The sequence below is a fragment of the Methylobacterium gossipiicola genome, assembly GCF_900113485.1.
Taxonomy (GTDB): domain Bacteria; phylum Pseudomonadota; class Alphaproteobacteria; order Rhizobiales; family Beijerinckiaceae; genus Methylobacterium; species Methylobacterium gossipiicola.
Genome location: NZ_FOPM01000016.1, coordinates 1 through 57,671 on the forward strand (window position 1 = coordinate 1; position 57,671 = coordinate 57,671).

General features: G+C 68.0%; 42 protein-coding genes, 1 tRNA gene, 1 rRNA gene and 1 other RNA gene (1 of these 45 running past the window's edge). 34 read left to right on the forward strand and 11 right to left on the reverse strand.

Going from position 1 to position 57,671, the window contains the following annotated elements; translation table 11 throughout:
- Positions 1–215 precede the first annotated feature (215 nt).
- The 4 genes from rrf to BM249_RS14075 all read left to right on the forward strand — a co-directional run bounded on the left by rrf (position 216) and on the right by BM249_RS14075 (position 5,694).
- A 5S ribosomal RNA gene (gene rrf, locus BM249_RS14060) occupies positions 216–331 on the forward strand.
- A 343-nt stretch (positions 332–674) separates the two neighbouring features.
- Complete coding sequence (locus BM249_RS14065) at positions 675–1,373, forward strand: response regulator transcription factor (RefSeq protein ID WP_091972803.1); 699 nt, start codon at positions 675–677, stop codon at positions 1,371–1,373.
- Positions 1,373–2,797, forward strand: a complete 1,425-nt coding sequence (locus BM249_RS14070) for a HAMP domain-containing sensor histidine kinase (RefSeq protein ID WP_091972806.1) — start codon at positions 1,373–1,375, stop codon at positions 2,795–2,797. The genes BM249_RS14065 and BM249_RS14070 overlap by 1 nt, the downstream gene beginning before the upstream one ends.
- Positions 2,794–5,694, forward strand: a complete 2,901-nt coding sequence (locus BM249_RS14075; protein WP_091972808.1) for a bifunctional [glutamine synthetase] adenylyltransferase/[glutamine synthetase]-adenylyl-L-tyrosine phosphorylase — start codon at positions 2,794–2,796, stop codon at positions 5,692–5,694. The genes BM249_RS14070 and BM249_RS14075 overlap by 4 nt, the downstream gene beginning before the upstream one ends.
- A gap of 9 nt (positions 5,695–5,703) precedes the next feature.
- Here BM249_RS14075 and BM249_RS14080 read toward each other — a convergent pair whose 3' ends face one another.
- Together BM249_RS14080 and pepN are read right to left on the reverse strand one after the other, a co-directional pair.
- Positions 5,704–8,073, reverse strand: a complete 2,370-nt coding sequence (locus tag BM249_RS14080; protein ID WP_091972811.1) for a PAS domain-containing sensor histidine kinase — start codon at positions 8,071–8,073, stop codon at positions 5,704–5,706.
- Between the two features lie 177 nt (positions 8,074–8,250).
- Positions 8,251–10,923 (reverse strand): aminopeptidase N, encoded by a 2,673-nt coding sequence (gene pepN / locus BM249_RS14085; RefSeq protein WP_091972813.1) that lies wholly within the window; start codon positions 10,921–10,923, stop codon positions 8,251–8,253.
- A 145-nt stretch (positions 10,924–11,068) separates the two neighbouring features.
- Between pepN and gloA the strand changes: the two genes are divergently transcribed.
- From gloA to BM249_RS14140, 11 genes are all read left to right on the forward strand, one after another.
- Positions 11,069–11,509, forward strand: a complete 441-nt coding sequence (gene gloA, locus BM249_RS14090) for a lactoylglutathione lyase (protein WP_091972816.1) — start codon at positions 11,069–11,071, stop codon at positions 11,507–11,509.
- A gap of 115 nt (positions 11,510–11,624) precedes the next feature.
- Positions 11,625–12,038, forward strand: an RNA gene (rnpB, locus tag BM249_RS14095) — RNase P RNA component class A.
- Positions 12,039–12,444: 406 nt separating this feature from the next.
- Complete coding sequence (gene rsmH, locus BM249_RS14100; protein ID WP_091972819.1) at positions 12,445–13,488, forward strand: 16S rRNA (cytosine(1402)-N(4))-methyltransferase RsmH; 1,044 nt, start codon at positions 12,445–12,447, stop codon at positions 13,486–13,488.
- Positions 13,485–13,916 carry a cell division protein FtsL gene (gene ftsL / locus BM249_RS14105; RefSeq protein ID WP_091972822.1) on the forward strand — a complete coding sequence of 144 codons (432 nt, stop codon included), beginning with the start codon at positions 13,485–13,487 and terminating at the stop codon, positions 13,914–13,916. The genes rsmH and ftsL overlap by 4 nt, the downstream gene beginning before the upstream one ends.
- Before the next feature lie 104 nt (positions 13,917–14,020).
- Positions 14,021–15,760, forward strand: coding sequence for a peptidoglycan D,D-transpeptidase FtsI family protein (locus tag BM249_RS14110; RefSeq protein ID WP_244528761.1), 1,740 nt, complete (start codon positions 14,021–14,023; stop codon positions 15,758–15,760).
- Entirely contained in the window at positions 15,757–17,226 is a 1,470-nt protein-coding gene (locus BM249_RS14115) for a UDP-N-acetylmuramoyl-L-alanyl-D-glutamate--2,6-diaminopimelate ligase (protein WP_091972825.1), read from the forward strand. Before BM249_RS14110 ends, BM249_RS14115 begins: the two co-directional genes overlap by 4 nt.
- Positions 17,223–18,686, forward strand: coding sequence for a UDP-N-acetylmuramoylalanyl-D-glutamyl-2,6-diaminopimelate--D-alanyl-D-alanine ligase (locus BM249_RS14120; RefSeq protein WP_091972828.1), 1,464 nt, complete (start codon positions 17,223–17,225; stop codon positions 18,684–18,686). The genes BM249_RS14115 and BM249_RS14120 overlap by 4 nt, the downstream gene beginning before the upstream one ends.
- An 81-nt stretch (positions 18,687–18,767) precedes the next feature.
- A complete protein-coding gene (gene mraY / locus BM249_RS14125; protein ID WP_091972831.1) occupies positions 18,768–19,853 on the forward strand; it encodes a phospho-N-acetylmuramoyl-pentapeptide-transferase in 1,086 nt (361 codons plus the stop codon).
- Positions 19,853–21,211: a UDP-N-acetylmuramoyl-L-alanine--D-glutamate ligase gene (gene murD / locus BM249_RS14130; protein ID WP_091972834.1), complete on the forward strand. Its 1,359-nt coding sequence runs from the start codon at positions 19,853–19,855 to the stop codon at positions 21,209–21,211. The genes mraY and murD overlap by 1 nt, the downstream gene beginning before the upstream one ends.
- Positions 21,212–21,306: 95 nt before the next feature.
- Positions 21,307–22,590, forward strand: coding sequence for an O-antigen ligase family protein (locus tag BM249_RS14135; RefSeq protein ID WP_091972837.1), 1,284 nt, complete (start codon positions 21,307–21,309; stop codon positions 22,588–22,590).
- 296 nt (positions 22,591–22,886) lie between these two features.
- Positions 22,887–25,034 (forward strand): sodium-translocating pyrophosphatase, encoded by a 2,148-nt coding sequence (locus BM249_RS14140; protein WP_091972840.1) that lies wholly within the window; start codon positions 22,887–22,889, stop codon positions 25,032–25,034.
- Positions 25,035–25,076: 42 nt separating this feature from the next.
- On the opposite strand, the gene BM249_RS14145 is transcribed toward BM249_RS14140, so the two are convergent.
- Complete coding sequence (locus tag BM249_RS14145; RefSeq protein WP_091972842.1) at positions 25,077–27,482, reverse strand: hybrid sensor histidine kinase/response regulator; 2,406 nt, start codon at positions 27,480–27,482, stop codon at positions 25,077–25,079.
- 343 nt (positions 27,483–27,825) lie between these two features.
- On the opposite strand from BM249_RS14145, the gene BM249_RS14150 reads away from it, so the two are divergent.
- From BM249_RS14150 to BM249_RS14180, 7 genes are all read left to right on the forward strand, one after another.
- On the forward strand, positions 27,826–30,069 hold the full coding sequence (locus BM249_RS14150; RefSeq protein ID WP_091972846.1) for an ATP-binding protein: 2,244 nt from the start codon (positions 27,826–27,828) through the stop codon (positions 30,067–30,069).
- 1 nt (position 30,070) lies between these two features.
- Entirely contained in the window at positions 30,071–30,532 is a 462-nt protein-coding gene (locus tag BM249_RS14155) for a response regulator (RefSeq protein ID WP_091972849.1), read from the forward strand.
- Positions 30,529–32,253, forward strand: coding sequence for a hybrid sensor histidine kinase/response regulator (locus tag BM249_RS14160; protein WP_244528754.1), 1,725 nt, complete (start codon positions 30,529–30,531; stop codon positions 32,251–32,253). The genes BM249_RS14155 and BM249_RS14160 overlap by 4 nt, the downstream gene beginning before the upstream one ends.
- A 299-nt stretch (positions 32,254–32,552) precedes the next feature.
- Complete coding sequence (locus BM249_RS14165; protein ID WP_091972855.1) at positions 32,553–33,644, forward strand: alkene reductase; 1,092 nt, start codon at positions 32,553–32,555, stop codon at positions 33,642–33,644.
- Between the two features lie 174 nt (positions 33,645–33,818).
- On the forward strand, positions 33,819–35,717 hold the full coding sequence (locus BM249_RS14170; protein ID WP_244528757.1) for a PAS domain S-box protein: 1,899 nt from the start codon (positions 33,819–33,821) through the stop codon (positions 35,715–35,717).
- Positions 35,714–36,403: an HAD-IA family hydrolase gene (locus BM249_RS14175; protein ID WP_091972861.1), complete on the forward strand. Its 690-nt coding sequence runs from the start codon at positions 35,714–35,716 to the stop codon at positions 36,401–36,403. Before BM249_RS14170 ends, BM249_RS14175 begins: the two co-directional genes overlap by 4 nt.
- 78 nt (positions 36,404–36,481) lie before the next feature.
- On the forward strand, positions 36,482–37,579 hold the full coding sequence (locus BM249_RS14180) for a GGDEF domain-containing protein (RefSeq protein ID WP_091972864.1): 1,098 nt from the start codon (positions 36,482–36,484) through the stop codon (positions 37,577–37,579).
- 218 nt (positions 37,580–37,797) lie between these two features.
- Here the strand turns inward: BM249_RS14180 and BM249_RS14185 are convergent, their stop codons facing one another.
- Positions 37,798–38,295: an outer membrane protein assembly factor BamE gene (locus BM249_RS14185; protein ID WP_091972867.1), complete on the reverse strand. Its 498-nt coding sequence runs from the start codon at positions 38,293–38,295 to the stop codon at positions 37,798–37,800.
- 209 nt (positions 38,296–38,504) lie between these two features.
- On the opposite strand from BM249_RS14185, the gene BM249_RS14190 reads away from it, so the two are divergent.
- From BM249_RS14190 to BM249_RS14235, 10 genes are all read left to right on the forward strand, one after another.
- The gene (locus BM249_RS14190) at positions 38,505–39,074 is read left to right on the forward strand and encodes a ubiquinol-cytochrome C chaperone family protein (protein ID WP_091972870.1); all 570 of its coding nucleotides are present in this window, start codon (positions 38,505–38,507) and stop codon (positions 39,072–39,074) included.
- Positions 39,071–39,580: a YceD family protein gene (locus BM249_RS14195; RefSeq protein WP_091972873.1), complete on the forward strand. Its 510-nt coding sequence runs from the start codon at positions 39,071–39,073 to the stop codon at positions 39,578–39,580. Before BM249_RS14190 ends, BM249_RS14195 begins: the two co-directional genes overlap by 4 nt.
- Before the next feature lie 146 nt (positions 39,581–39,726).
- Positions 39,727–40,761, forward strand: a complete 1,035-nt coding sequence (gene plsX / locus BM249_RS14200) for a phosphate acyltransferase PlsX (protein WP_091972876.1) — start codon at positions 39,727–39,729, stop codon at positions 40,759–40,761.
- 25 nt (positions 40,762–40,786) lie between these two features.
- Positions 40,787–41,764 carry a beta-ketoacyl-ACP synthase III gene (locus BM249_RS14205; RefSeq protein WP_091972878.1) on the forward strand — a complete coding sequence of 326 codons (978 nt, stop codon included), beginning with the start codon at positions 40,787–40,789 and terminating at the stop codon, positions 41,762–41,764.
- A gap of 95 nt (positions 41,765–41,859) precedes the next feature.
- Positions 41,860–42,183 carry an integration host factor subunit alpha gene (locus BM249_RS14210; RefSeq protein WP_091972881.1) on the forward strand — a complete coding sequence of 108 codons (324 nt, stop codon included), beginning with the start codon at positions 41,860–41,862 and terminating at the stop codon, positions 42,181–42,183.
- Positions 42,180–42,680, forward strand: coding sequence for a MerR family transcriptional regulator (locus BM249_RS14215; RefSeq protein WP_091972884.1), 501 nt, complete (start codon positions 42,180–42,182; stop codon positions 42,678–42,680). Before BM249_RS14210 ends, BM249_RS14215 begins: the two co-directional genes overlap by 4 nt.
- Positions 42,681–42,785: 105 nt before the next feature.
- Entirely contained in the window at positions 42,786–43,241 is a 456-nt protein-coding gene (locus tag BM249_RS14220) for a 4-aminobutyrate aminotransferase (RefSeq protein WP_091972887.1), read from the forward strand.
- A 200-nt stretch (positions 43,242–43,441) separates the two neighbouring features.
- Positions 43,442–45,394 carry a PrkA family serine protein kinase gene (locus BM249_RS14225; protein WP_091972890.1) on the forward strand — a complete coding sequence of 651 codons (1,953 nt, stop codon included), beginning with the start codon at positions 43,442–43,444 and terminating at the stop codon, positions 45,392–45,394.
- Between the two features lie 90 nt (positions 45,395–45,484).
- Positions 45,485–46,786: a YeaH/YhbH family protein gene (locus BM249_RS14230; RefSeq protein WP_091972893.1), complete on the forward strand. Its 1,302-nt coding sequence runs from the start codon at positions 45,485–45,487 to the stop codon at positions 46,784–46,786.
- Entirely contained in the window at positions 46,783–48,345 is a 1,563-nt protein-coding gene (locus BM249_RS14235) for a SpoVR family protein (RefSeq protein WP_091972896.1), read from the forward strand. Before BM249_RS14230 ends, BM249_RS14235 begins: the two co-directional genes overlap by 4 nt.
- Before the next feature lie 112 nt (positions 48,346–48,457).
- Here BM249_RS14235 and BM249_RS14240 read toward each other — a convergent pair.
- From BM249_RS14240 to BM249_RS14260, 5 genes are all read right to left on the reverse strand, one after another.
- Positions 48,458–48,534 (reverse strand) — tRNA-Pro (locus BM249_RS14240).
- A gap of 197 nt (positions 48,535–48,731) precedes the next feature.
- Positions 48,732–51,941 carry an efflux RND transporter permease subunit gene (locus BM249_RS14245; protein ID WP_091972899.1) on the reverse strand — a complete coding sequence of 1,070 codons (3,210 nt, stop codon included), beginning with the start codon at positions 51,939–51,941 and terminating at the stop codon, positions 48,732–48,734.
- Between the two features lie 171 nt (positions 51,942–52,112).
- Positions 52,113–53,249 carry an efflux RND transporter periplasmic adaptor subunit gene (locus BM249_RS14250; protein WP_091972902.1) on the reverse strand — a complete coding sequence of 379 codons (1,137 nt, stop codon included), beginning with the start codon at positions 53,247–53,249 and terminating at the stop codon, positions 52,113–52,115.
- Positions 53,250–53,376: 127 nt separating this feature from the next.
- Positions 53,377–53,700, reverse strand: a complete 324-nt coding sequence (locus BM249_RS14255) for a rhodanese-like domain-containing protein (protein ID WP_091972904.1) — start codon at positions 53,698–53,700, stop codon at positions 53,377–53,379.
- A 51-nt stretch (positions 53,701–53,751) separates the two neighbouring features.
- Positions 53,752–55,086 carry a glycosyltransferase family 4 protein gene (locus BM249_RS14260; RefSeq protein ID WP_091972907.1) on the reverse strand — a complete coding sequence of 445 codons (1,335 nt, stop codon included), beginning with the start codon at positions 55,084–55,086 and terminating at the stop codon, positions 53,752–53,754.
- A 125-nt stretch (positions 55,087–55,211) separates the two neighbouring features.
- Here BM249_RS14260 and BM249_RS14265 point away from each other — a divergent pair, with 125 nt between their 5' ends.
- Positions 55,212–56,081 carry an MBL fold metallo-hydrolase gene (locus BM249_RS14265; protein WP_091972909.1) on the forward strand — a complete coding sequence of 290 codons (870 nt, stop codon included), beginning with the start codon at positions 55,212–55,214 and terminating at the stop codon, positions 56,079–56,081.
- Positions 56,082–56,084: 3 nt separating this feature from the next.
- Here BM249_RS14265 and BM249_RS14270 read toward each other — a convergent pair whose 3' ends face one another.
- On the reverse strand, positions 56,085–56,789 hold the full coding sequence (locus BM249_RS14270) for a glutathione binding-like protein (RefSeq protein ID WP_091972911.1): 705 nt from the start codon (positions 56,787–56,789) through the stop codon (positions 56,085–56,087).
- Between the two features lie 194 nt (positions 56,790–56,983).
- Here BM249_RS14270 and BM249_RS14275 point away from each other — a divergent pair, with 194 nt between their 5' ends.
- Complete coding sequence (locus tag BM249_RS14275; protein ID WP_091972913.1) at positions 56,984–57,217, forward strand: hypothetical protein; 234 nt, start codon at positions 56,984–56,986, stop codon at positions 57,215–57,217.
- Between the two features lie 117 nt (positions 57,218–57,334).
- Here BM249_RS14275 and msrA read toward each other — a convergent pair whose 3' ends face one another.
- Positions 57,335–57,671 carry the 3' portion of a peptide-methionine (S)-S-oxide reductase MsrA gene (gene msrA, locus BM249_RS14280; RefSeq protein WP_091972915.1) on the reverse strand. 212 nt of this gene lie beyond the right edge of the window, so 337 of the gene's 549 nt are visible here — the last part of the coding sequence; its start codon lies beyond the right edge, outside the window; its stop codon occupies positions 57,335–57,337.

Sequence of the window (57,671 nt, forward strand, 5' to 3'; positions counted from 1 at the left end):
CGTTGAGCTTACCAGTACTAATCGCTCGATCGAACTTGATCGCTCCCATGATCCATGTCCGTGATGTGATCCGGCAGCCGCATGGCTGGCGGAGCCACACTGGTCGGCAGCCGCTGCAAGCGGCTGCCGGTCAGCAAACGGTCGAAACAACAAAAGACCCCGCGACAGCTACGGCTGTCGGTCCGCTTGCCGAACACCCCGATGTGCTGCGCCGGTCTGGTGGTTTGAGCGGTGTGCCCAAAACCCGATCCCATCTCGAACTCGGCCGTTAAACGCACCAGCGCCCATGGTACTGTGTCTCAAGACACGGGAGAGTCGGTCGCCGCCAGACCTGCACAGCACATCACAACAGTCCCTCCAAACGATCACACCGAACAGGCCGCGCCCGAAAGGGCGCGGCCTGTTCGCGTTCGCGTATCCCGTAAGACGCTCGAAGGGCCGAACCCTGCGCAGTGCCCGGGCGGAGAACCGGAAAACACATCGGGCACGCCCGAATCCGCCAAATGATGAGCCCTCGGCAAACCTGGGGCGGGACCGCCTTACCAAACCTTCATGTCGTGGCCAGCCCGTGGTCAGCCTGCTTCCCCCATGGTCGTCCCGTCGTCGAAGAGGGGAGGGGGCTGCCGATGGGATGGACTTCCCCGCCGCATCCGGAGACCGTATCGTCCGAAACTATGCGTCTGCTCATCATCGAGGATGACCGCGAAGCGGCATCCTACTTGGCCAAGGCCTTCCGCGAGGCCGGTCATGTGCCCGACCTCGCCCATGACGGTCTCGACGGCTACGCCCTCGCCCGCGAAGGCGATTACGACATGCTCATCGTCGACCGGATGTTGCCGAAGCTCGACGGGCTGTCGCTGATCCGTTCCCTGCGCGAACAGGAGGTGACGACGCCGGTTCTCATCCTCTCGGCCCTGGGTCAGGTCGACGATCGGGTGAAGGGCCTGCGTGCCGGTGGCGACGATTACCTGCCCAAACCCTATGCCTTCTCGGAACTCCTCGCCCGCGCCGAGATCCTGGCGCGCCGCCGGACGGCGGCCGTCGGCACCTCGGAGGCGACGGCCTACCGCGTCGGCGACCTCGAACTCGACCGCCTGTCCCACCGGGTCACCCGCGCCGGCCAGGAGATCGTGCTGCAGCCGCGTGAGTTCCGCTTGCTCGAATACCTCATGCGTCATGCCGGTCAGGTGGTGACGCGGACGATGCTCCTCGAACACGTCTGGGACTATCACTTCGATCCGCAGACCAACGTCATCGATGTGCACGTGTCGCGCCTGCGGGCCAAGATCGACAAGGATTTCGAGCGGCCCATTCTCCATACCATCCGGGGAGCCGGCTACGTCGTTCGCGCCGATGATCCCCGCGGCGCCTGATGCCGAGTGAACCCCACGCGGTTCCGATCCGCGCCAAGCTCAGCAATCTCTTTCGGACGACGGCGTTCAAGCTCTCGTTCGCCTACCTGCTGATCTTCACAACCTTCGCGTTCCTGGCCCTCGGCTACGTCGCCTGGAACGCCAACCGCGTGCTCGACGACCAGATGGTGTCGACCATCGAGGCCGAGATCAATGGCCTGTCCGAGCAGTACAAGACCGGCGGCCTCCGCCGCCTCATTTCCGTCGTCGAGCGCCGGGCCGGCGAGCCCGGCGCATCGCTCTACCTCGTCACCACGGCGGCGGGCGAGCATGTGGTCGGCAATGTCGGCGCCTTGCCGGCTGGGGTGCTCGCCGATCCGGGGCAGATTGAAGCGGCTTATGCCCGGAGCGGATCGCACAATCTCGATCATCGCGCCATCATGCGGATCTTCACCTTGCCGGGCGGGTTCCGCCTCGTGGTCGGCCGAGATGTGGAGGAACGCGATCGCCTGCGCTCGATCATCGGCCGGACGTTCGGGACCTCGTTGCTGTTCGTGATCCTACTCGGTGTCGTCGGCGGCTGGTTCGTTGCGAGTCGGGTGCTGAAGCGGGTCGACGACATGACGGAAACCGCCCGGCGGATCAGGGCCGGCGACCTCGACGGACGCCTGGCGGTGGCGGGAAACGGGGACGAGCTCGATCGCCTTGCGCAGAATCTCAACGAGATGCTGGAGCGGATCGGGGAGTTGATGCGCGGGTTGCGCGAGGTCTCCGACAACATCGCGCACGACCTCAAGACGCCGCTTACCCGCTTGCGGAACCGCGCCGATGCGGCCGTGCGTTCGGCCGAGGGCCCAGAGGCCCTGCGCCTTGCTTTGGAGGGCGTCATCGAAGAGAGCGACGGCCTGATCCGGGTGTTCAACGCCCTCCTGACGATCGCCCGCCTGGAAGGGGTCGCGGCCCGCGACATCATGGCGGAATTCGATGTCGGGGCGACGGCGCGCGAGGTCGGCGAACTCTACGAAGCCGTGGCGGCCGATGAAGGTCTGTCCCTCGAGATCGTCACCGCGGGCGATCTGCGGTTGATCGGAAGCCGCGAACTCATCGGTCAGGCCCTGGCCAATCTCGTCGACAACGCGGTGAAATACGGGGCGTTGAACCGGCAGGCCGGGACCATTCGGGTCCTGGCCGAGCGTGTCGGCGGGACGATCCGCCTGACAGTTGCCGACCATGGTCCGGGCATTCCCGAGGACGCGCGGGGACGTGTTCTCGACCGTTTCGTCCGCCTCGAGGATTCGCGCTCGCGGCCGGGCTTCGGGCTCGGGCTGAGCCTCGTCGCCGCCATCGTGCGACTCCATCAGGGAGCCCTGACCCTCGCGGACAATGCCCCCGGCCTCGCCGTCGTGGTAACCCTTCCCGCCGTCGCCGTGGGAGAGCCCGCATGACCGAGACCGTCAGCCTTCGCGAACGCCTCCGGCGGGCGCCGCCCCTCGGCGATCCGGAAGCCGCGGCCCGCCGCCTCGCCGATATCGAGGCGGCATTTCCCACGGGCTTCCTCGATCCATCCCTGCGGCGCCTCCTTCTCGCGCTGGCGGAACATTCTCCGTTTCTTTGGCCCATCGTGGCCCGCGACCCTGCGCGATTCGTCGAACTCGTTTCCCGGTCGCCCGAGGTGGCGAACGCCGATCTCGTCGCCCGGCAGCGCGCGGCCGGTGGTCTCGGCGATCTCGCGGCCACCGGCCGCGCCCTCCGGCTGAACCGTGCCGAGCACGCGTTGCTCGTGGCCCTGGCCGATCTCGGCGGCCTCTGGCCCCTCGCCACGGTGACGGCGGCGCTCTCCGATTTCGCCGATGCCTCCGTGCAGGCCGCCGCCGACGCACTCCTGGCCGAGGCGGCGGCCCTCGGGCGATTCCGCCCCGCCGATCCGGGCGATCTCCAAACCGGCTCCGGTCTCGTGATCCTGGCTCTCGGCAAGCACGGCGCGGGGGAGCTGAACTATTCCAGCGACATCGACCTCGTGGTGTTCTTCGATCCCGCCCTCGCGCCCCTGAAGGAGGGGCTGGCGGCGGGGCCGTTCTTCGCCAAGCTGGCCCAGGGCATCGCCCGGCTGCTGCAGGAGCGGACGGCCGACGGCTACGTGCACCGGGTCGACTACCGCCTGCGGCCGGACCCCGGCTCGACGCCCACGGCCGTGTCGCTCAATGCCGCTTATTCGTACTACGAAAATCTCGGTCAGAACTGGGAGCGGGCGGCCTACATCAAGGCGCGGCCCATCGCCGGCGACCGCGCGGTGGGCCAACGCTTCCTCGACGATCTGCGTCCCTTCGTGTGGCGCAAATACTTCGATTTCGCTTCCATCGCCGATGTGCATGCCATGAAGCGGCAGATCCATGCCGTGCGCGGCCACGATACCTTGGCGGTCGCCGGGCACGACATCAAGCTCGGGCGCGGCGGCATCCGCGAGATCGAGTTCTTCGTCCAGACCCAGCAACTCGTCTTCGGCGGACGCCGTCCGGCCCTGCGCGGACGCCGTACGGTGGAGATGCTCAGCGCCCTCGCGGACGAGGGCTGGATCGACGCGACGGCGCGGGACGAGTTGGCGCAAGCCTACGATTTTCTGCGCACCATCGAGCATCGTATCCAGATGGTGCGCGACGAGCAGACCCAGCGCCTGCCCACCGAGCCGGCGGAACTCGAAGGCTTCGCGCGTTTTGCCGGCTTCGCGACCCTGGGGGATTTCGGAGCGGCGCTCCTGCGACAGGCCCGCCGGGTCCAGGCGCATTACGCCCTGCTGTTCGAGGCGGAGCCCGACCTGTCGGTGGCGGTGGGCGACCTCGTCTTCAGCGGGACCGGCGACGATCCCGCCACCCTCGCGACCCTGCGGACCCTCGGATTCCGCGAGCCCGAACGGGCCGTCGAGACGGTGCGGGGCTGGCATTTCGGGCGCCGTCCGGCCGTGCGCACCGCTCGCGCCCGCGAGGTTCTCACCGAACTCGTGCCGGCCCTGATGCAGGCGTTGGGTGGCACGGCCGATCCCGATGCCGCCCTCGAGACCCTCGACCGGGCGTTCACCCGGATGCCGGCCGCCCTCGAACTTCTCACCATCCTGCGCTCCAACGAGCGCCTGCGCCTGCTCTTCGCCGATCTCCTCGGCACGGCGCCGCGCCTCGCCGAGACCGTTTCGTTCAGTCCGCATGTGCTCGATGCCGTACTGGAGCCGGATTTCGCCGCCCCGCCCCCCGAACCCGGCGGCATCGCCGCGCATTTTCAGGCCCTGCTCGGGCGTCCCTCCGGCCACGAGGATTTTCTCGACCGCAGCCGCGATGCCGCCCGGCATTTGCGTTTCCTCACGGGCGCGCGCCTGCTCTCCGGCATCCTGGCGCCTGCCGAGGCGGGCCGGGCCTATTCGACCCTCGCCGATACGGTGGTGGCGGCCGCCACCGAGGAGGTGTCGCGGGCGTTCTTCGCGGAGCATGGGGCGGTCCCGGGCGGACGCCTCGTGGTTCTGGGGATGGGACGCCTCGGCTCGTATCAGCTCACGGCCGAATCCGACCTCGACCTTGTCGTGGTGTACGATTTCGATCCCCAGGACCGCAGGAGTGTCGGGCCGCGTCCCCTCGATGCGGCCGTGGCCTATAACCGCCTGACCCAGCGCCTCGTCGCCGCCCTCACGGTACCGACCCGACGCGGCCACCTCTACGAGGTCGATCTGCGCCTGCGGCCCGGCGGCGGGCAGGGGCCGGTGGCGGTGCAACTGCGCGGCGTCCGGGCCTATTACGAGACCGAGGCCGAACTCTGGGAGCATATGGCCCTGACCCGCGCCCGCGTGATCGCGGGCGACGCCGACCTCGGCGCCGAGGTGCTCGACATCGTCCGGGCCGTCGTGACCCGGCCGCGTGAAGCGTCCACGGTGTATGATGCCGTGCGGGCCATGCGGACGCTGGTGGCCGAGTCGAAGGGCGATGCCGGTCCCCTCGACCTCAAGCTCGCGCCCGGCGGCCTCCTCGACCTCGATTTCCTGGCGCAGGCCCTCGTCCTCGCGCAGGGGGCCCGTTTCCCGGATCTCTTGGGGCTTCCGGCACCGGAGGTTCTGGCGCGGGCGAGCGGGTATGGGCTCTTGACCCACGACGAGGGCGAGCGCCTGGGCAGTGCCTATCGCCAGTTCGACGACGTGCTGCAGTGGCAACGGCTGATGGTGGCGGGGGAGCCGGCCCAGGCTTCGACCGTGGCCCTGACCCGTCTCGCCGTGGCCCTGGGTATGCCGGATGCGACCCATCTGAGGGTGCGCCTCGACGAACACCGGGCCGAAGTGCGCAGCCTGTTCGACCGGCTGCTCGCCTGACCGGAGCGTTTATGCGAGGGCCGAGTCCATCCGGGAGCCGCGCGGCGCGGCCACGGCTGGAAGCGCGGCGATCGCTGTCTGCGATGCCTCGATGGCGGCGTCGCGCAAGCGCTCCGGGGTCGGGGCCGGGAGGCGGACGAGGACGATGGTACCCAAGCCTTCCTGCGAGCGCAGGCGCAGGGAGCCGCCATGCAATTCGGCCATGGAGCGGGCGATGGCGAGGCCGAGACCCGAGCCCTGATAGGTGCGGGTGAGGTTGGTCTCCACCTGCTGAAACGGGGTTCCGAGACGCCGCAGAGCCGCTTTTGGAATGCCGATGCCCGAATCTTCGATGAAGATGTTCACCGAATCCCCCGAGGGCCGGGCCTTCACGATGATCCGGCCGTCACCTTCGGGCGTAAATTTCACGGCATTCTGGAGGAGGTTGAGGAGGATCTGGTGCAGCGCGCGCTCGTCGACCATCAGGCTGAGACCCGCGACGAGGTCGACCTGGATCGTCTGAGCCTTGGCCCGGGCCGGCTCGGCGACAAGCTTCAGGGCCGCCTCGATGGCCGCCGGCAGGGCGATCTCGCGGCGCACGAGCTTCACGCGATGGGATTCGATCCGCGACATGTTCAGGATGTCGTCGATGACCGACAGGAGGTAGTGGCCGCTCGTGCGGATGTCCTGACAATACTCGGTGTAGCGGGGTGAGCCGAGGGCGCCGTAGACACCCGTTTGCATGAGTTCGGCAAAGCCCATGATGGCGTTGAGGGGCGTGCGCAACTCGTGGCTCATGTTGGCCAGGAATTCGGACTTGGCCTGGTTGGCCGTCTCGGCCTGGGCCTTCTGATCGAGGTAGCGCTCGGCGAGGTCCGCGAGCTGCTGGGTCTGGAGTTCCAGGGTCCGGCGCGAGCGCTTCAGATCCCTGACCGTGGCGATGAGCTCGCGCTCGGATGCCACGAGTTGCTCCTGATGACGTTTGAGGCTCGTGATGTCGGTGCCGACGGAGACGTAGCCGCCGTCCTTGGTCCGCCGCTCGCTGATCTGTAGCCAGCGCCCGTCCGTGAGTTCGGCCTCGAAGGTCCGGGCGGTGGCGCCCGCATGTTCCAGTTCGCGCATCTCGCGGCGGATCGAGGGGAGAACACCGCGCCCCATGATCTCGGCGTAGCGCCGCCCCGGCACCGCCACGTCCGGACCGAGGGCGTGAAGGTCGCGGAATTTCGAGTTGCATAGGACGAGGCGATTGCTCGTATCCCACAGGACGAACGCTTCCGAGATCGCCTCGACGGCGTCGCGCAGGCGCATGTCCGCCGTCGCGTTGAGTTCGGCCAGGGTTCGCTGCTCGGTGACGTCGAGGGCGATGCCCACGAGGTGGCGCCCCCCCATCACCGTATCGGTGACGATCTCGGCCCGCATCCGCATCCACAGCCAGACGCCGGAGGCCGACCGGATGCGGAATTCGTGATCCACGGTGGATTGGCTGGCGGCGAGGTGACGGGCGAGGCTGTAGAGATCGCCGTCGTCGGGATGCACGAGGGCGTTGACGTCGCCGAAGGACAGGAACTCACGTTCCCGACGATAGCCCAGCAGGGCGTACATGGAATCCGACCAGTAGATCCGGCCGCGGGGAATATCCCAATCCCACAGGCCGCAGCGCCCGCGGCCCAGCGCCGTATCGAGGCGCTGCTTTATCTGTTCGCAGACCCGATCGACGGCATAGGCCCGACGGGTTTGGAGGACGTAGGCGATGCCGGTGCCGATGATGACGAGGGCGGCGGCACTCAGCAGGATGACGTGGTTGCGCGTCTGCGCCGTCCAGGCGGCGGTGACCGCTGCCAGGGACTGCAGCACAACGACCTGACCTTGCGCGCCCGGCAGGCTGCGCAGGGCGGCGAGGGCTGGGCTGCCATCGGCCAGCGTGATGGCCATCACACCGGCCCGCTCGCGCAGGATGACGAGGGCCTGCAGATCGCCGATCTCGCCGAGGTTCATGCGCTCGCCGCTCAACGGGGGCGTGGACGCCACGATGGTGCTGTCCGCATCGAGGACGAGGATCTGGCGGCGGTCCATTATCCCGGAATGGGGAAGAAGGCCCGCCAGCCGGTCCTTGAGTTCGCCCTGTGTCGCCGCGCCCTGGCCGATGGCGGCGGCCACGAGCCGAGCCATGGCCTCGATATCGGTGGCCGCGTGCCGGATCGATTCCTGGCGCTGCGTGCTCAGGTGTAAGCCTTCCACCGTCGCAAGGCAGACAAGGAAGGCGGTGAGCAGGGCCGGCAAGGCCACGCGCAGCCACGTTTCCGCCCGCACGAAACGGATGTGCGTGGGGGTCTGCGGACGGTGAATGCCGAGAATCGTATCCGCACGCGCGGAGAGGGAAGCGGAATCCGCCTCCAGCATGATGTCACTCCGCAACCAGGATGATTCGTCGCGGAGGCGCGGTCGTGCCGCGCTCCGACTCGTATTCATATCACCATTTTCAAGGGCGCGTTGTCCACGCCTTTTTGGCCCCCGACGGGCGGAAGACGGCCCGGCTCACCCAGATCGGAAGGAGGCTTAGGGCGGGGATTCATACTGTCAAGTCAGGGATTTGCCGGAATTTCTCATGCGTCCGACGATGTCGGAAACGTCCCGGGACAGGGTCGGACGCGCGCCGATCGCCGCAAGTGATTGAGCCGCCTTGGCTTGCCGTCCCGGTTCGAGCATCCGCCAGGAACCGAACCCCGTGAGGAGCCGCGCGGCGATCTGGGGATTGGTGGGATCGAGGGCGAGCACGGTCTCGGCGAGGAAATCGTAGCCGGCTCCATCCGCCCGGTTGAACTGGGTCGGATTGGCCGCACTGAAGCTGCCGACCAGGGAGCGCACGCGATTCGGGTTGGTCATGGCGAAGGCCGGGTGGGATTGAAGTCGGCGCACCCGGTCGAGGGTCTCGTCCTCCGGAATGGTGGCCTGGATCGCGAACCATTTGTCCAGCACCAGGGGCTCGTCGGCGTAGCGCTCGGCGAAGGCCGTTAGGGCCGCTTCACGCGCCGGCCCCGGAATCAGGGCGAGAACCGAGAGGGCGGCGAGGCGGTCCGTCATCGTGGTGGCCGCCGCGAGCTGCCTTTCCGCCCGGGCTGTCCCTTCCTGCGGATCGGCCGCGGCGATGAGGTCGAGGGCGACATTGCGCAGGGCCCGGCGGCCGGCCGAGGCGGCATCCGGTGAGAACGGCGTTCCGGCGGGGTCCGAGAGGTCGTCGCGCAGGCGTGTCAGGCGCGCGAAAAGGCCCGTGCCGATGCTTTGGCGAAGGTCGTCGCGGGCTTGGTGGATCGCGTCGGGGTCGATGGTGTCGCCGAGCGCATGGGCGATGTCGCTTTCGCTCGGAACCGTCAGGACGAGGGCGGCAAAAGCGGGGTCGGACAGGGCTTCGCCATCGAGGAATCTCCCGAGGGCGGTGACGAAGCCATCAGGATTTGGCCGCTGGGATTCGGGACGCGAACCGGCGACGAGGTGCGCCATCGCGAGATCCTGCGCGGCTTGCCAGCGGTTGAACGGGTCGGTGTCCTGGGCGAGGAGAATGAGGCGGTCGGCTTCCGTCGCCTCCGTCGCGACCCGAACCGGAGCGGAGAAGCCTCGGAACAGGGACACCACCGGAGCGACGGGGACGTTGCGGAACGTGACCGTGTCGGTGGTCCGCTCGAGCACGAAGACGCCGTCCCGCACCCGGTCGCTCACGGCGTCGCGCAGCACACCCTGCGGTCCGACGAGGCCGAGGGCCACGGGAATCACGAGGGCCGGGGCCGCGTCGGTTTCGCCCGCGCTTTCCTTCCGAGCGGGACCGGGAGGAAGCTCCTGGCGCAGGTGCAGGGTATAGGTCCCGGTCGCCGCGTCGTGTTCGCCCGCGACGGTCACCACCGGGGTGCCGGGGCGGTCGTACCAGCGCGCGAAGGCGGCGAGGTCGCGGCCCGAGACGGCGGCGAAGGCGGCGAGGAAATCCTCGACCGTGGCGGCCGTGCCGTCGCAATCCGCGAAGTAGCGGTCCATGCCACGGGCGAAGGTCTCGGCGCCGAGGAGCGTGCGCAGCATCCGAACGATCTCGGCGCCCTTCTCGTAGACGGTAGCCGTGTAGAAGTTGTTGATCTCGGCGTATTGTTGCGGACGCACCGGGTGGGCGAGGGGGCCGGCATCCTCGGGGAACTGCCGCGCCCGCAGGGTGCGGACCTCACCGATGCGGTGAACCGCCCGCGAGCGCATGTCGGAGGAGAATTCCTGGTCGCGGAAGACCGTCAGCCCCTCTTTAAGACAGAGCTGGAACCAGTCCCGGCAGGTGACGCGGTTGCCCGACCAGTTGTGGAAGTACTCGTGGGCGATGATCGCTTCGATGGCGGCGTAATCGGCGTCCGTCGCCGTCTCGGGACTTGCCAGCACGTAGCGGTCGTTGAAGATGTTGAGTCCCTTGTTCTCCATGGCCCCCATGTTGAAGTCCGACACGGCGACGACGTTGAAGACGTCGAGGTCGTAGATCCGGCCAAACGCCTTCTCGTCCCAGGCCATGGAGCGGATGACCGCGTCGAGGGCGTAAGCCGCGCGCTCTGCCTTGCCGGGCTCGACATAGATGCCGAGTTCGACGGCACGGCCGTCGCGGGTGGTGAACGCGCCCCCCAGCCGGTCGAGGCGTCCGCCCACGAGGGCGAAAAGATAGGCGGGCTTCGGATGGGGATCGTGCCAGACGGCGTAGTGCCGCCCCGGCCCCGCTTCCCCGGCCTCGACGGGATTGCCGTTGCCCAGCAGCACGGGCGCTTCCCCACGGTCCGCCTCGATGCGGGTGGTGTAGACGGCCAGGCAGTCGGGCCGGTCGAGGAAATAGGTGATCCGGCGGAAGCCGTCGGCCTCACACTGGGTGCAGTAGACGCCGTTCGAGCGGTAGAGGCCCATGAGGCGGGTGTTGGCCGTCGGATCGATCTGGGTGCGGATCGTGAGGGTGAAGGGCTCGGCCGGCGGTTGGCGGAGGGTGAGGCTCGTGTCCGTCACCGTATAGGCGTCGGGCGCCAGGGCGACGCCGTCGCGTTCGATGGACAGGAGCGTGAGATCCTCGCCGTCGAGGACGAGGTCCGCGCCCCGTTGACCGGCCGGATTGGGCCGGAGGTTCAAGGTCGCGGTCACCCGCGTCGCATGGGCGTCCAGGCTGATGTCGAGGGCGACCCGGTCGATGAGGTGGTCGGCAGGACGGTAATCTGCGAGCCGGATCGGGATCGGGGTTTCGGTGCGCATGGATGCCTCGTTCGGTCGCCGGTCTCCCTCTTGAATCGCTTATCGTCCGCGCGCAACGCATCGGCCGCCCGGCGTGCCATGCACGACGTTGACGGGGCTCCCCCGGCGCCCACATAGGCCGACAGCAACAGGAGAGTTCCAGACGATGCGTTTCCTGCACACCATGGTCCGCGTGGCGGATCTCGACAAAGCGCTGGCCTTCTATGTCGATACCTTCGGCCTCACGGAGGTCCGCCGCATCGACAACGAGAAGGGCCGCTTCACCCTCGTGTTCCTGGCCGCGCCCGGAGATGCGGCGACCGCCCGCGAAACACAGGCGCCGGTGATCGAATTGACCCACAATTGGGACCCGGAGACCTATACGGGCGGGCGCAATTTCGGCCACCTCGCCTACGAGGTCGACGACATCTACGCTTTCTGCGCGAAGCTCCAGGCCGCCGGGATCACCATCAACCGGCCCCCGCGCGACGGCAACATGGCCTTCGTCAAATCCCCGGACGGCATCTCCATCGAGCTGCTGCAGAAGGGCGAGGCCAAGCCGCCGCAGGAGCCGTGGGTGTCCATGGAGAACACCGGCTCCTGGTGAGCGTTTTCGCGATCCCGGGCCGGATCACCATCCGGCCCGGGATCGTGCGATGATCGCTGCACCTACGACCGGCCGCTTGACCTCGCGGCGTTACCCGGCGCACATCCGCCGCGGATCAGTCGGCCGGGCGGCCGCTCCGGGCGTCATGTCCGGGGAGGAAAGTCCGGGCTCCATGGAGAGACGGTGCCGGATAACGTCCGGCGGGGGCGACCCCAGGGACAGTGCCACAGAGAGCAGACCGCCGCGGATCGGCGCGAGCCGATCCGCGGTAAGGGTGAAAGGGTGCGGTAAGAGCGCACCGCGGACGCGGCAACGCGGACGGCACGGCAAACCCCACCGGGAGCAAGACCGAATAGGGGCGACAGGACGGGTCTCGCAACCCGTCAGGCTTCTCTCCAGGCCCGTCGCCCGGGTTGGTTGCTCGAGGCGCGTCGGCAACGCGCGTCCCAGAGGAATGGCCGCCACGTCGGGAGGACCCGCAAGGGTCGTCCAGGCCCTACAGAACCCGGCTTAAAGGCCGACTGATCCAGTTGTCCTTCGATGGCGCGCCCCGCCCCGGGGGCACCCGCGCCGCGTCATTCGCCACGATGACCACACCTTCGCACCAAAAACTCACCCTCGGTTAACCTTGCTGAGGTCTGATCGACACGGGTCCATCGCGTGCGGGCCCGTTCGTTGACGGCGCTCAGAGGCCCATGGTACCCCGATTCATCCCGTCAGCGGCGATTTTCGGATCGACGGACGCATCCCGAGATCGTCGGGCCGGCGTTCGTGTGAGCGATCGCGCGCGCCGCCATGCCGGTGATGCCCCGTCTCTCCGTGCCGCCCCAGGGCGGCCCCGCCAGCTGGAAGGGACGCATGCGCGGCTCCATCCCCGTCGCGTCTTCGACGCTCAGTTCCTCTCCCCTCCACGCGCCGATCGTCCGGGTGACGCGATGAAGCGCGGGCGCGAGCCCAGGCCCCAGACCGATGGGGGGCCGCATATTCCAGTCCTGCTCGCCGAGGTTCTGAGCGCCCTCGATCTGCCGGGCCGGACCCTGGCGGTGGACGGCACCTTCGGGGCCGGCGGCTACACTCGCGCGATGCTCGGCGCCGACCCGTCCGTGCACGTGCTGGCCATCGACCGCGATCCCGGTGCCATCGCGGACGGCGCCCCCACCGTGGCGGCGGCGCAGGGCCGGCTCACCCTGGTGCCGGGGCGCTTCGGCAGCCTCGATGCCTGCGTGCGAGAGGCCGGCTGGCCCCAGGCCGATGCCGTCGTCCTCGATATCGGCGTCTCGTCCATGCAGATCGACCAGGCCGAGCGCGGTTTCTCGTTCCGCCACGACGGCCCCCTCGACATGCGGATGGAGCGCGCCGGGCGCAGCGCCGCCAACCTCGTCAACGAGGCCGAGGAAGGGGATCTGGCCGACATCATCTATCATTACGGCGAGGAGCGCCGCTCACGGGCCGTGGCGCGCGCCATCGTGGAGGCCCGCCGCAAGGGCCGCATCGAGACCACGGCGGCCTTGGCCGAGATCGTCGCCAGCGTGGTCTGGGCCGATCCGGCGAGCGGTATCCACCCGGCGACCCGGACGTTCCAGGGCCTGCGCATCGCGGTGAACGACGAACTCGGCGAACTCGTCCAGGCCCTGCACGCGGCCGAGCGCATCCTGCGCCCCGGCGGCCGCCTCGCCGTCGTCACCTTCCATTCCCTGGAAGACCGCATCGTCAAGCAGTTCTTCTCGGCCCGCAGCGGCCGGGCGGCCCAAGGGTCACGGCACCTCCCGAGCCTCGAAGCGCCGGCCCCCCGCAGCTTCACCGCCGTGACCAAGGGGCCGGTGCTGCCGACCGACTCCGAGACCTTCGCCAACCCGCGGGCCCGCTCGGCCAAGCTGCGCGCGGTGGAACGCACGGACGCGCCTGCGCCCGCGCCCCTGGCCGCCATCGAGACCCTCGCGGCTCTGCCGGAGCGGACAGGCAGGAGCGCGCGCCGGTGATCCGTTTGCTGAACGTCCTGGCGGTCCTGGGCCTCATCGGCTCGGCGATCTACGCCTACTCCATCAAGTACGACACGCTGTATCAGGCCGGTCAGGTCTCGAAGGCCCGTACCCAGCTGCATCGCGAGCGCCAGGCCATCGCCGTCCTGCGCGCCGAGTGGCAGCTGCTCACGCGGCCCGACCGCCTGCAGAAGGCCGTGGAGCGACACCTCGCCTTGGAGCCCATCGGCACGAGCCATCTCGGCCGCCTGTCCGACCTGCCCGAGCGCCCCGACCGCGGCGACGAGATCGGCCGTCTCCTCGCCGCTACCGCGACCCCGAAGGAGAAGCCCGGCGCCAACGAGCCACGCACCACGGGCTCGATCACGACCCGCACCAGCACGACCCGCACGACCACCACCAAGACCCCGACCACGGCTTCGAGGTAGCACCCGTGTCGCAAGACGTTTTTTCGGAGTCCGCTCCGTCCGAGACCGAAGCCGTCGAGGGGCCCGTGGCCGACCCCGCGCCTGCGGCGCGTCCCAACGCGGCCATGACCCTCCTGCGGGCGATGTTTCATCTCGCCATCGAGCGCAGCTACGCGCGTGTCGGCCTCGTCGGCCTCGGCTTCGCCGCCGTGTTCATGACCATCGGGGTCCGCCTCGTGTATCTCGCGGCGTTTCCCGAAACGGACAATTCCGACAAGCGCGTCGCCGCCGCCGCCACCACGGCGATCCGGCCCGATATCGTCGACCGCAACGGCGAGATCCTCGCCACGGATATCCGCACGGTCTCGGTCTTCGCCGAGCCGCGCAACATCGCCGACAAGGACGAGGCGGTGGAACTCCTCACCGCCGTCCTGCCCGGCCTCAACGCCAACGACCTGCGGACCAAGCTCTCGGCCCGTCTCGCCTCGACGGGCAAGGAGAAGGGCTTCGTCTGGGTCAAGCGCGAGATCACCCCGAAGCAGCAGGCGGAGGTCCACCGCCTCGGCATTCCCGGCATCGGCTTCCTGCCCGACCACAAGCGCGTCTATCCCAACGGGGTCGCGGCCGCCCACATCCTCGGTGTCACCAACCTCGACAACGTCGGCATCGCCGGCATCGAGAAGTACATCGACCGCCAGGGCAACAAGGCCCTGAACGAGTTCGGCCTCGTGGCCAAGCAGACCGACCTCCAGCCGGTGCAGCTCTCCATCGACCTCCGGGCGCAGTTCGCCCTGCGCGACGAACTCGCCTGGGGTGTCGAGCACTTCAGCGCCAAGGCCGCCGCCGGCATGATCCTCGACGTCACCACCGGTGAGGTGATCGCCCTGGCCTCCCTGCCGGATTTCGACCCCAACGATCCGGCCGACGCCCTCAACCCCGACCGCATCAACCGCATGAATGTGGGCGTCTACGAGATGGGCTCGACCTTCAAGGCGATGACCCTCGCCATGGCGCTCGATTCCGGCAAGTACAACGTCAATTCGACCTTCGACACCCGGGGCGGCGTGCTGAACTGGGGCCGCCAGAAGATCCACGAATATCACGGTACCAACCGCGTCATCACCATGCCGGAGGTATTCACCCACTCGTCGAACATCGGCTCGGCCAAGATGGCGCTCGGCATCGGCGTGCCCGGCCACAAGGCGTTCCTGAAGAAGATGGGCCTCACCGACCGGATGCGGACGGAACTGCCCGAGAGCGCCGAGCCCATCGTTCCCTCGCGCTGGACCGAGATCAACACCATCACCATCGCGTTCGGTCACGGCCTCGCCGTGGCGCCGATCCAGGCGGCGGCGGCGGTGGCGGCCATCACCAACGGCGGCAACCTCATGGTGCCGACCTTTCTGAAGACCACGGAAGCCGACGCCCTCGCCAAGGCGACCCGGGTCCTGAAGCCCGAAACCAGCGAGGCCATGCGCTTCATCATGCGCCTCAACGCGGTGGAGGGCTCGGCCAAGAAGGCGTCGATCCCGCTCTACTATGTCGGCGGCAAGACCGGCACCGCCGAGAAGGTGATCCACGGGCGCTACGTGAAGAACCGGCTGTTCACGACCTTCATGGCCGCGTCCCCCATGAACAAGCCGAAATACCTCTTCGTCACCATCATGGACGAGCCCCAGGCCGTGGCGGCGGAATCCGGCACCTACGCCACCGCCGCTTGGAACTCCGGCGTGGTGACCGGCCGCGTCATCGAGCGCGTGGCTCCGATCCTCGGCCTGCCGCCGCAATTCGATCCCCCCGCCAAGCCCTTCCCCCTCATGGTGAAGCTCGGCGCCTATCATGCCACCCAGGTGGACGGACGATGACTGCCCAAACCCTCGGTACCCTGTTCCCCGAGGCCGCCGGCAACGCCACGCCGGTCTCGGGTTTGACGGCGGATTCCCGCGCCGTCGCGCCTGGTTTCGTGTTCGTCGCGGTCCCCGGCACCGCCGCAGATGGCCGCCGCTTCGCCGCCGGGGCCGTCGCGGCCGGGGCCGTCGCCGTGGTGGGCGAAGGCAAGAAGAAGCCCGAGGGTATCGGCACGGTGCCGTACGTCGCCGTCGCCGACGCGCGCCGGAGCCTCGCCCTCGCGGCGAGCCGCCTCGCCGGCCGTCAACCGGCCGAGATCGTCGCCGTCACCGGGACCAGCGGCAAGAGTTCGGTCACCGACTTCGTGCGCCAGATCCTGTCCCGCCTCGGCCGCGACGCGGCGAGCCTCGGGACGGTGGGCATCGTCACGAATCGCGGCGCCACCTACGGCTCGCTCACGACGCCGGACCCCGTCACCCTGCACGCCACCCTGGCGCGGCTCGCCGACGACGGCATCGAGACCCTCGCCATGGAGGCGTCCTCCCACGGCATCGTGCAGCGTCGCCTCGACGGGGTCGAACTCTCGGCCGTCGGCTTCACCAATCTCGGGCGCGACCACCTCGATTATCACACCACCCTCGACGATTACCTCGCCGCCAAGTTGCGCCTGTTCACGGCCCTGGCCCAGCCGGGCATTCCGGCGGTCATCAACGCCGACGGCGCCTTCGCCAAGGTGGTGGCCGCCGCCGCCCTCGCGCGGGGGCTCCACGTCATGACCACGGGTGAGGCCGGCGAGACAGTCCAGCTCCTGTCGGCGCAGGCGGAAGGGTTCTGTCAGGAGCTGCACCTCGTGGCGCCCGGCCTCGAAGGGCCAACCGAGTATACGGTTCGGCTTCCCCTCGTGGGCGGGTTCCAGGTGGAGAATGCCCTGCTGGCTGCCGGCCTCGCCCTGGCGACCCCGGCCGGGGAAGCCGATCCGGCGGGCGTGATCGCGGCGCTGGAACACCTCACCGGCGTACCTGGCCGCATGGAGCGCATCGGCGAGGTGAACGGCGCCCTCTGCCTCGTCGATTACGCCCACAAGCCCGAGGCCCTCGAAGGCGTCCTCTCGGCCCTGCGCCCGTTCGTGACGGGCCGCCTCGTCTGCGTGTTCGGCTGCGGTGGCGACCGCGACCGAGGCAAGCGCCCGATCATGGGTGCCATCGCGGCGCAGGCCGCCGACTGGACCATCGTCACCGACGACAATCCGCGCTCGGAAGACGCGGCGGCGATCCGCGCCGAGATCCTGGCGGCGGCTCCTAACGCCACCGAGATCGGCGACCGCGCCGAGGCGATCCGCGCGGCCGTGCGGGCGCTTTCTCCGGGCGATGTCCTCGTGGTGGCCGGCAAGGGCCATGAAACCGGCCAGATCGTGGGATCACAGGTCCTGCCTTTCTCGGATCACGACATCCTCCGGGCTGCGATCGCGGAACGCCAAGCATGACCGACCTATCCCCGCTCTGGTCGCCCCAAGCCTTGGAAGCCGCCACCGGCGGCACCCTGCACGGCGCCCCGAAGCCGATCACGGGTGCCTCCATCGACACCCGCAGCCTGCAGCCCGGCGATCTGTTCTTCGCCATCCGGGGCGAGGCGCGCGATGGGCACGACTTCGTCCGGGATGCCCTGTCGCGGGGCGCGGGGGCCGCCGTGGTGGCGGCGGACCGGGCGGCGGAATTCTCCGGGGCGGGGGCGGTCCTGGCCGTCTCCGGGGTGAGCGACGATCCCGTTCTCGACGCCATGCAAGCCCTCGGCCGTGCCGCTCGCGCCCGGTCTCATGCCGGCATCGTCGCCGTCACGGGCTCGGTGGGCAAGACCGGCACGAAGGAAGCCCTGCGGCATGTCCTGTCCGCCCAGGGGCCGACCCATGCCTCCGTCGCCTCCTACAACAACCATTGGGGCGTGCCCCTCACCCTGGCGCGGATGCCGGCGGATGCTGCCTACGGCGTGTTCGAGATCGGCATGAACCACGGCGGCGAGATCGTGCCCCTCACCGCCATGGTGCGGCCGGGCATCGCCCTCGTGACCACCGTCGAACCGGTGCATATCGAGCATTTCGCGTCCCTCTCGGCCATCGCCGACGCCAAGGGCGAGATCTTCTCGGGGCTCCGTCCCGGCGGCACCGCGATCCTCAACCGCGACAACCCGCAGTTCGCGCGGCTGCTCGCCCACGCCCAGGCCTCGGCCGCCGGGCGGGTCGTGACGTTCGGCGAGCATCCCGAGGCCGATGTCCGGGCCTCCCGTATCGTCCTGCGGCCCGACCTCTCCGTGGTCGATGCCGTGGTCATGGGCATTCCGGTCACTTACCAGCTCGGAACGCCGGGCCGGCACACGGCCATGAATTCGCTGGGCGTCATGGCGGTGGTCCATGCCCTGGGGGCGGATCTCGCCCTGGCCGCCCTCTCCCTCGCCGCCCTACGACCGCCCGTGGGGCGCGGAGAGCGCACCGCCCTTCGGATCGGGGAGGGCGAAGCCTTCCTCGTGGACGAAAGCTACAACGCCAACCCGGCCTCCATCCGGGCGGCTCTGGCCACCCTGGCGGCCATCGAGACCGGTCCGCGCGGTCGCCGCATCGCCGTGCTCGGCGACATGCTGGAGCTCGGGGCGACGGGCGAGGACCACCATCGCGACCTCGGCGGCGCCGTCGAGGCCGCCGGGATCGACCTCGTGTTCACCGCCGGTCCCCTGATGCGCCACCTGTTCGAGGCGCTGCCCGTGACGCGGCGCGGCACCTGTGGGGCGGCCTCCGGGGACCTCGTGGATCCGCTGCTCGCCACCCTGCGGCCCGGCGACGCCGTGATGGTCAAGGGTTCGAACAGCATCCGCATGGGCCGGATTGTCGAAGCCCTCAAAGCCCGGTACGCGAACGCCGGTCAAACCGATCCGTCTCAGGCGCTCGCGCGTTAGGGGCGGCCGGTACGGCCGGGAGGAGGGGACCCGCGGTCCTCTCCATGCCCGGAAATCCTTTGAACCGCGGCCGGGTGCTGGATGCTGTATCTCCTGTCGGAACTGAGCGGTACGCTCTCGGCCCTCAACGTCTTCCGCTACATCACCTTCCGCACCGGCGGCGCGCTGTTCACGGCGGGTCTGTTCGTGTTCTGGTTCGGGCCGCTCATCATCTCGCTCCTGCGCCTGCGCCAGGGCAAGGGCCAGCCCATCCGCGAGGACGGGCCGCAATCCCACCTGCTGACCAAGCGCGGCACCCCGACCATGGGCGGCCTGATGATCCTGGCCGGCGCCATCGTGGCGATCCTGCTCTGGGCCAACCCGCGCAACCACTACGTCTGGGTGGTCCTGGCCGTGACCCTCGGCTTCGGCGCCATCGGCTTCTACGACGACTATCTCAAGGTGACGAAGCAGTCGCACAAGGGCTTCTCGGGCCGGTTCCGCCTGCTCCTCGAAGCCGGCATCGCGATTTCCGCCTGCACCGTGATGGCGGTCTATTCACCGCCCGCCCTGCAGAATCACCTCGCCTTCCCGATCTTCAAGGATGCGCTCCTGAACCTCGGCTGGTTCTACGTGCTGTTCGCCGCCTTCGTCATCGTTGGCGCCGGCAATGCCGTGAACATGACCGACGGCCTCGACGGCCTCGCCATCGTGCCGGTGATGATCGCCTGCGGCACGTTCGGGGTCATCGCCTACCTCGTGGGCAACGTCTTCACCGCCGGCTACCTCCAGGTGAACTACGTCCGCGACACCGGCGAACTCGCGGTTATCTGCGGCGCGGTGATCGGCGCGGGCCTCGGCTTCCTGTGGTTCAACGCGCCGCCGGCGCAGATCTTCATGGGCGACACCGGCTCCCTGGCGCTCGGCGGCTTGCTCGGCACCATCGCGGTGGCGACGAAGCACGAGATCGTCCTCGCCGTCGTGGGCGGCCTGTTCGTCCTCGAGATGATGTCGGTGATCATCCAGGTGGCGTCGTTCAAGCTCACGGGCAAGCGGGTGTTCCGCATGGCGCCGATCCATCACCATTTCGAACAGAAGGGCTGGAAGGAGCCGCAGGTCGTGATCCGGTTCTGGATCATCGCCGTGATCCTGGCGCTCGCCGGCCTCGCCACCCTGAAGCTGCGCTGATGACCCCCGCCACCACCTTCGCCGGCCGCACCGTCGCCCTGTTCGGCCTGGGCGGCTCCGGCCTCGCCACCGCCCTCAGCCTCCAGGCCGGGGGCGCGCGGGTTCTCGCCTGCGACGACAACCCCGACAGCATGGCGCGCGCCGCCGCCCAGGGTATCGCCACGGCGGATCTTCGCGACGCCGATTGGTCGCATTTCGCCGCGCTGATCCTCGCGCCGGGCGTGCCCCTCACCCATCCGGCGCCGCATTGGACCGTGGAACGGGCCCATGCCGCCGGCCTTCCGATCATCGGCGACGTCGAACTGTTCTGCCGTGAGCGGGCCTTGATCGCACCGCAATCGCCCTTCGTCGCCATCACGGGCACCAACGGCAAGTCCACCACCACGGCCCTCATCGCGCATCTCCTCGCGCAGGCGGGGCGCGACGTGCAGATGGGCGGCAACATCGGCACCGCGATCCTGTCCCTGGCGCCTCCCGCACCGGACCGGGTCCACGTCATCGAGCTGTCGTCGTTCCAGATCGACCTGACGCCGTCATTGAACCCCAGCGTCGGTGTGCTCCTCAACATCACCCCGGACCACCTCGACCGGCACGGCACCCTGGACCTCTATGCCGGCATCAAGGCCCGCCTCGTCATGGCGTCGGACCTCGCCGTCGTCGGGATCGACGATACGCCGAGCCGGGCCATCGCGGATGCGATCACGGGGTCCGTCGTGCGCATCCATGTCGGGGATGCGGCGCCGGAAGGCGGTCTCGTGGCGCGCGACGGCGCCGTGTTCGCGGCGGACGGCACGCGCCTCGCGGATCTTTCGGGCATCGGCACCCTGCGGGGCGCCCACAACTGGCAGAACGCCGCCGTGGCCATCGCGGTGGTCCGCGCGCTGGGACTCGGGCCGGAGGCCATCGCGGCGGGGCTGAAGAGCTTCCCCGGCCTGCCCCACCGCATGGAAGAGGTCGGCCGGCGCGGCCGCGTGCTGTTCGTCAACGATTCGAAGGCGACGAACGCCGATTCGACGGACAAGGCCCTGACCGCCTTCCACGACATCCACTGGATCCTCGGCGGCAAGGCCAAGGCAGGCGGCATCGAACCGCTGGCTCCGTTGTTCGACCGGGTCGCCCACGCCTACCTCATCGGGGCGGCGACGGACGACTTCGCCGCCACCCTGGAGGGCCGGGTGCCCTATACCCGCTGCGGCACCCTCGACGCGGCGACCCGGGCGGCGGCCGAGGCGGCGGCCCTGTCCCCGGCGCCGGAACCCGTGGTCCTGCTCTCGCCGGCCTGCGCGTCCTACGACCAGTTCAAGAGCTTCGAGGATCGCGGCGACCAGTTCCGTGCCCTGGTGAAGTCCCTGGATTGAGAGGGACTTCACCTTCGCGAAATCTCAATCAATCCGGGGTCTGATGCCCGCTTGAGGAACGGTCCATCCACCGATCCGCCGGAGTGGTCAGACCGATGGCGTCCACGATCGCGCCCCGCCCGTCGCGTTGGGAAGCCGGCGCGTGGGCCAACATCCCGATCCTGTCGGCGATCCGGGGCTTCGCGACCCTGCTTCTCGTGGCGTTCGTGTTCTTCGCCTGCTTCGCCTTCTCCGACACGTCGCCCTACGACGTGGTGGCGATCCCGACGATCCTGCTGTGGCTCTGCCTGGGCCTGCGGCTGCATCGCGGCCTCGTGCCGTTCGTCGGCCTTCTCGTCCTCTATGTCGGGGCCATCGTCGTCGCCCTGCTGCCGTATCTCGATCAGCCGCTCTCCGTCGCCTGGACGGTCCAGCTCGCCTATCTGGCGATCACGGGCGTGTTCTTCGGGATGCTGTTTTCCGACGAGACCCTCGCGCGCATGGAACTCGTCCTGAAGACCTTCGTGGCGAGTTGCCTGCTCTCCAGCGCCTTCGGCATCGTCGGCTATTTCGGCTACATCCCCACGGAAGACCTGTTCTACAAATACGGGCGGGCGTCCGGCACGTTCCAGGACCCCAACGTGTTCGGCTCGTTCCTCACCCTCGGCGCCCTCTACCTCCTGCACGGACTCTTGGTGGGCAGCACCCGCCGGCCCCTCGTGGCCCTCGCCATGCTCCTCGTCATCGTGGCGGGCATCTTCCTGTCGTTCTCGCGCGGCTCGTGGGGCGGCAGCCTCGTCGCCGTCGGCCTCATGGTCGCGTCGATCTTCCGCTCCACCCGCTCCGTCGCCCTGCGGCGGCGCCTCGTTGTGCTGACCACCCTCGCGGTGTTGGGCGCGGGGCTCGCCATCGTCGGCCTCCTGTCCATCGGCGACACGGCCGAGATGTTCTCCAAGCGCGCCTCGCTCTCGCAGGATTACGACGAAGGGGAGACCGGCCGCTTCGGCAACCAGATCCGCGGCCTCGGCATGCTCATCGAGGACCCCCTCGGCATGGGTCCCCTGCGCTGGCGCCTGAACTTCGGCCTCGAACCGCACAATTCCTACATCGGCAGCTTCGCGAATGGCGGCTGGGTCGGCGGCGTGGTGTTCCTCGGCCTCGTGTTGGCGACGGGCGTCGTCGGTTTTCGCCTGATGCGGCAGGACACGCCGTTTCGACGCCATGCCCAGATCGTCTGGCCGGCCCTGTTCATGTTCTTCCTCCAGGCGTTTCAGATCGACATCGAGAAGTGGCGCCACGTCTACATGATGTTCGGGATGGTCTGGGGCCTGGAGGCGGCGCGTCTCGCCTGGCGCATGGGTCGCCCCGGCCTCGATGCGGCGGAATCGAGAGTTTCCTAAGCTCCCGCGCTCAGTGAGGACCCGGGCGCGGCCCGGATACACGCGATCGACGGCCGCCCTACGAAGTGATGCGGTGCGAAAACTTGCGGCATTGTGCGTCGCACAACTATTCGCGGTGCGGTATGCGATTGTTTATTTGCGCGTGACGGAGAAGTTTGGCACTCAAGGAGGGCAATTCCGGGGAGGAATGCGATCACACCGCCGGGCGTCGTGTCCCATGACGCGCTCGAAGTCAGGACAACCCCGCCCAGCACGACGGTGACGGATCACATCGAGATCACTCAAGGACGGTACGAATGACCGCATTGCTGTTGATCGTTCTGGGCGGGCTCTGCGCCGTCGCCTATGGCATCGTCACCATCAACGACGTCCTGCGCCGCGACGCCGGTACGCCGCGCATGCAGGAGATCGCGGGCGCCATCGCCGAGGGCGCGCAGGCGTATCTGCGCCGCCAATACGCCACCATCGCGGTCGTCGGCGCGGTCCTGTTCGTGGCGCTCGCCTTCTTCCTCGGCCTCAAGGTCGCCATCGGCTTCCTCATCGGCGCGGTCCTCTCGGGGGCGGCCGGGTTCATCGGCATGAACGTGTCGGTGCGGGCCAACGTCCGCACGGCGCAGGCCGCCTCGACCTCCCTCGGCGCCGGCCTCGACGTGGCGTTCAAGTCGGGCGCCGTCACTGGCCTGTTCGTCGCCGGCCTCGCGCTGCTGGGCGTCGCTCTCTACTACGCCTATCTCACCCGCATCGCCGGCCTCGCGCCGGCCAGTCGCGAGGTCATCGACGCCCTGGTGGCCCTCGGCTTCGGGGCCTCCCTGATCTCGATCTTCGCGCGGCTGGGCGGCGGCATCTTCACCAAGGGCGCCGATGTCGGCGGCGATCTCGTCGGCAAGGTCGAGGCCGGAATTCCCGAGGACGATCCGCGCAACCCCGCCACCATCGCGGACAATGTCGGCGACAATGTCGGTGATTGCGCCGGCATGGCCGCCGACCTGTTCGAGACCTACGCGGTCACCGTGGTCGCCACCATGGTGCTGGCGGCGATCTTCTTCTCCGGCCAGACCGACGTCGCGGGTCGCAACGTCCTCGAGGCGATGCTGCTCTATCCCCTCGCCATCGGCTCGGCCTGCATCCTCACCTCCATCGCGGGTACGTACGCAGTGCGCCTCGGACCCAAGCAATCGATCATGGGTGCCCTCTACAAGGGGCTCATCGCCGCCGGTCTCCTCTCCATCGTGGCCATCGCCCTCGTCAACCTCGCCCTATTCGGCGGCTTCTCGACGGTCTTCACCACCAATGCGGGCGTGAGCTTCACCTCCGGGGGGCTCCTGGGCTGCGCCGTCATCGGCCTCGTCATCACCGCCCTCATCGTGGTGATCACCGAATACTACACCGGCACCAACTTCCGCCCGGTCAAGTCCATCGCCGACGCCTCGGTGACGGGGCACGGCACCAACGTGATTCAGGGGCTGGCCGTCTCCCTCGAATCGACGGCGCTGCCGGCCCTCGTCATCGTGGCGGGCATCATCGGCACCTATTCCCTGGCGGGCCTGTTCGGCATCGCCATCGCGGTCACGGCCATGCTGGCCTTGGCGGGTTTCATCGTGGCCCTCGACGCCTTCGGCCCCGTCACCGACAATGCCGGCGGCATCGCCGAGATGGCGGGCCTGCCGCCGGACGTCCGCAAGTCCACCGACGCGCTGGATGCGGTGGGCAACACCACCAAGGCGGTGACCAAGGGCTACGCCATCGGCTCGGCGGGCCTCGGCGCCCTGGTGCTGTTCGCGGCCTACACCTCGGATCTCAACTACTTCATCGCGAATGCCAGCCCGACGCAGTACCGCTTCTTCCAGGGCGTGACCGTCGACTTCTCCCTGTCGAACCCCTTCGTGGTGGTCGGCCTGCTGCTCGGCGGGCTCATCCCGTTCCTGTTCGGCGGCATGGCGATGACGGCGGTGGGGCGTGCCGCCGGCGCCGTGGTGGAAGAGGTCCGTCGCCAGTTTCGCGAAAAACCCGGCATCATGGCGGGCAGCGACCGGCCCGATTACGGCCGGGCCGTCGACATGCTCACCCGCGCGGCGATCAAGGAGATGATCCTGCCCTCGCTCCTGCCGGTGCTGTCGCCCGTGGTGCTGTTCTTCGTGATCCAGGCCATCGCGGGCAAGAGCCAGGCCTTCGCCACGGTGGGTGCCTCGCTGCTGGGCGTCATTCTTACCGGCCTCTACGTGGCGATCTCGATGACGTCGGGCGGCGGGGCCTGGGACAACGCCAAGAAGTACATCGAGGACGGGCACCACGGCGGCAAGGGCTCCGACGCCCACAAGGCGGCGGTGACCGGCGACACCGTCGGCGATCCTTACAAGGACACCGCCGGCCCCGCCGTGAACCCGGCGATCAAGATCACCAACATCATCGCGTTGCTCCTTCTCGCCGTGCTGGCGCATCTTTGAGGGGGGCGACCCTGGCCCTCGGGGTGGGACAGCCCCGAGGGATCAACCGCGGCGCGCCCGTGCGTTGTGGACGGCCCGGCTGAGCACCCGCGACAGGTCGGCGACGGAGTAGGGCTTGCGCAGGAGGTCGAACCCGTGCGTGCCCTCGGCGGCGAGGACGTCGCTGTAGCCGGAAGCCAGCACCACCGGAATGTCCGGTCGGCGTCGGCGGATCTCGCCCGCGAGCTCGACCCCGTTCATGCCCGGCATCACCACGTCGGAGAACACCACCTCGAAGCGGTAGGGAATGCGCTCGATCTCGGCCAGGGCCTTCGTGGCGTCCGTGGCCCAGACCGTGGAGTAGCCGAGTTCGCGCAACGCCTGCTCGGCGAAGGCGCCGACGTCGAGATTGTCCTCCACCACGAGGACGCAGGTGCCGTGCCCCTCCGCGAGGGGCTCGGGTTCGGACACAGGGGAGGCGGCCTCGACGGCGGCGACGCGCGGAAGGTAGAGCGTGAAGGTGGTGCCCTTGCCGACTTCGCTTGCGACGAGAATTTCGCCACCGGATTGCTTGGCGAACCCGAACACCTGGCTCAGGCCGAGTCCGGTGCCCTGACCGACCACCTTCGTGGTGAAGAACGGCTCGAAGATCCGGTCCATCGTCCCCGGCGCGATCCCCGAGCCGGTGTCGGAGATCGACACCGCGATGAAGTCTCCGGCCTGGGCCGGGTGGGCCCGGACGGCGGGGATCCGGGAGGCGCGGCGCAGGCCGATGCGCAGGTCGCCTTCACCGTCCATGGCGTCGCGGGCGTTCACCACGAGATTCACCAGGGCCGTGTCGAACTGGCTCGGATCGGCGTTGATGTGCAGGTCCTTTGTCTTCGCGTCGGGCAGGTCGACGTGAACGTGGATGCGGGCGCCCGCGAGGGTGCGGACCATGTCGGCCAGGGACGCCACGGCGCGGTCCGCCGCGAAGGTTTCGGGGCGGAGCGATTGCCGGCGGGCGAAGGCGAGGAGCTGGCCGGTGAGCTTCGCGGCCCGGTCCACGGTGTCCGAGATGGCGCCGACGTAGCGTTGCCGCCGTTCCTCGGCGAGGTCCGGCCGTTTCAGGAGGTCGGAGGAGGATTTGATGACCGTCAGCAGGTTGTTGAAGTCGTGGGCGACGCCCCCGGTCAACTGGCCGACGGCCTCGAGCTTCTGGGATTGGCGCAGTTGCTCTTCGAGGGCCCGGCGTTCCGTGACGTCGCGGCCGGCGGCGTAGAAATGGTCATGTCGCGGGATGGCGTTCCACGAGATCCAGCGATACCCGCCGTCCTTCACCCGGACGCGCACGTCGATGTCCGTGAGGGGCATCCCGCCGCTCACGCGCAGGAAGGCGGCGTCGGCCTCCGGGAGGTCGTCGGGATGCAGGAGGGCATCGAACCGGCGGCCCACCACCTCGGAGGTCTTCCAGCCCAGCATTTCGGTCCAGGCCGTGTTCGCCTTGCGGAAGATCCCGTCGAAGCCGCAGACGACGAAGAGGTCGCGACTGGCCTGCCACACCATGTCGCGCTCGTCGGCGCGCTCCTGGGCGGTGGCTTCGAGGTGGTTCTCGAGGCGGCGGCGGTCGGTGATGTCGTTGAACAGGATGGCGACGCGATGCTGCTCGGGTTCGCCCACCCGCAGGGCATGCACGTCGAACCAGCGCCCCATGGCGACGGCGTTGCTCTCGAAGCGCACGGGTCGGCCCGTGCGCGCGACTTCCCCGTAGGTGTCGAACCAGAAGCGTTCGAGACCGGGCACGAGTTCGCTCACCCAGCGTCCGGCGGCGCCCCGCAGGCCCGTCTGCAGGGCGAAGGCGGGGTTCACCTCGACGAAGCGGTAATCGACGGCCTGGCCGGACGCGTCGAAGCGCATCTCGACGATGCAGAAGCCGCTGTCCACGGCGTCGAACAGGGCGCGGTATCGAGCCTCGCTCTCCGCCAGCACGCCCTCCGTGGTCCGGAAGCGGGTGACGTCGAGCTGGCTCGCGAAGAAATAGCGCAGCTCTCCGCTCGGGTCGAAGACCGGGCTGACGTAGAGTTCGTTGCGGAACGGCGTACCGTTGCGGTGATAGTTCAGGATTTCGACGACGACGTCGCGTCGGGCCGTGATGGCGTCCCGAACCTTGGCGATATCGGTGGGGTCGGTGCCGGGCCCCTGTAGGAAGCGGCAGTTGCGGCCGAGAAGTTCGGCGGCCTCGTAGCCGCAGAGGTTCTGGAAGGCTCGGTTGGCGAAGACGATGGGGTTGTCGGTCTGGTGCGGGTCGGTGATGATCTGCGGCATGCGGGTCTTCTCCGCCGCCGTGAACAGCAGGTCGGCGGAGGCCGCCGACGTTCGCTGTCCCTCGTTCGGCCGGCGCAGGCCATCGCCGCGCTCGGCTTCGAGGCGCATCACGCGGTCTTCGAGTTCGCGCTCACGGCGCCGCAGCCTCTCGATCTCCGCGTCCATCGCCCCCCCTCGGTCGCCTGCATGGATAGCTTTGCCGGAGGCGTGCGACAACGCCGGAGGTGCGAGCCGACGACGCTGTGAGGCGCGGGGGCCGCGCCGTCGTTGCGTTGGAGCGGGGACACCGGACGCACCGGGATACACGTCCGGACGGCATCGCGGTCCCGGAGGTTGGGCATACCCCGAAGGACGCCTTACAAATCACCGGTATTTGATCCGAATGTCCAGAAGAGGCCGGTCTTTGTCGGGCGTCCCCGCATAGGCAGTCCCGCCGCGCCCTGTTAGAGAACGCACGATGGTCAGGCCGCGCGAAGCCGCACCGATTCGAGGGAGCGAGCTTATCCTGATGTCCCGCACCGAGACCCCGTCGATCGACCTGACGGCCTGCGACCGCGAACCCATCCACATCGTCGGCAGCGTGCAACCCCACGGGTTCCTGCTCACCCTCGATGCCGCGAGCCTGGTGATCGCGCAAGCCAGTGAGAACGCGCCGGTCCCCGCACCTCCCGGGACGCCCCTCGATGACGTTCTTCCCGAACTCGTGGCCGTCGTGCGGCGCTATCTCGACGATCCCCCGAACGAAGCCGGAGCCCATTACCTGCGGACGGTTGCCCTCGCGGGCACAGGGCGCCGATACGAGGTCGCGGCCCACCGTGTCGACGGTCTCGTCGTGCTCGAACTGGAAGAAATCGCCGATGCCGGCGTGGAGGATGGGCTCGATGCCCTGACGCCGCGGCTGCGCGCATTCGTGCAGCGCCTGCGCCTCGCGCGCTCCACCGAGGAACTCTGCGCGATCGTCGCCGAGGACATCCGGCACATCACCGAGTTCGACCGGGCCCTGGTCTACAGGTTCGACCGCGACTGGCACGGCACCGTGCTCGCCGAGAGCGGCAACGGCGTGCTGCCGTCCTACCTCGACCTGCGCTTTCCCGCATCCGACATCCCGGTTCAGGCCCGCGAGCTCTACCGCCGCAATCGCCTGCGCATCATTCCGGATGCGAGCTATCGCGCGGTTCCGATCCGGCCGGTGCTGACGCCGACGGGCCAGCCCCTCGACCTCAGCCAATCGGTCCTGCGCTCGGTCTCGCCGGTGCATGTCGAGTACATGCGCAACATGGGCACGATGGCGTCCATGTCGGTCTCGATCCTCGTCGACGACAAGCTCTGGGGCCTGATCTCCTGCCACAACCGGGATCCGCGCCGGGTCTCCCTCCAGGCCCGGAACGCCTGCGACTTCCTCACCCAGATCTTCGCCCTGCAGCTCTCGGCCCGCGAGCGCGGCGCCCAGGCCGAGCAGCGGCTGGCCCTCGGAGCGGTCCAGGCGCGGCTCCTCGGTTTCATGGCCGAGGAGGACAGTTTCGTCGACGGGCTGATCAAGCACCCCGACGACGTGATGGCCCTCGTGAACGCGCCGGGCGCGGCCATCGTCACGGGAGATCGCTGCCGCCTCATCGGCGACACTCCGGCCGAGGCGGATGTCCGGGCCCTCTACGACTGGCTTTCGAACCAGACCGACGAGGCCGAGGTCTTCGTGACCGAGTCGATGTCCGAACGCCTGCCCGCCGCCCGGTCCTTCGCCGACCGGGCGAGCGGCCTCCTCGCCATCTCGGTCTCGAAGAAATACGCGAGCTACATCCTCTGGTTCAGGCCGGAGGTGGTGCGGACGGTCAAATGGGGCGGCAATCCCGTCAAGCCGGCCACCGTCGATCCGGCGGGCGGTCCCGACCGCCTGCACCCGCGCAAATCCTTCGAGATCTGGAAGGAGACGGTACAGGGACGTTCGCTGCCCTGGAGCGTGCCCGAGGTTGAGGCGGCCAAGGACCTGCGCACCTCGGTCCTCGGCATCGTGCTGCGCCGGGCGGAGGAACTCGCCTCGTTGAGCGAGGAGCTCCAGCGCTCGAACAAGGAACTCGAAGCGTTCTCGTACTCGGTCAGTCACGACCTGCGGGCGCCGTTCCGGCACATCGTCGGCTACTCGAATCTGCTCAAGAACCGCGAAGCCGCGAACCTTTCCGAAAAGGGCCGACACTACGTCGAGACCATCATCGAGGCGGCGTTCTCGGCCGGCACCCTCGTCGACAACCTCCTCAGCTTCTCGCAGATGGGGCGCAACGCCCTGAACCGGGTGCCGGGCGACATGAACGCCCTGATCGAGGAAGTGCGCCGCAAGGTCATGCGGGACGTGCCTCCCGAGCGGGTGGTGCGTTGGGAGATCGGCTCCCTCGGGCGGGCCTACGCGGACCCGTTCATGCTCCGGCTCGTCGTCGAGAACCTGCTGTCCAATGCCCTGAAATACACCCGTGGTCGCCCGGAGGCGGTCATCGAGATCGGGCGCCTGCCGCCCAAGGATGGCGAGGCCGTGTTCTTCGTGCGCGACAACGGGGTCGGGTTCGACATGGCCTATGTCGACAAACTCTTCGGCGTGTTCCAGCGCCTGCATCGCGTCGAGGAGTTCGAAGGCACGGGTATCGGCCTCGCCAACGTTCGCCGCATCGTCGAGCGTCACGGAGGGCGGACCTGGGCCGAGGGCGAGCTCGGCGCCGGGGCGACCTTTCACTTCACGTTGCCCCTGAGGGGTGAGGCACACTGAGATGGCCGGGCTGAAACCCATCCTCCTTGTGGAGGACAATCCCAACGACATCGAGCTCACGCTCGCGGCCCTCGAGGCCGGTCAACTCGCCAACGAGATCGTGATCTGCCGGGACGGGGCGGAAGCCCTGGATTTCGTCTACCGGCGCGGTCCCTACGAAGGGCGAACCGTCCAGGACCCCGCCGTGATCCTGCTTGATCTCAAGCTCCCCAAGGTCGATGGCCTCGAGGTCCTGGCCAAGGTGAAGGGCGATCCTCAGACCCGGACGATCCCGGTGGTGATGCTCACTTCCTCACGGGAGGAGACCGATGTGGTTCGGTCGTACGATCTCGGTGTGAACGCTTTCGTGGTGAAGCCCGTTGGGTTCAACGAGTTCTTCAAGGCCATCCAGGAACTCGGGGTGTTCTGGGCCGTCTTGAACGAGCCGCCGCCGCACCGGGGAGGGTGGCCATCCAACGCTTGATCGACAGCGAAACCGTGATCCGCATTCTGCATCTGGAAGACAGCGACCTCGACGCCGAACTGGTGGAGGCCGCCCTGGACGCCATCGGCCGTCCCTACGCCGTCGAACGGGTCATGGACGGTCCCGCCTTCGCCGCCGCCGCCCAGCCGGGGCGACACGACCTGATCCTCGCGGACTTCGTCCTTCCAACCTTCGACGGGCTCGGTGCCCTCATGGTGGCGCAGGCGCAGTGTCCGGATACGCCGTTCGTGTTCGTCTCGGGTACCCTGGGCGAGGAAACCGCCGTCGAGGCCCTGAAGAACGGGGCCGTCGACTACATCACCAAGCAGCGCCTGGAGCGCCTGCCCCGCACCGTCCTGCGCGCCCTGGCGGAGGCGCAGGCGAAGCACGACAAGCGCCTCGCCGAGGCCGCGCTCCAATCCCTGAACGACACCCTGGAAATCCGCATCGTCGAGCGGACCCGCGAACTCGCGGCCTCGAATGCCGCTCTCCAGACGCAGATCGTGGAGCGCGAGCGGGTGGAGGAGGCCCTGCGCCTCGCGCAACGGCTCGAAGCCGTCGGCCAGCTCACGAGCGGGGTGGCGCACGATTTTAACAATCTCCTGACGGTGATCTCGGGCAATATCGAGTTCCTGGCCCGCGAGGTGACGGGGGAACGGTCTCAGCGCCGCCTCGCCCTGATGAAGGGTGCCGCCGACCGGGGCGCCAATCTCACCGCCCAGCTTCTCGCTTTTTCGCGCCGCCAGCGCCTGGCACCCACGCCGGTCAGCCTGAACCAGACCGTCGCCTCCATGCGCGACCTGCTCCAGAGCTCCATGGGAGGGGCCGTCCGCATCGAGACGACCTTGCACGCCGATCTCTGGCCGGCCCTCGTCGACGCGACGCAGATCGAACTCGTGATCCTGAACCTCGCCATCAATGCCCGCGACGCCATGGCGGTGGGCGGCTCCCTCACCATCGAGACGGCGAACGTCACGGTGAAGGCACAACCGACGCGGCCCGAGGAGCCGGTGCCGGGCGAGTACGTCATGGTGGCGATCAGCGATACCGGAACCGGTATGACGCCCGATGTGGTCAAGCGGGTGTTCGAGCCGTTCTTCACCACCAAGGAGGTGGGCAAGGGCTCGGGCCTCGGCCTCGCCCAGGCGTACGGCTTCGTGAAACAGTCGGGCGGCGGCATCCGCATCGACACCATCGTCGGTGAGGGCACGTCGATCCGGGTCTACCTTCCGCGCGTCACCGGGCGAATGGAGGAGTTCGCTCCGGGGCCGATGCCGGGCGTCGCCGTCGAGGCGCCGGCGCCCGGCCGCGAGGCGGTGCTGCTGGTGGTGGACGACGATACCGCCGTGCGGGAAATCACGGTCACCCGCCTCTCGGAAGCGGGCCATGTGGTTCGGGAAGCCGGCTCGGGCCTGGCGGCCCTGTCATCCCTGGAGGCGGACCCGCGGGTCGACCTCGTCGTCCTGGATTTCGCCATGCCGGGGATGAACGGCGCCGAGGTCGCGTCGGAAATCCGCAAGCGTTGGCCGGGCATGCCGGTCCTGTTCGTGACGGGATACGCCGACACCACCGCGCTCATGAAAGTCGGCGCCGTGGGCACCGACAACATCGTCCAGAAACCGTTCCGGGACGGCGAACTGGAACGCAAGGTCGCCTCCGCGCTCGTCAACCGAACGCCATCGGGCCTGCGCCTTGTCTCGGGATCGGCGGGGCGCTCCTAGTGCTCTGACGCAATTACTTCGTTCATGCGCCAGAGCACGAGGCTTTTGCTTTCGCATCAATTTTCCCAGACACGGCTGAAGCCTCCGTCTGGATCGCTGCACGAGACGCTCCGATCACTGGGTTCCGGCAGGGGGCCGAGCTCGCGCGTCGGCGGGTGCGCAGACGCACCCTGGCGGCGGGACTATTTCGGCGTCCCCCTGACATTGGCTCGCGTGCAATCCAATTAACGGCTCTCGAAGCCCGGTCCCGCAAGAGGGCCGACCTTCATTCTGTCAAAGACACCACGCGAGAGCCGAGCATGCCGAGCCTGTCCGATCCGATCCGCATCGGCGCGATCGAAGCCAAGAACCGCGTCTTCATGGCTCCCCTGACCCGGGGTCGTGCCACCCGCGCCCACGTCCCCACCCCCATCATGGTCGAGTATTACACCCAGCGCGCCGGCGCCGGCCTCATCATCTCCGAGGCCACCGGCATCAGCCGGGAAGGGCTCGGCTGGCCCTACGCTCCCGGTATCTGGACCGACGAGCAGGTCGCGGCCTGGAAGCCCGTGGTGGAGGCCGTCCACGCGGCCGGCGGCCGCATCGTCTGCCAGCTCTGGCACATGGGCCGCATCGTCCATCCCGATTTTCTCGACGGAGCGAAACCCGTCTCGGCCTCCGCCACGACGGCCCCGGATGCCGCGCACACCTATTCGGGCAAGAAGCCCTACGCCGAGGCTCGTCCGCTCGCCCTCGACGAGATTCCGCGTCTCCTCGCCGATTATGACCGCGCCGCCCGCAACGCCATCGCGGCGGGCTTCGATGGTGTGCAGATCCACGCGGCCAACGGCTATCTCATCGATCAATTCCTCCGCGACGGCTCGAATTTCCGCGATGACCGTTATGGCGGCTCCATCGAGAACCGCATCCGCCTGCTGACGGAGGTGACCCAGACGGTGGTCGACGCCATCGGGGCCGATCGCACCGGGGTGCGGCTCTCGCCCAACGGCGCCATCCAGGGCGTCGACGATTCCGATCCCGACGCCCTGTTCGGAGCCGCCGCCGCCGCCCTGTCGAAGATCGGCATCGCCTTCCTCGAGATGCGCGAGCCCGGGCCGGAGGGCACCTTCGGGACCGCCAACCATGCGCCCGTCGCCCCCACCGTCCGCCAGGCCTTCTCCGGCCCCCTGGTGCTCAATTCCGACTATGACGGCCCGAAGGGACAGGCGGTCCTCGACGCCGGGCAGGCCGATGCCATCGCGTATGGCCGTCCCTTCATCGCCAACCCGGATCTTCCCGCCCGCATCGCCGAGGGCGTTCCCCTGGCCAAGGACGATCAGAAGACCTGGTACAGTCAGGGACCGGAGGGCTACATCGACTATCCGGCCCGTTCGGACGCCAAGGCCGCTTGAATTCATGGTGACTTGAACGCGAGGCCACTCCACGATCGGAGTGGCCACTTCACCAAGACCACGCATCGGTGTTCGGAACCGGTGCGCGGTCACGTGTTTTGTCCCGAGCGTCGCGTCGTGCGCTTGGCCCGATCCGCCACACGTCCTATCTAGATGCGTGACGAGGATCCGCTTTTGACCGCGACCATTTCCTGCAACGGCCCGAACGAGGACTGGACAGAGGCCGAGCGGCTGGAAGCCCTGCGCGACGCGAAGATCCTCGATACCGAGCAGGACCCGGCCTACGACGACCTCATCCGCATCGCCGCCATCGTCTGTGCCGCGCCCATCGTCCTCGTCAGCCTCGTCGATGAGGACCGGCAGTGGTTCAAGGCGCGGATCGGCTTCGATCAGGCGGAGACGCCGCGCTCCCTCTCCGTCTGCTCCTACGCCATCCGCAGCGGACCGCTCCTCGTGATTCCCGACCTGACGGCGGATCCGCGGACGGCCGAGAATGCCCTCGTCACGGGCGAGCACCGCCTGCGCTTCTATGCCGGCGCGGTCATCCGGGGAAAGGGCGGCCTGCCCTTCGGCAGCTTGTGCGTCCTCGATCGGGTGCCCCGGCCGGACGGTCTCACGGAGGTTCAGGCCGAGACCCTGCTGGCCCTGGCCCGTCAGGTCGCGACCCTCATCGAATTGCGGCAGGCCCGCGCGGTGGCGTCGGATCGGGAGGCCGATCTCGCGGCGAGCGACCGGCGCTTCCGGGTCATGACCGACGCCATGCCCCAGATGGTGTGGACCACCCGGCCTGACGGCTTCCACGATTTCTACAACGACCGCTGGTACGAGTTCACCGGCGTGCCCCAGGGCTCTACGGACGGGGCGGGCTGGAACGGGCTGTTCCATCCCGACGATCAGGAGCGGGCCTGGGCACGCTGGCGGCACAGCCTCGCCACCGGCGACCCCTACGAAATCGAGTATCGCCTGCGCCACCACACCGGCGCCTACCGCTGGACCCTCGGCCGCGCCGTCCCCGTGCGCAACGCCGAGGGCCAGATCGAGCGCTGGTTCGGAACCTGCACCGACATCGACGACCTGAAGCGCGTCGAGGAGGAGGCGCGCAAGCTCGCCGCCATCGTCGAGAATTCGAAGGATTTCATCGGGATCGCCGACGAGAACGGGCGGACGCTCCACATCAACGCCGCCGGCCGCCGCCTCGTCGGGCTTTCCGCCACGGACGCGACCCTGCGCACCGTCGTGACCGATTACTTCATGCCGGAATGTCAGCGGACCGTCATCGACACCGTGTTGCCCGCCGTGCAGCGCCAGGGTTGGTGGGAAGGAGAACTCAGCTTCCGCCATTTCGTGACGGGGGAGGGGATCGCCGTGCTCTACAGCGTCTTTCCCGTGCGCGACGAAGCCGGCGCCCTCATCGGTTACGCGAACGTCACCCGCGACCTGCGTGAGCGCAAGCGTGCCGAGGAGGCGCGCGATCTCCTGATCAAGGAGCTGTCCCACCGGATCAAGAACATTTTCGCCGTTGTCGAGGGCATCGCCGCCCTGTCGGCGCGAGCGGATCCAGCGGCCCGGCCCTTCGTCGCCGTGTTTCGTGAACGCCTCGGCGCCCTCGCGCGGGCCCATGAATACGTGCGGCCCCATTCGCCCGCGAGCGCCCCCGCCGTGAAGGGCCAGACTCTGTTCGGGCTCATGCGCCTCATCATGGCCGCCTACGAACAGGACGGGCGCGCGCGCATCGCCCTCCAGGGCGACGACATCGCCGTGGGCGACACCGCCGCCACGGCCCTCGCCCTCATCATGCACGAGCAGGCGACCAACGCCATGAAGTATGGCGGCCTCTCCACGGAGACCGGGACCGTGCGGCTGACGGGACGCCGCGACGGCGAAACCTATGAACTCGTCTGGGCCGAATCCGGGGGGCCGCCCGTGGCCGGACCGCCGACGCGGCGCGGGTTCGGCACCGTCCTGGCCGAACGCAGCGTCGCCGGCCAACTCGACGGCGTGCTGGAGCACGACTGGAGCCGCACCGGCCTCGTCATGCGTCTCGCCGTCCCCACCGCCAACCTCGCGGCGTGAGCACCGGCCCCTATCGGCTCGCCGTCTTCGATTTCGATGGAACCCTGGCCGACAGCTTTCCGTGGTTCGCGGACGTCATCAACGATGTCGCCGACCGCTACCGGTTCGCCCGGATCGCGCCCCACGAGACCGAGACCCTGCGGGGGCTCGACGCCGCCGGCATCGTCCGCCACCTCGGCATCGTACCCTGGAAGCTGCCGTTCATCAGCCGGCACATGCACCGCTTGGCCGCCCGCGACATCCATCGGATTTCCCTGTTTCCCGGTGTTCCGGCGATGCTGGCCGACCTCGATGCCGCCGGCGTGCCCCTCGCCATCGTGAGTTCCAACACGCGCGCCAACATCGAGGCCGTGCTCGGCCCGGAGGCGCACCGTTTCCGGCATTTCGCCTGCGGCGCCTCGCTGTTCGGCAAAGGCAAGCGCCTGAGCGCCCTGATCCGTGAAGCGGGCTTCGCGCCGGAGACGGTCCTCTACGTGGGAGACGAGATTCGCGACCATGACGCCGCCCGTTCGGTGGGATGTGCCTTCGCCGCCGTGGCCTGGGGCTACACCCATGTCGAGGCCCTGCGGGCGACGGGGCCGGCCCTGGTTCTGTCCGAACCCGGTGCCCTCGCGGCAGCCATCGCGCCGCCTCGATCGACGCCAGCCGGCGAATCCCCATCGGCATCGCGTGGGAAGACACCGTGACGCGGTGCGTCGGCAGAGCCCCTTAAGATCTGCTCAGGTAGAACTTGGTCGGTCTGCGCTCGGTTTGAAGTCGATTCGATGTCCGCCTATCCTGACATGCCGACCCTGCGCCTGTGCAGCATCCTCGCGAGTGCTGCGTTCGTGGTGGTCTATCTGTCCCTGTGGCGCGGCAAGAGCAGCCAATCCTATCTCCTGGATTGGGCGGCCAGCTTCGCCCTCTACGTGGCGACGTTGGTCGGCTTCCTGGCCATGGGATATCATCCGGTTACGACGGCGATTCTCTGCGGTCTCATCGGGCTCGGCAGCGTGCTGGTGGTGACCGGCGTCTACAGGTTCGACGGCGTGGAGCCGTTCCGGGCCTGGATGATCCCGTTGGTCCTGCTGCCGGCCGTGGGGCATCTCGCTCCCGCGCTCATGGGATATCCCGTGGCCGCTCAGGTCGGTGCGACCCTCGGCTTCATCGTCGATATGCTCGTGACGGGGATGGTCCTCATCGGCGGCTGGCGGATGACCTCGCGCGGTGGCCGTCGTATCGCCGGCTTCGCCCAGCTCGCCTATATCCCGGGATACGTTCTGGTGATCGTCGCCCTGACGACCGAGGTCCCGATCCCCGATGTGGTGGCCCTGATTCCGACGCTGTCCGACCAGATGTTGTTGGCGATCCTGAATCTCGGTCTCATCGCCATGCCGGGCGAGCGGGCTCAGGCGGCCCTACGCCGCGTCGCCCTGCGCGATCCCCTCACGGGAGCGTTGAATCGGGCCGGCCTCGCCGCCCACACCCCGACCATCGCGGGACGGGGCGTGGCCGTCATCGCCATCGACGTCGACCACTTCAAAGCCATCAACGACCAGCACGGACACGCCACAGGCGACGCCGTCCTAGTGGCCCTCGCGACCTGCGCCATGCGCCATGTGGCGGGACGCGACCTCGTCGTCCGGCTCGGCGGCGACGAGTTCGTCGTGGTCCTGACGGACGCCACCCTCGAGACGGGCCTCGCCTCCGCCGCCGCCCTGCGCCAGGCCTTCGCGACCCTGCCGGATCTGCCGCCCTGGACCGTCAGCATCGGCGTCGCGACCGTTCGCCCCGGCGAGACCGACCTCGTCGCGGCAATGGCACGGGCCGACCGGACACTCTACGACGCCAAGGCGTCGGGTCGGAATCAAGTCGCCGCGTGATCCGATCTCGGCTCGGCCCACGCGGCGTGGAGTCTCCGAGCCCGCGCGGCGCTTGAGCGATGCCCGCCTCCGCCAGCGCGAGAAAACCAGCGACGTTCGTACGAGGCGATCCCGCTCACCCCGGCGGGGGCAGCGTCGGTGCCGCCCTCCGGCTCCAGCCCATAACGAAAAAAGCCGCCTCCGTCGGACGGAAGCGGCTTCGATGCGGTGTGGGACCGTTACTGGCCGGCGCGGGCGCCCGGCACCACGCTGGCGCCACTGCCGCTGCCGAACGGCTCGTAGCGGGTGAGGCCGCGGAACAGCTGGCTGAGGAAGGCGCGGTCCGCGCCGCTCGTCGGCGTCGCGCGCTGGATGAAGTCGAACACCCGGCCGTCCTGCAGCCCGTAGAGGGCCACGCGCTCGACCTTGAAGGCGGGGGTGAAATAGACGGCGGTGACCTTCTGGTCCTCCACCTGTTCGCCGAGGAACAGCACCGTGCGGCGGGTGTTCTGGCTGATGTAGTACCAGCTCTTGTTGCCCACGGTGGAGACGGTGGAGGGGGTCCCGAGGATCGTCAGAACCTGTTCCGCGCTCATGCCGGGCTTGATCGTCGCCAGGGCCGCCTGATCGATCTGGTAGCCGTGGCGCAGATCCTCGCCGATGCAGCCGGCGAGACCCAGGCCGAGGAGGCCGACGACCGCGAAACGCGCGAGCGGCGAAACGAGACGGCGCGACATCGACCACCCTTGATCTAGCTGAGGAACTGAACGCGTCTGCGGCGATGCGCCCGACACGGTGCCGGAACGTCCGGGGACGTCCGAAGACGGTTGCACCTTGACCATTCGTTGCCGTACCGCGGGGTTATGGCTTTGACAAGGCAAGCACGGTCACACCCGGCCCGTCCGCGCGGACTCCACCGGGCTGTCCACACGGGATGGAGAGACGCATGATCGGCCGCCTGTTCGGGCGCACGAAGCCCCGAGATCGCTTGATCGCCGACCTTCACGGTCGCATCAGCGCCGCCGCCCGAGTACCGGCACTCTATACCGCGTTGGGTGTCCCCGACACGGTGGAAGGGCGCTTCGAATGCCTCAGCCTGCATGTGATCCTGGTGCTGCGCCGCCTCCACCGGCTGCCCGCCCCGGCGGACGAGGTGGCGCAGGATCTCGTGAATGCGGTGTTCCTCCAGCTTGATTCCTCCTTGCGCGAGAGCGGGATCGGTGATTTCGGGGTGCCCAAGCGCATGAAGAAGCTCGGCGCCGCCTTCTACGGCCGGGCCGCCGGCTACGACGCCGCCCTCGACGCGGGCGACGCGGACGCCCTGGCGACGGTGCTGGCCCGCAACGTCCTCGGTCACGGCGGGGCCGAGGGCGCGGCCGGCCTCGCACGCTACGTGGCGGCCAGCGACCGGGCGTTGTCCGGCCTCGACCTCGACACCCTCGTCGGGACCGGGCCGGTCTTCGCGTCCCTTGAACGCACCGCCGGACCGGCGGACCACCCAGGAGATTTGCGATGACAGGCGATCGGACGGTTCACCCGCTCTCACGCTCGATCCGGGTCGACCGCATGGCCCGGGCGCAGGGCGACTTCACCGTCACGGCGACGGCCGAGGAATGCGCGGCCCTGGCGGCGGATTTCGGAATTCCCGCGATCCGCGACCTCGTCGGCCGCTTCCAGGTCGCCGGCAGCCTCGAAAACCTGAAGGTCACCGGCACCGTCGAGGCTCTGGTGACGCAGGTCTGCATCGTGAGCCTGGACCCGTTCGAGGCGCCCGTCTCCGAGCCCGTCGAAGTCCTGTACACCGATGGCGAGATCCCGACGGGGCACGACGCGGAAGATGTCGAGGTGCCCGACCCCATCGTCAACGGCCGCATCGATTTTGGCATCCTCACCGCCGAGTTCCTCGCCATGGGCCTCGACCCCTATCCCCGGAAGCCCGGTGTGACCTTCGAGGGCGCCGAGGCCGATCCGGATGATGCGCCGTTCGCCGGCCTTCGGGTCCTGCAGGGCGACAAGGACTGACGTTCGACTCGCGGCCGGCGGCAGATTTCGTTTGCCCGCCGCCGCCGAGTCGCTATTTTCCGCCGCGCCGTGACCGAGGCCGCCCCGATCCGGCCCCCGTTCGCGCGCCCGTCCCCATCTGCTCACGAGGCCTTCGGCGAACTTCCATGTCCCAGAGAGTGTGCATCTCGCTCGACGCCATGGGCGGCGACCACGGCCCCACCACGGTGGTGCCAGGCGCGGCCATCGCCCGCGAGCGCCATCCGGAGATGACGTTCCTGATGTTCGGCGACGAGGCGATCCTGGCGCCCCTGGTGGCCGCCGAGCCGCGCCTGAAGGGCGCCGTCGAAATCCGTCACACGGCTTTGGCCATCGCCATGGACGAGAAACCGAGCCAGGCCGTCCGCACCGGCCGGGGGAAGTCCTCCATGTGGAAGGCGATCCAGGCGGTGAAGGACGGCGAGGCCGATGCCGCCGTGTCGGCCGGCAACACCGGCGCCCTCATGGCCATGTCGAAGATCTGCCTCAAGACCCTCGCGGGCATCGAGCGCCCGGCCATCGCCTGCCTGTGGCCCACCGTGCGCGGTGAGAGCGTCGTCCTTGATGTCGGCGCCACCATCGGGACGGATGCCGAGCACCTCGTGGAGATGGCCCTCATGGGCTCGGCCATGGCCCGCATCGTGTTCGACCTCGACCGGCCGACCGTCGGCCTCCTCAACGTCGGCACCGAGGAGATGAAGGGCAACGAGGCGGTCAAGGAAGCCGCCCGTCGCCTGCGCGAAGCCGATCTACCGAACCTCACCTATCATGGCTTCGTCGAGGGCAACGATCTGGGCAAGGGCACCGTCGACGTTGTGGTGACGGAAGGCTTCACCGGCAACATCGCCCTCAAGACCGCCGAGGGCACGGCAAAGCAGATCGGCGCCTATCTCCGCGCCGCCATGAGCCGGACCCTGTCGGCCAAGATCGGGTATTTCTTCGCCCGTCAGGCGTTCAAGGCCCTGCGCGACAAGATGAATCCGAGCCGCGCCAATGGCGGCGTCTTCCTCGGGCTCGAGGGCATCGTCATCAAGAGCCATGGGTCTGAGGACGCGCACGGCTTCGCGGCCGCCGTCGACCTCGCCCACGACATGGCGCGCCACGACCTCATGCGGACGATCCGCGACATGCTCGAACTGACCCCGGCGGGGGCCTCCGCGTGAGGCCGCCCCGGAGCGAGGACATCCGATGATAGGCTTGCGCTCCGTCGTGGTCGGCTGCGGCTCCGCCCTCCCGGCCCGATGCGTCACCAACGACGAACTGGCCGAGACCGTCGAGACCTCCGACGACTGGATCGTCCAGCGCACGGGCATCCGCCAGCGCTACCTCGCGGATGCGTCGGAGACGACCTCCGTCCTCGGCACCCGCGCGGCACAGGCGGCCCTGGCCGATGCCGGCCTGACCCCAGCCGATATCGACCTCGTGATCTGCGCCACCTCGACACCAGACCACACCTTTCCCTCGACGGCGACGCAGATTCAGGCCGGTCTCGGCATGACCGGCGGCGTCGCCTTCGATCTTCAGGCCGTCTGCGCCGGCTTCGTCTACGCCGTCGCCACCGCCGACAAGTTCCTCGCCACCGGCTCGGCCCGGCGCGCCCTCGTCATCGGCGCCGAGACGTTTTCGCGGATTCTCGATTGGCAGGACCGCACCACCTGCGTGCTGTTCGGCGACGGGGCCGGCGCCATCGTCCTCGAGGCCCGCCCGGGGGAGGGGACCAGCGCCGACCGGGGCGTGCTCACCGCGAGCCTGCGGTCGGACGGACGCCACCGGGAAAAACTCTATGTCGATGGCGGCCCCGGCTCGACGGGCACCACCGGGCACCTGCGCATGACCGGCAAGGAGGTGTTCCGCTTCGCCGTGGGCCAGGTGACGGACGTCATCGACGAGGCGTTCCGAGCCTCGGGCACCACAGCCGACGACCTCGACTGGTTCGTGCCGCATCAGGCCAACCGGCGGATCATCGAAGCCTCGGCCGACAAGCTCGGGATCGCCCGCGACAAGGTCGTGCTCACCGTCGACCGGCACGGCAACACTTCGGCCGCCTCGATCCCCCTCGCCCTCGACGTCGCCCGCAAGGACGGGCGGATCAAGCAGGGCGACCTCGTGATGATCGAGGCCATCGGCGGCGGCTTCACCTGGGGCGCCGCCCTCCTCCGTTGGTAGAGCCCTCGTGCGGTTGACCCCGGCGGCGACGCCGATTAGCGTGGCGCCTCAGACAGATAACCAAGAAAACGCGAATCGGCGTCGGGGATAGAGGCATGGCGGGAAAGACGGTCACACGCGCTGATCTGAGCGAGGCCGTCTATCAGCAGGTCGGCCTCTCGCGCACGGAATCCGCGGCCCTCGTCGAGACGGTCCTGTCCGAGATCTGCACCTGCCTCGCCAGCGGCGAGACCGTGAAGCTGTCCTCGTTCGGCTCCTTTGTCGTGCGCAGCAAGGGCCGGCGCGTCGGCCGCAATCCGAAGACCGGTGTCGAGGTGGCCATCGAGCCGCGTCAGGTCATGGTGTTCAAACCCTCGAACGTGCTGAAAGCCCGGATCAACGGTCTGAACGGGACCGGCGCCCACGACGACGACGAATGAGGGGGCCGGTCGCCCTGGCCGCCGCCGAGCCGCCCGACAGCGCGATCCAGGAGAAGAGCGCCACCGCCTTCCGCACCATCAAGGAGGCGGCTGACGAACTCGACGTGCCCCAGCACGTCCTGCGGTTCTGGGAGACGCGGTTCGCGCAAGTCCGCCCGGTGAAGCGGGCGGGCGGACGGCGCTATTACCGGCCCGACGACATCGACCTTCTCCGGGGCATCCGGAGCCTGCTGCATGGGCAGGGCTACACCATCAAGGGTGCCCAGGGCATCCTGCGGGAGAAGGGCGTCCGCTTCGTCCAGAGCGTCGGACGGGGCGAGGCCGAGGTCGCGGCGCCCGTCGCCGCACCGCAGGAGAGCCGGCCCGGTGACGTCATGGGAGGCGAAGACCTGCCGGAGGAGACCCGGACGGTCCTCGCAGCGGCCCTGCGGGACCTGCATGAGTGCCGGGCGATCCTGACGGCCCTGCATCGCTTGCCGGATTCGATCGACAGCTGAGTCTCCGACCCTCGACGCATCAGGTCCGCGACCCCACATCGCTCGGACTGCTTTCGCCTGCCCGATGCCGCCGCACGGGGGCGCGGGCTGCCCGGAGAGTTCACGATGTCGCTTGCCCGTTCCACCGCCGCCGTTGCGACCGCCCTCAGCTTCGGATGCCTGCTGGCCGCACCGGCCCTCGCCCAGACCACCGTCACCCGCAGTGAAACGGCGGCCCCCGGCAAGTCGGTCCGTCTCGCCATCGTGCCGAACCTGAAGAAGGATTGCTCGGCCGGTCCGATGCCGGAAATTCGCGTCAGCGGCGCGCCGAAGAACGGCTCCCTGATCACCAAGGCCGGCAAGATCAAGACCCCGGCGAGCTACCGCTGTCCGAACAAGGAAGCGTCCGTGCAGGCGATCTTCTACCAGAGCAAGGACGGCTTCACCGGCGCCGACGAGGTCACGGTGGACGTCAAGGATGCCGATGGCAACGTCCAAACCCAGAACATCCGCATCACCGTCGATGGTGCAAAGAAGGATGTTCCGGCCAAGGATGCGGGCAAATCCGGCACCGATCTCTGATCCTATCACCCAACGGCACGACCGCGCTGCCTCCCGCCGGGCGGTCGTGCCGTTGTTCGGCCCGAACACGGCCGAATTCCTCAGTGTGGCGCACAATCCACGGACGACCCATGCGTTGATCGCACTGCGACAAAACTGGCCCTGTCGGTTGCATCCCGACCCAGACAGGATGAAGCTGGTGCTGTCGTGAGGGGATCGGAATGCCTATGCCGTCGACAAACGACCTGTTCCAGAGCTTTGCCCGGGGTTACGAAGCGCGCCGCGATACGGAGATGAGCCTCTCCGAATTTCTCGAAGCGTGCCGGGACGAACCCCTGATGTACGCCACAGCGGCCGAGCGCATCCTCGATGCGATCGGCAAGCCGGAATTCGTGGACACCGCTAAGGACCCGCGCCTGGGGCGGGTGTTCATGAACCGCACGATCCGGATCTACCCGGCCTTCTCCGAGTTCTACGGCATGGAGGAGACCATCGAGCGGATCGTCTCGTTCTTCCGCCATGCCGCGCAGGGGTTGGAGGAACGCAAGCAGATCCTCTACCTCCTCGGCCCCGTGGGCGGCGGCAAGTCGTCCCTGGCCGAGCGCCTCAAGGCCCTGATGGAGGTTCACCCCATCTACGTCCTGAAGGCCGGCAACGAGGTCTCGCCGGTGTTCGAGAGCCCGCTGGGGCTGTTCGATCCCGAGACCATGGGGGCGGAGATCCAGGAACGCTACGGTATCCCGCGCCGCCGCCTCACGGGCCTCATGAGCCCCTGGGCCCTGAAGCGCCTCGACGAGTTCAACGGCGATATCTCCCGCTTCAAGGTCATCAAGGTCCGGCCGTCGCGCCTGCGCCAGATCGGCATCGCCAAGACCGAGCCGGGCGACGAGAACAACCAGGATATCTCCAGCCTCGTCGGCAAGGTCGATATCCGTCGCCTCGAGACCCTGAGCCAGGCCGACCCCGATGCCTATTCGTATTCGGGCGGCCTCAACCGGGCGAACCAGGGCGTCCTCGAATTCGTCGAGATGTTCAAGGCGCCGATCAAGATGCTCCACCCCCTGCTCACGGCGACGCAGGAGGGCAATTACGTCGGCACGGAGAATATCGGCGCGATTCCGTTTACCGGCGTGATCCTCGCCCACTCGAACGAATCCGAGTGGCAGACGTTCAAGACTAACAAGAACAACGAAGCGTTCATCGACCGTATTTACGTCATCAAGGTGCCCTATTGCCTGCGGGTGACGGAAGAGCAGCGTATCTACGAGAAGCTGGTATCGGGCTCCGAACTTTCCCAGGCCGCTTGCGCACCCGGCACCCTGGAGATGCTGGCCCGGTTTTCGGTGCTCTCGCGCCTGCGCGAGCACGCAAACTCCAATGCCTTCTCGAAGATGCGGGTCTACGATGGCGAATCGTTGCGCGAGGTCGATCCCCGCGCGCGCTCCATGCAGGAATACAAGGACGCGGCCGGCGTCGACGAGGGCATGGACGGGATCTCGACCCGTTTCGCCTTCAAGGTCATGGCGGCGACTTTCAACCACGACACCACGGAAGTCTCCGCCGACCCCGTGCACCTCATGTACGTGCTGGAGCAGGCCCTGCGCCGGGAACAGCTCCCGCCCGAGACCGAGAAACGCTATCTCGAATTCATCAAGACCGAGCTGGCGCCGCGCTACGCCGAGTTCATTGGCCATGAAATCCAGAAGGCGTATCTCGAATCCTACCATGATTACGGCCAGAACCTGTTCGATCGGTACATCGACTACGCCGATGCCTGGATCGAGGATCAGGACTTCAAGGATTCCGAAACGGGCCAGTTGCTGAACCGTGAATTGCTGAATCAGGAACTGACCAAGATCGAGAAGCCGGCCGGCATCGCCAACCCGAAGGATTTCCGCAACGAGGTGGTGAAGTTCGCCCTGCGCTCCCGGGCGCAGCATGGCGGGCGCAACCCGTCCTGGACGTCTTACGAAAAACTCCGGGAGGTGATCGAACGGCGGATGTTCTCCCAGGTGGAGGAATTGCTGCCGGTGATCTCCTTCGGCTCCAAGAAGGACGGCGAGACGGAGAAGAAGCACGGCGAGTTCGTCGACCGAATGGTGGCCCGTGGCTACACCGAGCGGCAGGTTCGCCGATTGGTGGAATGGTACATGCGGGTGAAGCAAGCGGGATAGCGATTCCCTGACGAGGGCGGCCGCCATACGCGGCGGCCGCCACCGGACCGTCGACCGAGAGACTTTTGAGGGCGAAGGCAAACACACCGGATGCACATCGTCGATCGTCGCTTGAATCCCGGGGGCAAGAGCCTCCCCAATCGCCAGCGCTTCTTGCGCCGCGTGAAGGACATGGCGCAGCGCGCCGTCCGGGAATCCGCCCGCGAGAAGGACATCAAGGACCTGGGCAAGGACGGACGGGTCTCGGTTCCCCTCGACGGGGTCCGCGAACCACGTTTCTCCCGCCAATCGGGCACCGGGCGGCACGACCACATCCTGCCGGGCAACAAGACCTATGTGGAGGGCGACCTCATCGAGCGTCCGCCCTCGGGGGGCAGCGGCCGGGGCTCCGGCGAGGGCGGCGAGGGGCAGGAGAACGGCGAGGACGCCTTCCGGTTCGTCCTTACCCGCGACGAGTTCCTCGAACTCTTCCTCGAAGACCTCGAACTGCCGGATCTGGCCAAGCGTCGTCTGTCCGTGGTCGAGACGGAGGGGCTCCGACGGGCCGGCTACACGGTCTCGGGCTCACCCGCCAACCTCGCGCTCACCCGCACCTTGCGCAATTCCATGTCCCGGCGCATCGCCCTCAAGCGGCCGAAGCCCGACGAGGTCGCGGCCCTCGAGGCGCGGATCGCCGCCACGCCCTCGAGCCACCCCGACCTGCCCGACCTTCTCTTGGCCCTGGCGCATTTACGCGAGCGCACCAAGCGCATTCCCTACGTCGATCCCATCGACCTGCGCTATCGCCGCTTCGAACCCTATCCGCGCCCGGTGGCGCAGGCGGTGATGTTCTGCCTCATGGATGTCTCGGGCTCCATGACCGAGCACATGAAGGATCTGGCCAAGCGTTTCTACATCCTGCTGCACATCTTCCTGACCCGGCGCTACCGCCACGTCGAGATCGTGTTCATCCGCCACACGGACAAGGCGACGGAGGTGGACGAGGAGACTTTCTTCGGCTCGCGTGAGACCGGCGGGACGCTCGTCTCCTCGGCCCTCGTCGAGATGAAGCGCGTCATCACCGAGCGCTACGATCCCAACGACTGGAACATCTACGCGGCGCAGGCGTCGGACGGCGATAACGTTTCGTCGGACGGGCCGACGGCCACCGAGCTGCTGCGCGCCCACATCCTGCCCGCCTGCCAGCACTTCGCCTATCTCGAAGTCGGCGACGAGAGCGGGCCACGGGCCGGCTTCGTCGAGCACCGCACCACCCTATGGCGCACTTACGAGGGCTTGGCCAAATCGGGCGGGGCCATCGCCATGCGTAAGGTCAGCCACCGGCGAGACATCTACCCGGTGTTCCGGGAGCTTTTTGGCCGCAAGGACGCGAACGCGGAGGCGGGAGCATGACGGCACTCGGACAATTCCCCCTCGCGAGCGGCGCCAAGCCGCTGTTCACCGGCAACGATTGGGACTTCGACACCATCAAGCGCATCCACGACGCCTGCGAGGCCATCGCTGGCCAGGAACTCGGCCTGTCTTGGTATCCGAATCAGATCGAGATCATCACCGCAGAACAGATGCTCGATGCCTATGCGTCCATCGGTATGCCGCTGTTCTACAAGCACTGGTCCTTCGGCAAGCACTTCGCCCAGCACGAATCCAGCTACCGCCGGGGGATGATGGGCCTCGCCTACGAGATCGTCATCAACTCCAACCCGTGCATCTCCTACGTCATGGAGGAGAACACGGCGACGATGCAGACCCTGGTGATCGCCCACGCGGCCTTCGGGCACAACCACTTCTTCAAGAACAACTATCTGTTCAAGCAGTGGACCGACGCCGACGGCATCCTCGACTACCTCGATTTCGCCAAGGGCTTCATCACCCGCTGCGAGGAGCGCTACGGCCACGCCGCCGTGGAATCGGTCCTTGATGCGGCCCATGCCCTGATGAACCAGGGCGTCCATCGCTATCCGCGCAAGAAGCGGCCCGACCTCGCCTCGGAGCAGCGGCGCGAGCGCGAGCGGGCCGAGCATGGCGAGCAGGTCTACAACGATCTCTGGCGCACCCTGCCGGAGAAGATCGCCGGCGCCCGCCCCGATGTCGCCGTCGAGCGCCGCAAGGCCCTCCTCGAACTGCCGCAGGAGAACCTGCTCTACTTCCTCGAGAAGGCGGCCCCGCGCCTCAGGCCGTGGCAGCGTGAGATCCTGCGCATCGTCCGCCTCGTGGCGCAGTATTTCTACCCGCAGCGGCAGACCAAGGTGATGAACGAGGGCTGCGCCACCTACTGCCACTACCGGATCATGAATTCCCTGTCGCGGAAGGGGCTCATCGGCGAGGCGGCCTATCTCGAATTCCTGACCTCGCACACCAACGTGGTGCGCCAGCCGAATTACGACGAGCGCGGCTACAACGGCCACAATCCCTACGCCATCGGGTTCGCGATGATGCAGGATATCGCCCGTATCGTCGAACAACCGACCGACGAGGATCGCGCCTGGTTCCCCGACATCGCCGGCACGGGCGACGCCATGGCGACCCTGCGGGACATCTGGGCGAATTACCGCGACGAGAGCTTCATCGCCCAGTTCCTCAGTCCCAAGCTCATGCGCGACATGCGCCTGTTCCACGTGGTGGACGATCCAGACGCGTCGGAGCTGCGGGTGGAGGCGATCCACGATGAGCGCGGCTACCGCAAGATGCGCCGCTCCTTCGCCCGGCAATACGATGTCGCCTGGCTCGACCCGGACATCGAGGTGATGGACGTCGATCTCGAAGGCGACCGCCGCCTCATCGTGCACCACAGGGCGCTCAATCGCATCACCCTGGAACGGGACGACGCCAAGCGGGTGTTGCAGCACCTCTCCGACCTCTGGGGCTACGACGCCGTCCTGAAGGAAATCGATCCGGCCACGGACGAGGTCCTGGCGGAGCATCAGGCCAGCCCCCGGCCGATCTTCTTCTGATCGGAGACGGCCCAAGCCGAAAGGCCCGACGAAACGGAAAAGGCCGGGATGCGAAGCATCCCGGCCTTTCTTCGGAACGGTGAAGCCGACCTTTCGGAGGCTTCCGTTTGATTGGTCGGAGTAGCAGGACTTGAACCTGCGACCCCCTGTCCCCCAGACAGGTGCGCTACCGGGCTGCGCTATACTCCGTCACGTCCGTTCCGAATTCGTCGTTCCGCCCCTCGATCCCGGTATGCGCATCCCTGGGGGAGATGCGATACGCCGGGCCGGTTGAGCGGTGCGACGCCCCTGCTGGGGTGGAGGCGTCTTAGCTTTCCCCCTTGCCCAGCGCAACCCCTAAGGTGGCTTCGCACACCGGATCTCGGTGGGCGAAGCGGTGGAAATCCTCACGCGTGCGATGGCGTGGCGTGGGGATCGTGCTTATCCGGCGTGGTGCCGTGCGGGTCCTTGCCGCGCTTCTTCGCGATCCAGATCAGCAGTTTGCGGATCACCACGTAGAAGACCGGCGTGAGGAATAGGCCGAACACCGTGGCGCCGATCATGCCGAAGCACACGGCGGTGCCGAGCGCCTGACGCATCTCCGCGCCGGGACCCGTGGCGATCACCAGGGGCACGGTGCCGAGGATGAACGCGAAGGCCGTCATCAGGATCGGGCGCAGGCGCAGGCGGCAGGCCTCGACGGCGGCGGCCACCGGTCCCTTGTGCTCCGTCTCCTCCAGTTGGTGCGCGAACTCCACGATGAGGATGGCGTTCTTGGCTGCGAGACCGACCAGCACGATGAGTCCGATCTGAGTCAGGATGTTGTTGTCCTGCCCCCGGAACTGCACCGCCGAAAGGGCCGCGAGCACGCCGGTGGGCACCACCAGGATGATGGCCAGCGGCAGGGCCCAGGATTCGTACTGGGCGGCCAGCACGAGGAAGACGAGGAGCACGCCGAGGGCAAACACGTACACGGCGGTGTTGCCCGTGGCCTTCTGCTGGAAGGCGATCTCGGTCCAGTCGTAGGAATAGCCCTCCGGCAGGGACTGGGCGATCTTCTCCATCGCGTCGAGGGCCTGACCCGTGGAAATGCCTGGCTTGGCGTCGCCCTGGATCGGCACCGAGTAGAACAGGTTGAAGCGCTGGACGATCTGGGGACCGGTGATCTCGCGGATCGAGGCCAGGGTTCCCATGGGCACCAGGGCGCCCGTGGAGGAGCGGACCTTCAGCTGCTCGATGTCCCGCTTCTCCAGGCGGTAGGGCGCGTCGGCCTGCATCCGGACCTGGTAGATACGGCCGAAGGCGTTGAAGTCGTTGACGTAGGCGCCGCCGAGATTGGCCTGCAGGGTCGAGAACACGCTGGGCAGGGGCACGTTCAGCATCCGCGCCATGGTGCGGTCGATCTCGATGAAGAGCTGCGGCGTGTCGTTGCCGAAGGTGGTGAAGACGCGCTGCACCTCCTTGCTCTGGTTGGCCTGCCCCAGAACCTCGTTGGCGGCCGCCAGCAGGGGGCCGATGGCCGAGCTCTGGCGGCTCTCGATCTGCATCTTGAAGCCGCCGCCATTGCCGAGGCCGCGCACGGGCGGCGGCGGGATGAACAGCACGCGGGCTTCCTGGATGCCGGCGGTGGCCTTGAACACGTCGCCCGTGATGGCGGCGGCGGTACGGCCCGTGGCGGCGCGCTCCTTCGCCCCCTTGAGGGTGAGGAACATCACCGCGCCGTTGGTGGTGTTGGTGAAGGTGGCGCCGTCGAACCCTGAGATGATGACCGCGTTGGCGACGCCGTCGACCTGGCGGGCTAAGTCGGCGGCGTGCCGCACCACCTTGGTGGTCCGCTCCAGGGCCGAGCCCGCCGGCAGCTGGACGACGCCGATGAGATAACCCTGGTCCTGCTGCGGGATGAAGCCCGTCGGCACGGTATTGACGAGGTGCAGGGTGGCGGCGAGGACGCCGCCATAGACGAGGAGCATGGCGAGGAGGCCGATGGTCCGTCCGGTGAGGAACTGGATCACGCGGGCGTAGCCGTTCGACAGGGCGTCGAAGCCGCGGTTGAAGGTGTTGGCGCACCACGCGATGAAGCGCGCCACGAAGAACCGCGGCGGCTTGTGCTCGTGATGCGGCTTGAGGAGCAGCTTGCAGAGCGCCGGCGACAGGGTCAGCGAGTTGAACATCGAGATGATGGTCGACGCCGCGATGGTGAGGGCGAACTGCTTGTAGAACTGCCCCGAGATGCCCGGAATGAAGGCGGTGGGGATGAACACCGCCGACAGCACCAGGGCGATGGCGACCACGGCGCCGCCGACCTCGTCCATGGTCTTGTGCGCGGCGTCGCCGGGGGAGAGCCCCTCGGCCATGTTGCGCTCGACGTTCTCCACCACCACGATGGCGTCGTCGACCACGATGCCGATGGCGAGCACGAGGCCGAACAGCGTCAGGTTGTTCACCGAGAAGCCGAAGGCCGCCATGGCCGCGAAGGTGCCGATGAGCGAGACAGGAATCGCGATCACCGGGATCAGGGCCGTGCGCCAGCTCTGGAGGAACACCAGCACCACGATGACCACGAGGACGACGGCCTCGAACAGGGTCTTGTAGACCTCGTGGACCGATTCCTCGATGAACTCCGTGGGGTTGTAGGCGATCTTGTACTCGACGCCGGGTGGGAAGTTCTTGGCGATGACGTCCATGGTCTGGCGGACCTGGGCCGCCGCCTCAAGGGCGTTGGTCCCTGGCCGCTGGAACACGCCGACGCCCACCGCCGGGGTCGAGTTGAGGAAGGACTGGGTGGTGTAGTCCTTCTGGCCCATCTCCGTACGGGCGATATCCTTGATCCGCACGAGACGTCCGTCGGAGGCCTTGACGATGACCTCGGTGAACTCCTCCGGCGTCTGGAACCGTCCCTGCGACTGGACCACGAGCTGGAAGGCGTTCGAGGCCGGGGCCGGCGGCGCGCCGAGTGCGCCCGACGCCACCTGGACGTTCTGCTCCTGCAGGGCGGTCAGGACGTCCGTGGTCGAGAGGCCGTAGGCCGCGAGCTTGTTCGGGTCGAGCCAGATGCGCAGGGCATACTCGCTGCCGCCGAACACCGTGATGTCGCCGACACCATCGAGGCGTAGCAGCTCGTCGCGGATGCGCAGGTAGATGTAGTTCGAGAGGTAGTTCTGGTCGTAGGTGTTGTCCGGCGACAGCACGTGCACCACGAGCATCAGGTCGGGCGAGGCCTTGCGGACGGTGACGCCGAGGTTGCGCACGTCGGGCGGCAGGCGCGGCTGGGCGACCGAGAGGCGGTTCTGCACCAGCACGTTGGCGATATCGAGGTTGGTGCCGACCTTGAACGTAACGGTGAGCTGCATGTTGCCGTCGTTGGTCGACAACGACGTCATGTAGAGCATGTTGTCGACGCCGTTCACCTCCTGCTCGATGGGTGTGGCGATGGTGGCCGCCACGGTCTCGGCATTGGCGCCCGGATAGGAGGCGCGCACCACCACGGTGGGCGGCACGATCTCGGGATACTGCGAGACCGGAAGGGACTCGTACGACACGTAGCCGAGGATCAGGAAGATGATCGACGTCACGGACGCGAAGATCGGTCGGTCGACGAAGAAGTGGGCAAAACGCATCGGGTGAACCTCTCGCCGCCCCGGGCCGTGCGACCCGGACGGGACCGTCTGTTCGTCAGCGGTCGGACCCTCGGATCGCCGGCGATCCGAGGGTCCGTTCAGTGTCGATGGCGGCCGGCGATCCGCCGGGCGCCGTCTCGGGTCACGACCCGGTGGGCCGGGGGATCCCCGTCAGCTCTTGCTCGGCGGAAGCGTGGTCGATTCGGCCGTGACCTTCGCGCCCGGTCGCACGCGGGACAGGCCGTTGACCACGACATTCTCGTCGCCCTTGAGCCCGCCGCTGATCACCCGGTAACCGTCGACCTTCGGGCCGAGCTTGACCTCGCGGGCCGACACCGTGCCGTCCTCGGCCACGAGGTACACGATGCGCTTGTCCTGATTGGACGCGATGGCATCGTCCGGCAGGAGCACGCCCTGGAAGGGCTTCGTGGCCGGCAGGGAGACGACGCCGAACAGTCCGGGCTTGATGAAGCCGTCCGGGTTCTCGACGGTGGCCCGCAGCAGTACTGTACCGGTGGCGTTGTCGACGCGGTTGTCCACGAAGTCGAGGACGCCCTTGCGGGTCGGCTTCTCGTCGCCCGTGAGGGCGATGAGGATCGGGACGCCCTTGCCCCGCTGGGTCTGGCCCATGCCGATGCCGAGCGTCCCCTGGTACTTCAGGAACGAGCGCTCATCGACGGTGAAGCCGAAATAGATCGGATCGAGGGACACGATGGTCGTCAGCAGGGTTTGATCGGTGATGACGATGTTGCCCTCGGTGACGAGGCGTCGGCTGATGCGGCCGGAAATCGGCGCCTTCACCTCCGTGAAGTCGTAGTTGAGCTGGGCCTGACGCAGCTGCGCGTCGGCGCTGTCGACATCGGCCTGGGCGGTCTGAGACGCCTGCCGGCGCTGGTCCGTCACCTGCTCGGAGATGTTACCGGACTTGCTGAGCGTTTGGGCGCGGTCGAGGTCGGTCTGCGAGAAGTTGAGACGGGCCTTGGCCGAGACCAGGGCGGCCTGCGCCTGATCGAGGGCGGCCTTGTAGGGCCGCCGGTCGATGACGAAGAGCAGATCGCCCTTCTTGACGGATGCGCCGTCCTGAAAGTTTACCTTTTCGAGGTAGCCCGTGACGCGGGCGCGGACATCGACGATCTCCACGGGATCGAAGCGGCCCGTGTACATGTCGGTCTCGACGATCTCGCGCACCACGGGCTTGGCGGTCGTCACCTTCGGCGGTGGCCCGCCGGGCGCCTGCGCGAGGGCTGGCAGCCCCGCCAGAGCGAGGCCGAGGGCCGGAAGAAAGCGAAACAGCAGGCGCCTGCGCATATCGATAATCCCTATGCCCTGCGAGCTAGACGTCCGGTCTCGGTCGTGTCGTGCGCTGACGCACATGGTCGCCCCGAACGCCACGGCACTTGGCAGTGCTATCGCGTGAAAACGGGATGCCGGTGTTCTAGCGCGCGATGGTTTCTCCGGCGGCGTACCAGTCCTTGAATCCGCCGACGTAATGCGCCTCGATGGCGAGGCCGGCCCGCTGCGCCGCCGCCAGGGCATGAAGGGACCGTACCCCGGCGGCACAGGAGAAGACCGGTCGCCGTCCGTCCTCTGACACGAGGGCCGAGAGGGCGGCCGGATCGAAGGCCGAAAGGGGATGCGTGACCGACCCCGGGATATGACCGCTGTCGTATTCGTGCGCCTCGCGCACATCAATGAGCAGGAGCGTGCCGTCGGCCAACCCCGCCTTGATCGCATCCCGGTCCAGATCGACCACCTTCATCGCGTCATCCTCTGCTGTTCGGTTCTGTCTAAACAGGTTTCACAAAGGCGGTCACGGGTTTTGCTTCGAACCCCGTTCAGGTGTCGGCAGGGCCGCGACGCGCTCGCCCAGCACCGCGTCGACGGTCCTGAAATGCGCCGCCCAATCCGGGGGCGCATAGTCGTCGAGGCGCGCCCGGAGATCCGCCCGAAGGGACGAGCCCGGCGCGCTCAGGGCTTCCACGGCCCCGCGCCAGCCGGAACCGTCGAGGGGATCGAGGAGGTGGGCGAAGCCGCCGCCGATCTCACGGTGGACGGCGATGTCGGAGGCGACCACGGGCAGGCCGCAGGCCGCCGCCTCGACCACGGGCAGGCCGTATCCCTCCGCGAAGGACGGCATCAGCAGGGCGGTGGCGCCTTGAAGCAGACGCGCCAGGCCGTGACTGGAGAGGCCGCCGACCTCGACGACGTGGTCCCGCATGGCCGGGCAGCGATCGAGCATGTCGATGATGTTCTCCGCCTCCCAGCCGCGCCGTCCAACGAGGACCAGACGCGGCGTCGCCGGCCCGTGGCGCTGGGTGAGGTCGCGCCAGAGATTGAGCAGGCCGAGATGGTTCTTGCGCGGTTCGATGGTGCCGCAGGTCACGAAGGTCGGGCGGTCCGGCACGAGGTTCGGCTCGGCGGTCGCGCGTCGGAAGACGGGCTCGACGCCGAGCCACGCCACCGTGGTGGGTTTGGCGGCCAAGTTACGCGCCGCGAGGTAGCCCCCGAAATGCGCCGCCACGTCCGACGAGTTCACGAGGACATGGTCCGCATGGGCCGCGATGGTGCCCATGCGGACGGCATGGCGCTCGGCCTCGCCGGGCCGGCCGTATTCGGGATACGCGATGGGGATGAGGTCGTGGACGAAGAAGACCGGACGGATGTCGCGCCGGTCGTAGAGCCAGTCGAACCGCTCCGGGCGGTCGAGACGCAGGTGCGAGGTGTGAAGGTAGACCGTGCCGCGCGGCAGGCGCTCGGGACCGCGCGCGCGGAAGATCGTCAGGCCGGTACGCATTTGCAGGATGCGCCGGGCGCGGACATCCGGACGTCGCAGAGCCGGGGCGGCTCCGGCCCCATCCCGGATCGGTGCCCCGAGGGTGGCGGCGAGGCGGCGATAGACCGGATCGTCCTCGGCCGCGCGATCCTCGATCCAGCCCGCCGCCACCGCTTCGACGATGGCGAGGGCGTGTTCGCGCTCCAGAACCTTCGGGCCGAACGCCGTCGAGACGAGGCCGAAGCGCGCGCCGCTCTGCCCGAGGACATGACGGGCATAGGCGAGATCGACCCGGTCGATGCCGCTCGGGCTGGCATGGCGCAGGCGGGTGATGAGGCGGGTGAGATCGAAGGCGATCGAGGGGACGGGCATGATCCTCCGTTGGTGTTCAGGCATTTGGCCGACTCGAACCGGCCACGCGCCCGCCTATATGGGTCATTGCCTTATGCTCGGCCCGCTCTGCCGACGCCACCTGCAATGCCATCCGAGGAACGCCCGTGTCGCCCGGTTACCTGCCCTTCGCGGGCGCCCTCGCCCTGCCGGCCTATACCTGTGACAATTGCGGGTTCTGGCAACGTCATTTCACCGTGCCGGCCGCCTGCCCCATGTGCCTCGATGCGCGCCACGTGGTGCCGCAGGGCGGGTGGCAATTCTGGACGGAGGCCGAGGCCCAAGCGCGCTTTCCCTGCCATTGGGAAGAGCTGGAGCCGGGGGTCTGGCGGTTCTGGAACGATCCGGTATCCGGCATCGGCCCAAGCGCCTATCTGATCCAGACGCCGCAGGGGAATATGGGCTTCGAGGCGTGCCCGGTCTTCAGCGAGGCGGCGCTCAAGCACATCGCATCTCTTGGCGGAATGCAGGTGCTGTCCTCCTCTCATCCCCACGCCTACGGTGCCCTCGTGCAGCTGCAAGACCGGTTCGATCCGGAACTCTGCTTGCCGGCCGCCGACTTCGTCTGGAGCGCGGCCCTGCAGGTCTCCTGGCCCTACGACGACTTTCTCGAACCGCTGCCCGGGCTGGAGCTTCACCGCACGGCCGGCCATTTCGACGGTCACGCCGTTCTGTTCGACCGGTCGCGAAAAATCCTGTTCTGCGGCGATGCCCTGAAGTTCGAACTCGACCCGGCCGATTTTCGCCGGGCCGTCACCATCTCGGCGCACAAGGCGTTCGTGCGCGGGGTGCCGCTGACCACCGACGAACTGCGCCGCTACCGCGACGTCTTCGCCGCCCTCGACTTCACCCAGACCTGGACGCCGTTCGAGCCGGCGGCGAATTGCGGCCGGGCGGAGGTACTCGCCCTCATCGACGGCATGCTGGCAACGCGCCCGCATGCCGCCCCGGTGCCGCTGGATTCTTTAAAGCGCTGAGCCTCAGCCACGGCCCTTCGCGGTCTGGCCGAACATCACCTTCTTGGCATCCTCGCTCATGGTCTTACCGTGATCGGGGTTGACCTCCGGGGCGCGGGCATAGGCCGCCCGCGTCGCCGGACGCTCGGCGATGGCGGTGAACCACCGTTTCAGGTGGGGGAAGTCGTCCAGGGTCTGGCCCTGCTTCTCGTACGGCACGATCCACGGATAGGCCGCCATGTCGGCGATGGAATACGCCGCGCCAGCGACATACGCCCGATCGGCGAGGCGCCGGTCGAGGACGCCGTAGAGGCGGTTGGTCTCGTTCACGTAGCGCGTGATGGCGTAGGGAATCGTCTCGGGTGCGTATTGTGAAAAGTGGTGGTTCTGGCCGAGCATCGGCCCGAGGCCGCCCATCTGCCAGAACAGCCATTGCAGGACCTCGGCGCGGCCGCGCAGGTCGGGGGCGATGAAGCGTCCGGTCTTCTCGGCGAGGTAGAGCAGAATCGCGCCGGACTCGAACAGGGAGACCGGTTCGCCGCCGCCCTCCGGCGCGTGATCGACGATGGCCGGCATCCGGTTGTTCGGCGCGATGGCGAGAAAGTCCGGCTTGAACTGGTCGCCCGCGCCGATGTTCACCGGCTTGATCGTGTAGGGTAGGCCGGCTTCCTCAAGGAACAGCGTCACCTTGTGACCGTTCGGCGTCGGCCAGTAATACAGGTCGATCATCGGGCAATCCTTGGATGGGGCGCGCGGTCGCGTCGGCGCTGAGGTGGCGCCGGTCCGGCCTCCGGTCAAGCGGGCGCTTCGACGAGCCGGGGTCACGCACAGTGAAAGGCGGGATCGCTCAAATGCAAGATAATCCCGTGCGTTTCGCTTAAGGCGGGCTGTGCTTCCCTCATGCTGACGAGAGGGGGAAGACCATGATCAACGCAGTATCGATCAGCAGCGGCGGAATAGCGCTGGCGATGCAACATTATGCCGAGACCGCGAAGGATGTCGTCACGATCGGCACAAGCTTGCCTTCGCCGACTCAGATCAGCCTGTCCAGCATGGCGCTGGAACTCATTGCCAATAAGAACGACGTGTCCTTGAACGCGGCCGTGCTGCGCTCCTCCCTCGATATGGAAAAGCGCGTCCTCGACATCACCGTCTGATTCGATGTCAGGCAGGATCGATTCCGTCCGCTACGGATTTGGGCTCTCACTCCCGGCAGGGAGGGAGGGCCCGTCTATGTTCGGCGATCCGAGGTGATGATACGGAAACGGTACGACCTATGCCGGTGAGGCCGGCGCGGCCTCCGGCTTGACGGCCTCGGGGGCAACGGACCGGTGGGGCAGCCGCCAGTTCGGACGGACGAAGTGGCAGGTATAGCCGTCCGGAATGCGCTCCAGATAATCCTGGTGTTCAGGCTCGGCCTCCCAGAAATCGCCGACGGGCGCCACCTCGGTGACGACCCGGCCCGGCCACAGGCCCGATGCGTTGACATCCGCGATGGTGTCTTCCGCCACGGCTTTCTGGTCCGCGTTCTCGTAGAAGATCGCCGACCGGTAGCCGGGGCCGCGATCGTTGCCCTGCCGATTGGGCGTCGTCGGATCGTGAATCTGGAAG

Coding starts and splice junctions, on each gene's coding strand:
- BM249_RS14065 (WP_091972803.1), top strand. CDS start 675: ATGCGTCTGCTCATCATCGAGGATGACCGCGAAGCGGCATCCTACTTG.
- BM249_RS14070 (WP_091972806.1), top strand. CDS start 1,373: ATGCCGAGTGAACCCCACGCGGTTCCGATCCGCGCCAAGCTCAGCAAT.
- BM249_RS14075 (WP_091972808.1), top strand. CDS start 2,794: ATGACCGAGACCGTCAGCCTTCGCGAACGCCTCCGGCGGGCGCCGCCC.
- BM249_RS14080 (WP_091972811.1), bottom strand. CDS start 8,073: ATGCTGGAGGCGGATTCCGCTTCCCTCTCCGCGCGTGCGGATACGATT.
- pepN (WP_091972813.1), bottom strand. CDS start 10,923: ATGCGCACCGAAACCCCGATCCCGATCCGGCTCGCAGATTACCGTCCT.
- gloA (WP_091972816.1), top strand. CDS start 11,069: ATGCGTTTCCTGCACACCATGGTCCGCGTGGCGGATCTCGACAAAGCG.
- rsmH (WP_091972819.1), top strand. CDS start 12,445: ATGAAGCGCGGGCGCGAGCCCAGGCCCCAGACCGATGGGGGGCCGCAT.
- BM249_RS14110 (WP_244528761.1), top strand. CDS start 14,021: ATGACCCTCCTGCGGGCGATGTTTCATCTCGCCATCGAGCGCAGCTAC.
- BM249_RS14115 (WP_091972825.1), top strand. CDS start 15,757: ATGACTGCCCAAACCCTCGGTACCCTGTTCCCCGAGGCCGCCGGCAAC.
- BM249_RS14120 (WP_091972828.1), top strand. CDS start 17,223: ATGACCGACCTATCCCCGCTCTGGTCGCCCCAAGCCTTGGAAGCCGCC.
- mraY (WP_091972831.1), top strand. CDS start 18,768: ATGCTGTATCTCCTGTCGGAACTGAGCGGTACGCTCTCGGCCCTCAAC.
- murD (WP_091972834.1), top strand. CDS start 19,853: ATGACCCCCGCCACCACCTTCGCCGGCCGCACCGTCGCCCTGTTCGGC.
- BM249_RS14135 (WP_091972837.1), top strand. CDS start 21,307: ATGGCGTCCACGATCGCGCCCCGCCCGTCGCGTTGGGAAGCCGGCGCG.
- BM249_RS14140 (WP_091972840.1), top strand. CDS start 22,887: ATGACCGCATTGCTGTTGATCGTTCTGGGCGGGCTCTGCGCCGTCGCC.
- BM249_RS14145 (WP_091972842.1), bottom strand. CDS start 27,482: ATGGACGCGGAGATCGAGAGGCTGCGGCGCCGTGAGCGCGAACTCGAA.
- BM249_RS14150 (WP_091972846.1), top strand. CDS start 27,826: ATGTCCCGCACCGAGACCCCGTCGATCGACCTGACGGCCTGCGACCGC.
- BM249_RS14155 (WP_091972849.1), top strand. CDS start 30,071: ATGGCCGGGCTGAAACCCATCCTCCTTGTGGAGGACAATCCCAACGAC.
- BM249_RS14165 (WP_091972855.1), top strand. CDS start 32,553: ATGCCGAGCCTGTCCGATCCGATCCGCATCGGCGCGATCGAAGCCAAG.
- BM249_RS14180 (WP_091972864.1), top strand. CDS start 36,482: ATGTCCGCCTATCCTGACATGCCGACCCTGCGCCTGTGCAGCATCCTC.
- BM249_RS14185 (WP_091972867.1), bottom strand. CDS start 38,295: ATGTCGCGCCGTCTCGTTTCGCCGCTCGCGCGTTTCGCGGTCGTCGGC.
- BM249_RS14190 (WP_091972870.1), top strand. CDS start 38,505: ATGATCGGCCGCCTGTTCGGGCGCACGAAGCCCCGAGATCGCTTGATC.
- BM249_RS14195 (WP_091972873.1), top strand. CDS start 39,071: ATGACAGGCGATCGGACGGTTCACCCGCTCTCACGCTCGATCCGGGTC.
- plsX (WP_091972876.1), top strand. CDS start 39,727: ATGTCCCAGAGAGTGTGCATCTCGCTCGACGCCATGGGCGGCGACCAC.
- BM249_RS14205 (WP_091972878.1), top strand. CDS start 40,787: ATGATAGGCTTGCGCTCCGTCGTGGTCGGCTGCGGCTCCGCCCTCCCG.
- BM249_RS14210 (WP_091972881.1), top strand. CDS start 41,860: ATGGCGGGAAAGACGGTCACACGCGCTGATCTGAGCGAGGCCGTCTAT.
- BM249_RS14215 (WP_091972884.1), top strand. CDS start 42,180: ATGAGGGGGCCGGTCGCCCTGGCCGCCGCCGAGCCGCCCGACAGCGCG.
- BM249_RS14220 (WP_091972887.1), top strand. CDS start 42,786: ATGTCGCTTGCCCGTTCCACCGCCGCCGTTGCGACCGCCCTCAGCTTC.
- BM249_RS14225 (WP_091972890.1), top strand. CDS start 43,442: ATGCCTATGCCGTCGACAAACGACCTGTTCCAGAGCTTTGCCCGGGGT.
- BM249_RS14230 (WP_091972893.1), top strand. CDS start 45,485: ATGCACATCGTCGATCGTCGCTTGAATCCCGGGGGCAAGAGCCTCCCC.
- BM249_RS14235 (WP_091972896.1), top strand. CDS start 46,783: ATGACGGCACTCGGACAATTCCCCCTCGCGAGCGGCGCCAAGCCGCTG.
- BM249_RS14245 (WP_091972899.1), bottom strand. CDS start 51,941: ATGCGTTTTGCCCACTTCTTCGTCGACCGACCGATCTTCGCGTCCGTG.
- BM249_RS14250 (WP_091972902.1), bottom strand. CDS start 53,249: ATGCGCAGGCGCCTGCTGTTTCGCTTTCTTCCGGCCCTCGGCCTCGCT.
- BM249_RS14255 (WP_091972904.1), bottom strand. CDS start 53,700: ATGAAGGTGGTCGATCTGGACCGGGATGCGATCAAGGCGGGGTTGGCC.
- BM249_RS14260 (WP_091972907.1), bottom strand. CDS start 55,086: ATGCCCGTCCCCTCGATCGCCTTCGATCTCACCCGCCTCATCACCCGC.
- BM249_RS14270 (WP_091972911.1), bottom strand. CDS start 56,789: ATGATCGACCTGTATTACTGGCCGACGCCGAACGGTCACAAGGTGACG.
- BM249_RS14275 (WP_091972913.1), top strand. CDS start 56,984: ATGATCAACGCAGTATCGATCAGCAGCGGCGGAATAGCGCTGGCGATG.